50 protein-coding genes and 1 pseudogene (1 of these 51 running past the window's edge) are annotated in these 57,671 nt (G+C 66.7%); 25 read left to right on the top strand and 26 right to left on the bottom strand.

The genetic code is table 11. The annotated features are described in order from the left end of the window. Positions 1-387, top strand: the end of a protein-coding gene (locus AB0M45_RS05465) for a helix-turn-helix transcriptional regulator (protein WP_364323219.1). The gene continues 477 nt to the left of window position 1, outside the view; 387 of the gene's 864 nt are visible here — the last part of the coding sequence; its start codon lies beyond the left edge, outside the window; the stop codon is at positions 385-387. A gap of 34 nt (positions 388-421) precedes the next feature. Here AB0M45_RS05465 and AB0M45_RS05460 read toward each other — a convergent pair. Together AB0M45_RS05460 and AB0M45_RS05455 are read right to left on the bottom strand one after the other, a co-directional pair. Next, a pseudogene (locus tag AB0M45_RS05460) lies at positions 422-658 on the bottom strand (transposase); the annotation flags it as partial. A 25-nt stretch (positions 659-683) separates the two neighbouring features. After that, positions 684-2,390 (bottom strand): AMP-binding protein, encoded by a 1,707-nt coding sequence (locus tag AB0M45_RS05455; protein WP_364323217.1) that lies wholly within the window; start codon positions 2,388-2,390, stop codon positions 684-686. A 187-nt stretch (positions 2,391-2,577) separates the two neighbouring features. On the opposite strand from AB0M45_RS05455, the gene AB0M45_RS05450 reads away from it, so the two are divergent. The 3 genes from AB0M45_RS05450 (at position 2,578) to AB0M45_RS05440 (ending at position 5,925) form a co-directional block, all read left to right on the top strand. Next, a complete protein-coding gene (locus AB0M45_RS05450; RefSeq protein WP_364323215.1) occupies positions 2,578-2,868 on the top strand; it encodes a hypothetical protein in 291 nt (96 codons plus the stop codon). A gap of 125 nt (positions 2,869-2,993) precedes the next feature. Beyond that, entirely contained in the window at positions 2,994-5,156 is a 2,163-nt protein-coding gene (locus AB0M45_RS05445; RefSeq protein WP_364323213.1) for a pyruvate, phosphate dikinase, read from the top strand. Beyond that, positions 5,146-5,925 carry a tyrosine-protein phosphatase gene (locus AB0M45_RS05440; protein WP_364323211.1) on the top strand — a complete coding sequence of 260 codons (780 nt, stop codon included), beginning with the start codon at positions 5,146-5,148 and terminating at the stop codon, positions 5,923-5,925. The genes AB0M45_RS05445 and AB0M45_RS05440 overlap by 11 nt, the downstream gene beginning before the upstream one ends. A gap of 236 nt (positions 5,926-6,161) precedes the next feature. Here the strand turns inward: AB0M45_RS05440 and AB0M45_RS05435 are convergent, their stop codons facing one another. From AB0M45_RS05435 to AB0M45_RS05425, 3 genes are all read right to left on the bottom strand, one after another. Further along, a complete protein-coding gene (locus AB0M45_RS05435; protein ID WP_364323209.1) occupies positions 6,162-6,413 on the bottom strand; it encodes a carboxymuconolactone decarboxylase family protein in 252 nt (83 codons plus the stop codon). Between the two features lie 65 nt (positions 6,414-6,478). Then, complete coding sequence (locus tag AB0M45_RS05430) at positions 6,479-6,766, bottom strand: SDR family NAD(P)-dependent oxidoreductase (protein WP_364323206.1); 288 nt, start codon at positions 6,764-6,766, stop codon at positions 6,479-6,481. Between the two features lie 184 nt (positions 6,767-6,950). Next, the gene (locus AB0M45_RS05425; protein ID WP_364323204.1) at positions 6,951-7,523 is read right to left on the bottom strand and encodes a TetR family transcriptional regulator; all 573 of its coding nucleotides are present in this window, start codon (positions 7,521-7,523) and stop codon (positions 6,951-6,953) included. A gap of 97 nt (positions 7,524-7,620) precedes the next feature. Between AB0M45_RS05425 and AB0M45_RS05420 the strand changes: the two genes are divergently transcribed. Both AB0M45_RS05420 and AB0M45_RS05415 read left to right on the top strand, forming a co-directional pair. Then, the gene (locus AB0M45_RS05420) at positions 7,621-8,766 is read left to right on the top strand and encodes an NAD(P)/FAD-dependent oxidoreductase (RefSeq protein WP_364323202.1); all 1,146 of its coding nucleotides are present in this window, start codon (positions 7,621-7,623) and stop codon (positions 8,764-8,766) included. 37 nt (positions 8,767-8,803) lie between these two features. Further along, complete coding sequence (locus AB0M45_RS05415) at positions 8,804-9,544, top strand: hypothetical protein (protein ID WP_364323200.1); 741 nt, start codon at positions 8,804-8,806, stop codon at positions 9,542-9,544. A 172-nt stretch (positions 9,545-9,716) separates the two neighbouring features. Here the strand turns inward: AB0M45_RS05415 and AB0M45_RS05410 are convergent, their stop codons facing one another. After that, complete coding sequence (locus AB0M45_RS05410) at positions 9,717-10,622, bottom strand: tyrosine-protein phosphatase (RefSeq protein ID WP_364323198.1); 906 nt, start codon at positions 10,620-10,622, stop codon at positions 9,717-9,719. An 80-nt stretch (positions 10,623-10,702) separates the two neighbouring features. Continuing rightward, positions 10,703-13,099 (bottom strand): PEP-utilizing enzyme, encoded by a 2,397-nt coding sequence (locus tag AB0M45_RS05405; protein ID WP_364323196.1) that lies wholly within the window; start codon positions 13,097-13,099, stop codon positions 10,703-10,705. 164 nt (positions 13,100-13,263) lie between these two features. Between AB0M45_RS05405 and AB0M45_RS05400 the strand changes: the two genes are divergently transcribed. The 3 genes from AB0M45_RS05400 to AB0M45_RS05390 all read left to right on the top strand — a co-directional run bounded on the left by AB0M45_RS05400 (position 13,264) and on the right by AB0M45_RS05390 (position 16,862). Further along, complete coding sequence (locus AB0M45_RS05400; protein WP_364323193.1) at positions 13,264-14,745, top strand: FAD-dependent oxidoreductase; 1,482 nt, start codon at positions 13,264-13,266, stop codon at positions 14,743-14,745. Positions 14,746-14,844: 99 nt separating this feature from the next. Then, positions 14,845-16,008 carry a 3-hydroxy-9,10-secoandrosta-1,3,5(10)-triene-9,17-dione monooxygenase oxygenase subunit gene (gene hsaA / locus AB0M45_RS05395; protein WP_364323190.1) on the top strand — a complete coding sequence of 388 codons (1,164 nt, stop codon included), beginning with the start codon at positions 14,845-14,847 and terminating at the stop codon, positions 16,006-16,008. Beyond that, positions 16,008-16,862, top strand: a complete 855-nt coding sequence (locus AB0M45_RS05390; protein ID WP_364323188.1) for an alpha/beta fold hydrolase — start codon at positions 16,008-16,010, stop codon at positions 16,860-16,862. The genes hsaA and AB0M45_RS05390 overlap by 1 nt, the downstream gene beginning before the upstream one ends. Positions 16,863-16,875: 13 nt before the next feature. Here the strand turns inward: AB0M45_RS05390 and AB0M45_RS05385 are convergent, their stop codons facing one another. The 4 genes from AB0M45_RS05385 to AB0M45_RS05370 form a co-directional block, all read right to left on the bottom strand. Then, positions 16,876-19,158: a LuxR C-terminal-related transcriptional regulator gene (locus AB0M45_RS05385; RefSeq protein WP_364323187.1), complete on the bottom strand. Its 2,283-nt coding sequence runs from the start codon at positions 19,156-19,158 to the stop codon at positions 16,876-16,878. A gap of 74 nt (positions 19,159-19,232) precedes the next feature. Further along, on the bottom strand, positions 19,233-20,462 hold the full coding sequence (locus AB0M45_RS05380; protein ID WP_364323185.1) for a bifunctional 3,4-dihydroxy-2-butanone-4-phosphate synthase/GTP cyclohydrolase II: 1,230 nt from the start codon (positions 20,460-20,462) through the stop codon (positions 19,233-19,235). A gap of 61 nt (positions 20,463-20,523) precedes the next feature. Beyond that, complete coding sequence (locus tag AB0M45_RS05375) at positions 20,524-21,099, bottom strand: PadR family transcriptional regulator (RefSeq protein ID WP_364323183.1); 576 nt, start codon at positions 21,097-21,099, stop codon at positions 20,524-20,526. A gap of 37 nt (positions 21,100-21,136) precedes the next feature. Next, the gene (locus AB0M45_RS05370) at positions 21,137-21,958 is read right to left on the bottom strand and encodes an IclR family transcriptional regulator (RefSeq protein WP_364323181.1); all 822 of its coding nucleotides are present in this window, start codon (positions 21,956-21,958) and stop codon (positions 21,137-21,139) included. Between the two features lie 224 nt (positions 21,959-22,182). On the opposite strand from AB0M45_RS05370, the gene AB0M45_RS05365 reads away from it, so the two are divergent. The 6 genes from AB0M45_RS05365 (at position 22,183) to AB0M45_RS05340 (ending at position 26,375) form a co-directional block, all read left to right on the top strand. Then, positions 22,183-22,689, top strand: a complete 507-nt coding sequence (locus AB0M45_RS05365) for a flavin reductase family protein (protein WP_364323179.1) — start codon at positions 22,183-22,185, stop codon at positions 22,687-22,689. A 93-nt stretch (positions 22,690-22,782) separates the two neighbouring features. Beyond that, positions 22,783-23,925: a Rieske 2Fe-2S domain-containing protein gene (locus AB0M45_RS05360; RefSeq protein ID WP_364323177.1), complete on the top strand. Its 1,143-nt coding sequence runs from the start codon at positions 22,783-22,785 to the stop codon at positions 23,923-23,925. Positions 23,926-23,936: 11 nt separating this feature from the next. Next, entirely contained in the window at positions 23,937-24,164 is a 228-nt protein-coding gene (locus AB0M45_RS05355) for a hypothetical protein (RefSeq protein WP_364323174.1), read from the top strand. A gap of 74 nt (positions 24,165-24,238) precedes the next feature. Beyond that, positions 24,239-25,306 (top strand): ferredoxin--NADP reductase, encoded by a 1,068-nt coding sequence (locus AB0M45_RS05350; protein ID WP_364323659.1) that lies wholly within the window; start codon positions 24,239-24,241, stop codon positions 25,304-25,306. 13 nt (positions 25,307-25,319) lie between these two features. Continuing rightward, positions 25,320-26,207 (top strand): VOC family protein, encoded by an 888-nt coding sequence (locus AB0M45_RS05345; RefSeq protein ID WP_364323172.1) that lies wholly within the window; start codon positions 25,320-25,322, stop codon positions 26,205-26,207. A 21-nt stretch (positions 26,208-26,228) separates the two neighbouring features. Further along, positions 26,229-26,375, top strand: coding sequence for a hypothetical protein (locus AB0M45_RS05340; RefSeq protein ID WP_364323170.1), 147 nt, complete (start codon positions 26,229-26,231; stop codon positions 26,373-26,375). 201 nt (positions 26,376-26,576) lie between these two features. On the opposite strand, the gene AB0M45_RS05335 is transcribed toward AB0M45_RS05340, so the two are convergent. From AB0M45_RS05335 to AB0M45_RS05315, 5 genes are all read right to left on the bottom strand, one after another. Then, complete coding sequence (locus AB0M45_RS05335) at positions 26,577-26,777, bottom strand: hypothetical protein (RefSeq protein WP_364323168.1); 201 nt, start codon at positions 26,775-26,777, stop codon at positions 26,577-26,579. Positions 26,778-26,970: 193 nt separating this feature from the next. Beyond that, positions 26,971-27,948: a helix-turn-helix transcriptional regulator gene (locus AB0M45_RS05330; protein ID WP_364323166.1), complete on the bottom strand. Its 978-nt coding sequence runs from the start codon at positions 27,946-27,948 to the stop codon at positions 26,971-26,973. A gap of 221 nt (positions 27,949-28,169) precedes the next feature. Then, on the bottom strand, positions 28,170-28,478 hold the full coding sequence (locus AB0M45_RS05325; protein ID WP_364323164.1) for a cold shock domain-containing protein: 309 nt from the start codon (positions 28,476-28,478) through the stop codon (positions 28,170-28,172). After that, positions 28,475-28,633 carry a hypothetical protein gene (locus tag AB0M45_RS05320; protein ID WP_364323162.1) on the bottom strand — a complete coding sequence of 53 codons (159 nt, stop codon included), beginning with the start codon at positions 28,631-28,633 and terminating at the stop codon, positions 28,475-28,477. Before AB0M45_RS05320 ends, AB0M45_RS05325 begins: the two co-directional genes overlap by 4 nt. A gap of 114 nt (positions 28,634-28,747) precedes the next feature. Then, entirely contained in the window at positions 28,748-29,167 is a 420-nt protein-coding gene (locus tag AB0M45_RS05315; RefSeq protein WP_364323160.1) for an HSP20 family small heat-shock protein, read from the bottom strand. Positions 29,168-29,311: 144 nt separating this feature from the next. Here AB0M45_RS05315 and AB0M45_RS05310 point away from each other — a divergent pair, with 144 nt between their 5' ends. Continuing rightward, positions 29,312-29,668 (top strand): MerR family transcriptional regulator, encoded by a 357-nt coding sequence (locus AB0M45_RS05310; RefSeq protein ID WP_364323158.1) that lies wholly within the window; start codon positions 29,312-29,314, stop codon positions 29,666-29,668. A 72-nt stretch (positions 29,669-29,740) separates the two neighbouring features. Here the strand turns inward: AB0M45_RS05310 and AB0M45_RS05305 are convergent, their stop codons facing one another. Continuing rightward, the gene (locus AB0M45_RS05305) at positions 29,741-29,902 is read right to left on the bottom strand and encodes a hypothetical protein (RefSeq protein WP_364323156.1); all 162 of its coding nucleotides are present in this window, start codon (positions 29,900-29,902) and stop codon (positions 29,741-29,743) included. Between the two features lie 162 nt (positions 29,903-30,064). Then, positions 30,065-31,117, bottom strand: a complete 1,053-nt coding sequence (locus AB0M45_RS05300; RefSeq protein ID WP_364323153.1) for a fused (3R)-hydroxyacyl-ACP dehydratase subunits HadA/HadB — start codon at positions 31,115-31,117, stop codon at positions 30,065-30,067. Positions 31,118-31,335: 218 nt separating this feature from the next. Between AB0M45_RS05300 and AB0M45_RS05295 the strand changes: the two genes are divergently transcribed. Then, entirely contained in the window at positions 31,336-32,856 is a 1,521-nt protein-coding gene (locus AB0M45_RS05295) for a catalase (protein WP_364323151.1), read from the top strand. A gap of 660 nt (positions 32,857-33,516) precedes the next feature. Here AB0M45_RS05295 and AB0M45_RS05290 read toward each other — a convergent pair. The 5 genes from AB0M45_RS05290 to AB0M45_RS05270 form a co-directional block, all read right to left on the bottom strand. Then, positions 33,517-34,077 carry an erythromycin esterase family protein gene (locus AB0M45_RS05290; protein WP_364323657.1) on the bottom strand — a complete coding sequence of 187 codons (561 nt, stop codon included), beginning with the start codon at positions 34,075-34,077 and terminating at the stop codon, positions 33,517-33,519. Positions 34,078-34,533: 456 nt separating this feature from the next. Further along, complete coding sequence (locus tag AB0M45_RS05285) at positions 34,534-34,995, bottom strand: hypothetical protein (RefSeq protein WP_364323149.1); 462 nt, start codon at positions 34,993-34,995, stop codon at positions 34,534-34,536. A 19-nt stretch (positions 34,996-35,014) separates the two neighbouring features. Beyond that, positions 35,015-35,776 carry a hypothetical protein gene (locus tag AB0M45_RS05280; RefSeq protein WP_364323147.1) on the bottom strand — a complete coding sequence of 254 codons (762 nt, stop codon included), beginning with the start codon at positions 35,774-35,776 and terminating at the stop codon, positions 35,015-35,017. A gap of 507 nt (positions 35,777-36,283) precedes the next feature. Then, a complete protein-coding gene (locus tag AB0M45_RS05275) occupies positions 36,284-37,180 on the bottom strand; it encodes a phytanoyl-CoA dioxygenase family protein (protein ID WP_364323144.1) in 897 nt (298 codons plus the stop codon). Between the two features lie 29 nt (positions 37,181-37,209). Beyond that, entirely contained in the window at positions 37,210-38,229 is a 1,020-nt protein-coding gene (locus AB0M45_RS05270) for a class I SAM-dependent methyltransferase (protein WP_364323142.1), read from the bottom strand. 1,444 nt (positions 38,230-39,673) lie between these two features. Between AB0M45_RS05270 and AB0M45_RS05265 the strand changes: the two genes are divergently transcribed. The 6 genes from AB0M45_RS05265 (at position 39,674) to AB0M45_RS05240 (ending at position 53,316) form a co-directional block, all read left to right on the top strand. Continuing rightward, entirely contained in the window at positions 39,674-41,221 is a 1,548-nt protein-coding gene (locus AB0M45_RS05265) for a hypothetical protein (RefSeq protein ID WP_364323140.1), read from the top strand. Positions 41,222-41,232: 11 nt separating this feature from the next. Then, positions 41,233-44,127, top strand: coding sequence for a DUF6603 domain-containing protein (locus tag AB0M45_RS05260; protein ID WP_364323137.1), 2,895 nt, complete (start codon positions 41,233-41,235; stop codon positions 44,125-44,127). 24 nt (positions 44,128-44,151) lie between these two features. Then, the gene (locus AB0M45_RS05255) at positions 44,152-46,500 is read left to right on the top strand and encodes a hypothetical protein (RefSeq protein WP_364323135.1); all 2,349 of its coding nucleotides are present in this window, start codon (positions 44,152-44,154) and stop codon (positions 46,498-46,500) included. Positions 46,501-46,534: 34 nt separating this feature from the next. Further along, positions 46,535-50,530, top strand: a complete 3,996-nt coding sequence (locus AB0M45_RS05250; RefSeq protein WP_364323133.1) for a hypothetical protein — start codon at positions 46,535-46,537, stop codon at positions 50,528-50,530. Between the two features lie 227 nt (positions 50,531-50,757). Next, positions 50,758-52,128, top strand: coding sequence for a hypothetical protein (locus AB0M45_RS05245; RefSeq protein WP_364323131.1), 1,371 nt, complete (start codon positions 50,758-50,760; stop codon positions 52,126-52,128). Positions 52,129-52,146: 18 nt separating this feature from the next. Then, positions 52,147-53,316, top strand: coding sequence for a hypothetical protein (locus AB0M45_RS05240; protein WP_364323129.1), 1,170 nt, complete (start codon positions 52,147-52,149; stop codon positions 53,314-53,316). 68 nt (positions 53,317-53,384) lie between these two features. On the opposite strand, the gene AB0M45_RS05235 is transcribed toward AB0M45_RS05240, so the two are convergent. Together AB0M45_RS05235 and AB0M45_RS05230 are read right to left on the bottom strand one after the other, a co-directional pair. Beyond that, positions 53,385-54,443, bottom strand: a complete 1,059-nt coding sequence (locus AB0M45_RS05235) for an IS110 family transposase (RefSeq protein WP_364323127.1) — start codon at positions 54,441-54,443, stop codon at positions 53,385-53,387. Positions 54,444-55,173: 730 nt separating this feature from the next. Continuing rightward, positions 55,174-55,686: a hypothetical protein gene (locus AB0M45_RS05230; protein WP_364323125.1), complete on the bottom strand. Its 513-nt coding sequence runs from the start codon at positions 55,684-55,686 to the stop codon at positions 55,174-55,176. A 183-nt stretch (positions 55,687-55,869) separates the two neighbouring features. On the opposite strand from AB0M45_RS05230, the gene AB0M45_RS05225 reads away from it, so the two are divergent. After that, positions 55,870-56,133: a hypothetical protein gene (locus AB0M45_RS05225; protein WP_364323122.1), complete on the top strand. Its 264-nt coding sequence runs from the start codon at positions 55,870-55,872 to the stop codon at positions 56,131-56,133. A 286-nt stretch (positions 56,134-56,419) separates the two neighbouring features. Beyond that, entirely contained in the window at positions 56,420-56,977 is a 558-nt protein-coding gene (locus tag AB0M45_RS05220; protein ID WP_364323120.1) for a hypothetical protein, read from the top strand. 60 nt (positions 56,978-57,037) lie between these two features. Here AB0M45_RS05220 and AB0M45_RS05215 read toward each other — a convergent pair whose 3' ends face one another. Further along, entirely contained in the window at positions 57,038-57,229 is a 192-nt protein-coding gene (locus tag AB0M45_RS05215; RefSeq protein WP_364323118.1) for a DUF6011 domain-containing protein, read from the bottom strand. Positions 57,230-57,671: the final 442 nt, after the last annotated feature.

Here is a 57,671-nt window from a genome sequence, read left to right as displayed (position 1 = left end):
CTCTACAAGCGCGGACGCCGATTTCATTTCCTGATCAGCGAGAAATCGTTGTACGGCACGGTCGGCGATGATGCCGTTATGCTCGGACAACTCGACAGACTGCTCTCGATAATCGGAATGCCGAGAGTCACGTTAGGAGTCGTCCCCCTCACTGCCGAGGTCATCGTATCCGTGGAGAATTTCATGATGTTCGACAACCGCGTGATCAAAGTCGAGGGTCACACAGCAGAACTGACCATTACCCAGCCACGAGAGATAGCGCTCTATGGTCGCGCGTTCGATATCCTTGCTAGGCAATCCGCAACCGGCGAGGCGGCGCGGACGCTGATCAAGAAGGCGATCAACGCCCGGCGTCGCAGTCCGATTAAGCATGACCTGACCGAATGAACATGGAGCCTGGACGGTGTAGGTGACCTCCGGCAGCGTCTTGGTGGGTCTGACCTTCAGTCATGCATCGGGCGGTATAGCCCCTGGTTCGCTGGTCGTAGCGCAGGCGCACGATCACCGCGACGTGCAGGGCCTGGTTGGCTTGCCGATCACCGCCGCGGTGGATGCGATGACGGACCGTCTTGCCAGAGGAAGCGTGGATCGGGGCGACGCCGCAGAGGCGAGCGAAGGCAGCTTCACTGGTCAGGCAGTCGCGGTTGTCGCCGATCGAAATCGCCAGTGTTCAGCCATAAGCTTTAAGAATGAGTCTTGGGGGCGTTGCATAACCCGGATTGCGGGAGTGGGAGGATCCGTTTGAGAACCTTTCCGCTGGCGTTGCGGGGTAACGACGCCACGAACTCGATGCGACGCGGGACCTTGTATCCGGCCATACGAGTACGGGCCCACGCGATGATCTCCGCCGTGTCGATATCGACGGTTCCGTTGCGGACGACGAAGGCGCAGCCCACTTCACCGAGCCGGGAGTCGGGGACGCCGACCACTGCCGCTTCGCGAATAGCGGGATGCATGAGGAGGATTCGCTCGATCTCGGCGGGGTAGGCGTTGAAGCCACCGACGATGAACAGGTCCGCGAGGCGATCGGTGATGCGCAGGTAGCCGTCGGCGTCCAGGGTGCCGACGTCACCGGCGTGCAGCCAGCCGCTGGAATCGATGGCGGCCGTTGTCGCCCCGGGATCATCGAGGTAGCCGTGCATCACGGTGGGACCACGAACGACGATCTCCCCCGGCTCACCGGCCGACACGGGCCGACCGGCCGCGTCCACGATGCGGACCTGCACTCCCGGCAGCGCTTTCCCGACCGTGCCCGCGATCAGATCGGCGGGCGCATCGGGCGGGCACACCGTGACGACGCCGTTCGATTCGGTCAGTCCGTATGCGGTGAACACCTTTTCGGCGCCGAGACTACGGCGGATCCGCTCCACCAACCCGGTCGGCACGCTCGAACCACCGGTACCCACCAGGCGCAGGGAACTCAGATCGTGGGCATGCCGCCGATCATGGTCGAGCAAATCATGGAAGAGCGTCGGAGGACCGGTCAGCACGGTGATCCGCTCGCGCTCGACGAGGCCGAACGCCTGCTCCGGATCGAATCGGTTCACCGGCACCATGGTGGCCCCGCGCAGCAGGCAGGCGATGACCCCCGCCTTGTAGCCGAAGGTGTGGGCAAACGGGTTGACCAGCAGATACCTGTCGTTGCCGGAGAGGGTGACCGCGTCGGCCCACCGCGTGAACGTCTCGATCGTCTGCCGGTGGGTGGCGGGCACACCCTTCTGGACACCTGTGGTGCCGGAGGTGAACAGAATGTCGGAGACTGCCTCCGCGTCCACGGAGGCGCTCCGCGCATCCGCCTCCGCCACAGGTACTCCGGTGGCGAGGGCGAGAAATCCAGACCACGACAGATCCTCATGGTGTGTCCGCCCGATGCGCCCGCCGATCCCATCGCGGGCAGGGTCGGCAAAGCGCTTCCGGGAGCGCGGGTTCGCATCATGGTTGCGGCTGGTCGGCCCGTGGAGGTGCACCGTCGTTCGCAGCTCCGGCAGCGCGTGTCCCGATTCCCGCAGCATTCGTGGGTAGTCGGTGCCGAGGAACTCGCGCACGGTGAACAGCATGCGACACCGGCTGCGAGCGAGGATCTCGGCCGTCTCGGGGCCGCGTAGCCGTGTGCTGATTGGTACGAGCGTCGCCCCCGCGCCGAGTACGCCGAGCGCGGCGATCACCCATCGCGCGCCGTTGGGTGCCCAGATCGCCACGCGCTCCTCTGGTTGTACCCCCAGCCACATCATCGCCCGCGTGACGCGCCGTGCTTCCGTGGCGAGCTCGGCATAGGTGAGCTGCCCCTTGGGTGTCACCACCGCAACACGCGCACCGTACCGTCGTGCCCGGTCGGCCACCACCGCGGGAATCGTCGCGAGCTCGCTGGTGGCCTCGCGCCATCGATCCATGCGGCGATCCTGCCGCACGAGCCGCTCGATGCCGCCCGATCAGTGCCACATATCCCGCTGACCGGGAAGATTCGCTTCCCTACACACTCCGGGCCCTGGCGTTGGCGCCGGTGTTCATCATCGGTGATTCGTTCGAGATCGTGCTGATCATCTGGCGCCGAACACTACCGCCGCACGCCGCCGAGCCGTGGCCGCGAGTGTCGGCATCCTCGACGTGACGCTCACCTCGGCGACGGCGTCGGCATCGATCAACGCGCCCACCGCCACGTTCGGCTCCCGCACCCATCGGCAGCGCCACCATCAGATCGGTGAGTCTGTGTGCGAAGACGTCCGCGACGCCGCGCTGGACGAGAACGCGGTTGGCGGCGGTGCAGTACCGCGCGGTGCCGGGCGCTGGCGGAACGTCCGCGGACCCCCTTCGGGCAGCCGCGGGCTGATCCTGCTCAGCGGGACCACGGCTACGGCAGGTGACCGTTGACACGGCAGGCTCGAATCGGGCGACAGCTGTGCCGGGCTGCGGTTCGCACCCGGCAGGACACAGTCCGGGTATGAAGACCGAATCCGGCTGGCGCGCACGCTGTTCAGTGATTGCTAAGGAGTGATATGACCGCCGGAGCAGAGCTAGTGGAGCGAAACGACGAGGCGGCGGGCGCGGCGCCGGTCGTCGAACTCGACGGCACCTGTTCGCTGTCCCGGGAGCGAATCGGCGGGAAGGCATGGAGCATCAACCGCATGCGAGCTCTCGGTCTTTCGGTGCCGCCCGCGTTCGTGATCACCATCGACGCCTGGGCCGACTTCTCGGCCCAGGGGGTGATCGGCGACGATGTCTGGGCTTCGGTCCGAGCGGGCATCGCCGCGCTCGAACGAGGCACCGGAAGGGCCTTCGGATCCGGCACCCGTCCGCTGCTCGTGTCGGTGCGCTCCGGCGCCGCGGTGAGCATGCCGGGAATGATGGACACAGTGCTCAACCTCGGCATGAACGAGGCTGTGGCGCGAGCACTCGCCGCCGAGAGCGGGAACGCGACCTACGCGGCCGATACCCGGGAGCGCTTCCGCGCTCAGTACAGCGAAACCGTGCTGGGTGATCCCGCCGGTGCGGTGCCCGAGGACCAGTGGGAGCAGTTGCGCGCGGCCATCAGCGCGGTGTTCCGGTCCTGGGATTCGCCGCGGGCGCGGACGTACCGGCGCAATCGCGGCATGTCCGGCGCCCCGGGCACCGCGGTCACAGTACAGGCGATGGTCTTCGGAAATCTCGATGAGAAGTCCGGCACCGGTGTGCTGTTCAGTCGCGACCCCAATACGGGGGAGCGCGCGATGTTCGGCGAATGGCTGGCCGGCGGACAGGGCGAGGACGTGGTGTCGGGCCGGACGACCCCGCAGCCGCTCGACGAGCTGGCCACCCTGCTGCCGCAGGCGCACGGCCAACTCCTCGCGGCGGCCGAACTGCTGGAACGCGATGGCCGCGATATCCAGGACATCGAATTCACCGTCGAATCCGGTGTCTTGTGGCTGTTGCAGTCGCGTCCCGCGAAGCGTTCGGCGCGGGCGGCGGTGCGGGCCGCGGTGGCGATGGCCGACGAGGGATTCATCGGTGCCGAGGAGGCGCTGGGCCGGGTCACCGCCGATCAGGTGCGGGCCGTGCTGCGTCCCGCGACCGCCGCGTACACGGGGGCGCCGCTGGCCCGGGGCGAATCCGCCTGTCCTGGACTGGCCGCGGGCGTCGTCGTGACCGACCCGCATGAGGCGGAGCGCCGCGCGGAGGCGGGTGAGGATGTGATCTTGGCGCGCCCGACCACCAGCCCGGACGATCTGCACGGCATGATCGCCGCCCGGGCGATCGTCACCGAACTCGGTGGCGTCACGTCGCACGCCGCACTGGTCGGCCGCGAAATCGGCAGGCCGTGTGTGGTCGGCTGCGGTCCCGGTGTCGTCGAAGGGCTGGTAGGTCAGATCGTCACCGTCGACGGCGGCGCGGGAACGGTGTGGCCGGGCCGGGTCGAAGGCAGACCCGTCGACGCGAGCACCCTCGCGGATGTCGGCCGGTTGGCCGACTGGGCGGGCGTCGACGTCGGCGGGTTGGCGGCGTGGCTGGACGCGCGTGCGACCGCCACCTCGACCCAGGTGGACGCGGAACCCGCCACGACGGTGACGAAGGTTCCCGACCTCGATCTGCTGCGGCTGATCGGGATCAAGGGCCGGGCCGCCCACGATGCGCTCGCCGCGGGCCTCGGCGCCGCGGCGGAGACCGTCACCGCCCGATGCGAAGAGCTGGTGGCCGCGGGCCGCTGCGCCGCGACGCCGATCGGTGTGCGCCTCACGGCCGAAGGCAGACAGCACCTGGAGGGCCTGCTGGCGGCGGAGCGACGGGACACCGACCGGGCTGCGATCGCCTCCGTCTACGCCGAATTCTGTTCGTTCAACGGCGATCTCAAGAACATCGTGACCGCGTGGCAGATGAAGGATCCGGCCACCGTCAACGATCACGCCGATGCCGACTACGACGGCGCCGTCCTGGCCCGGCTGACCGAACTGCACCGCACCGTGCAGCCACTGCTGCGGCGCATCGGCGAGGTCGCACCGCGTTTGGCGCGGTACACCGCACGGTTCGCGCACGCGATCGAGCGGATCGCCGCCGGGGATCACTCCTGGGTTGCCCGGCCCGTGCTCGACAGTTTCCACACCGTGTGGTTCGAGCTGCACGAGGATCTGATCGGACTGTGCGGCCTGAGCCGCGCCGACGAGGCGGCGGCCGGCCGTGCCCACTGACACGGCGGGAGAGTCGACCGACGGCCGCTGGGTCGAGTTCGCCCACATCGACAACGTGCGCGATCTGGGCGGCCTACCCGTGCAAGGTGGAGGTACAACGCGTTTCGGGGTGGTCTACCGCTCCAGCACGCCGCAGCACCTCAGCGAGCGCGATCTGGCGAAACTGCTGGGACCGATCGGTCTGCGCACTCTGATCGACCTGCGGCTGCCCGACGAGGTGGAACGCGAGGGGTACGGACTGCTCGCCACCGCCGACGTGGCGCGAGTCTGCCTGCCGGTACGGAAGTCGCCGCAATCCTCCCTTGCTGCACGTGATCTGGTCCCGGACTCCAGCCGAATCGACTTGGTGGACCTGTACGACAAGCTGCTGGCGGGCAGTGTCGATCCCATCCTGGCGGCCGTACGGCTGATCGTCGACGCGGGCCGCCATTCGGTGCTGTTCCATTGCGCCGCGGGCAAAGACCGCACCGGTGTGCTCACCGCGGTGCTGCTGGACGCGGTCGGCGTGCCGCCGGAGGCGATCGCGGCCGACTACGCGCTCACCGGCGAACGCATGCGGCGAGTCCGCGACCGCCTCGACGCGCTCCCGTCCTACACGGGCCTGCCCCCGGTCAGCACCGGAATTCTCGGTGTCGAAGCCGAGGTGATGCAGCGTTTCCTCGCGAACCTGTCCGCCGAGCACGGCGGCGCGGCCGAATGGTTGCTGACCAGCGGGCTGACCACCGCGGAGCTGGCACGGCTGCGCGAAGTGCTGGTCACTCCCACATAGTGGATCGCCTCCGGACGGGCGGAGATACGCGCGAGCGGGTCATCCCGCAATGGCCTTTGGGTCGCGCGTCGACGCTGACGCGCGTCCGAATGGCGGCTGACGAACCGGGCCCACCGGCCGCAGGAAAAGCCACGCTGTGGTTGCATCTGTGCTGTCCGCCTGGGCGCGGGTGGTTTGCGGTGCCGCGCGGCCTACTCTGCCGTGTGCAGGTGTGTGTCCAGTGCGGCGAGTGCTTGTCAGACCTTGCCCATCCCGAGTTCGCTCATCAGCAAGAGCAGTGCGCGGACCGTGCCGGGTTGGACGCCGGCGGAGAGAGCAGTGTCGATATGGGCACGCATCGGGGCTCCGAGGGTTTGCTGGAGGACATCGACGGCAAGGCAGAGCAGGGCGCGTTCGCGGTGGGTGAGCAGCGGGTTGCGCCAGCGGTCGGATTCCTGGGTGGCGGTCCACCGGTCGAATTCCGGGTCGGCCATAGGTACCGGAGGCAACACGAGGGTGGTATCTGTCTCCGGCGCGACGGGTTCGGGATCATCTTGCTCGCCCTGGATCTGATTCAGCCGGGTGAAGGCCTCGACGACGGCCGGCGCAAGGCGCCGGTGACCGCTACCAGGGCGTGCTTGGACGCGGTCACCGCTCCCATGAACGGCAGGGTGATACGCCCGCCTTCGGAGCCGACGTTGACGATCCGGCCGCGGGCGTGCTTGAGCAGGGGCAGACACGCTTGGGTGACGGCGAGCTGTCCGGTGACGTTGACCTCGAGATGCCAGCGGAACTCGTCGAGCGGGCACAGCTCCATCGGCCAGGGCGTGCCTACTCCGGCGTTGTTCACCAGACCGGCCAAACCTGCTCCGCCGGTGTGTTCTTCGACGAATGATTCGCACGCCGATCACCAGCGCTCACCTCAACCGCACAGCCGTGCGGCGGCGATCTGACCGAAGCGGCTGCAGCGGGCTCCCGTGCGCACCCGCGAATTCCCGGAGCCGGTCTGCGACGGCCGAAGCCGCGGTCATCGTGCGGCAGCGCGATCACACCGAGGGTGTGCCCGTCTCGCGGGTGCCGGTGAGATACCGCTGGATCGTCGGACCGAGCCAGGCGACGACGTCCTGTCGCGGCATCGCGGCCAAGGGCGGGAAGGCCAGCGCGTAGCGGCATAGTGCCATGCCCAGGATCTGGGATGCCGCCAGGCCGGCCCGGACCGGTCCGTCACGGGGGTCGTCGGTGAGGCGGACGATCAGCGGCCCCAGTTGGGTGGCGAAGATCGATCGCATCCGTTCCGCGACGGCGTCGTTGGTCACCCCGGCGCGCAACAGTATGAGCAGTGTCTCGTCGCGCTCCCAGCGCTCGAGGAAGTGGGCGACCAGCGCGGCGCCGACCTGTTCCCGTGGGATCTCCGTCAGATCCGGCAGTTCGAGATCGAATTCGATCGCCGCCGCGAACAGCCGTTCCTTGTTGCCGTAGTACCGCATCACCATCGCGGGATCGATGGCGGCGTCCGCGGCGATCGCCCTGATGGTGGCCCGGTCGTATCCGTCGGCCGCGAAGCGTTCGCGGGCCGCGGCCAGGATGACAGCCTTCGTTTCAGCCGAGCTTCTTCTCATGCCAACGATTGTAGGCCAACATCCGTTGACAATGGCGAGGACGCCCTTTAATCTCAATGCCAACAGATGTTGACTTATGGGAGAGCAGGTAGCAGAGATGACGAACGCCATCACAGACGTCCTGATCGTGGGTGCCGGGCCGGTAGGTCTCACCGCCGGAATCGTGCTGAAGCAACTCGGACACGACGTCGTCATCGTCGACAGTCAAAGCGAGGGCGCGAACACTTCCCGCGCCGCGGTCGTGCATCCGCGCACCTTGGAGTTGCTCGAGCCCTACGGCGTGGTCCCGGCACTGGTCGGCCGCGGTGTGCACACCCCGACCTTCACCATCCGCGACCGTGACCAACTGCTCTTGGCGGTCCCGTTCGACGAGCTGCCCACCGCCTATCCGTACACCTTGATGATCTCGCAGGCCGACACGGAGAAGTTCCTGCTGGAACGGTTGACCGAGCTGGGCGGGAAGGTGATCCGCCCGGCTACGGTGACCGGCGTTGTCCAGGAGGCCGACCTGGTCGCCGCCACGTTCGCCGATGGTGACCAGGTCCGGGCCCGTTACCTCCTCGGTGCCGACGGTATGCGCAGCGTGGTGCGCGAGCAGGCGGGTATCGGATTCACCGGCGGGAGCTACGCGGAATCGTTCAGCCTGGCCGATGTCCGCGTATCCGGCGGCGTGCCGCGAGACGAGGTGATCCTGTACTTCTCCCCGGCCGGCCTGGTCGTCGTCGCACCCCTGCCCGACGGCATGTACCGGATCGTCGCGACGACGGACGAAGCGCCGCACGACCCGGACATCGCCTTCGTGCAGCAACTGCTGGACGAACGCGGTCCGCAGGCGCGGCCCGCGGTCGTGGAGGAGGTGGTGTGGGGTTCACGCTTCCGGGTCCACCACCGGATCGCCGACAGCTTCCGGCAGGGCCGGATCCTGCTGGCGGGCGACGCCGCGCATGTGCACTCACCAGCCGGTGGTCAGGGCATGAATCTCGGAATCGAGGACGCCGTGACGGCCGCGACGACCCTGTCCCGGGTTCTCGCCGGCGAACCGGAAGACCTGCTCGATCAGCACGCCGCGGCCCGGCGCCGCACCGCCGAGACGGTGGTCTCGACCGCCGGTCGCCTCACCGACCTGGCCACCGCCTCGGCAAAGGCGCGGCCGCTCCGCAACACGGCCATGCGCCTGGCAGGCACAGCGCCCCGCCTTCGCCGTCGACTGGCCTGGCGCCTGTCCGGGCTCGACCGCCGCTGACACATTCGATCACCACACCGAGGCAAGGAAAGTAATCATGGACATCGTCAACGACCACTTGGCAATCAAAGCTCGCCTCAGCACCCCGACCGACAACGGGTTCCTGCTCCTGGCCGCGGAAATCGGCAGCTGGGCGGCCCTGTTCCCGCTGCAGGCGCGGTCGCGCCGACGGGTGCTCGAGCAGATCGAGCCACTTCGCCGGCAACTCGCCCGCCGCGACGACGTGATCGAGTCGACAGCATTCCGCGCAGCACTGCGGGCCCCCGGCGAAGGCGCCCAGCTGCTGCATCGGGCTGGAGTACGGCCCGCCCGCTACGACATCGTCGTCCTGATCCGCACCACAGGCGTCGACGACATCGACAAGGTGCGAACCGACCCCGCATACCTCGAACTGGTGGTGTTGCTGAAAAACAACGCCCGGCACGTGCACCTCACCGCCGCGAGCAACCCCGCCAGGATCGCCGATGTCGATCACGACATGGACAGCTGGTTCCTGTTCAATTACTTCTACTGCCAGGACCGGCAGACCGTGTTCGACGTCTGGGAATACACCGCAGGCTGGTTCCAGCGGAAAACGGCCCTGCCCGACTCGGCGCTGATGCAGCCACTGCCCGGTGAACCCGCCGACTACAGCCTCATCAACCACGCCAGTTGGCCCACCCTCCGCGCCTTCCTGCCCAGCCTGTTGATCCGGCCGACCTTCCGCACCTTCGTCCTGGCCAATTTCGCCGCCAACGAAGTCGCCGCCCAGCCGATCATCTACCGACGACTCCGCTGAACCCCCTCGAACTGACCGCCGACGGAGCCAGATCCGTCGGCGGTCATCGTCTGCGCGGTCACCGCCGACGGATCCGGAAAACTCCGACCCGGTCAACCGGATGCACGCAACTCGGCATTCCAGGATGCTGCCGATAACTGGCGGCATCTCGCAGACCCGCTCTTTGTCGCGACTACCGGGGCAGCAGCTTGGATTTCAGCGCGTCCAGCGTCGCACCGTCGACACCGAGGCCGTCGGAGACGAACCGGTCGAACGACCCGAACGATGCACCGGCCTGGTCGAAAGCGGCGTCGAGGTAATCACTGCGCACGCCGAGGATCGGATCGAACAGGGTGGGATCGGTGACCAGGCTCCTGGCCACCAGGGCATCCATCAGCGCCTTGTTGCCCGCGGCGAGGTTGTCGTTCGATTCCAGATAGTCCTTGTACACCTGGCCCTTCGGGACGCCGAGCGCGGTCATCAGGATCGCGGTCATCCAGCCGGTGCGGTCTTTGCCCGCCGTGCAGTGGTAGAGGACCGGTCCGGTGGCGTTCGCGACATCCCGGATGGCCGCGCCGAACTGTGCGCGAGCCGTGGCGTCGGTAACGAACCAGCGATAGTAGTCGCGCATGATCTCGGCGGCCTTGCCGTCACCGAACATCTGCTGCTGCACCGCAGGCCCGCCTTGCACGGCCTTGCCCACCATGACGTAGAAGTCGTTGCCCGGGTCGTACACCGGACGCGCCTGCGCGGGGATCGAGGCCGGGAGTTTGTCGGGGTTGGCCTGTACCTCGATCGGGCTGCGGAAGTCGATCACCTTGCTGATGCCCAACGTCACCAGCTTCTGCTGGTCGGTGGCGGTGAGCTTGTCCATGGCCTCGGTGCGGAAGACGACGCCCGTGCGCAGCTTCCCGTTGCCCTGCGTGGGATAGTCACCGATATCCCGGGCATTCGGCGCCGCCGATAGCTCCATGGAACGGTTGTGCACGGTGTGCACCAGCCCCGGGCCCGCCAATGCCGTGGTGGTGGACGGGAACACGGCGATCAATGCGGCGGCGACACCGGCCACCGCACCGCGAACAGCACGCGAAATCGTCACTGGATCATTCCTTCCATAGGGGTCGCGGCCCGGCGACGCCGAGCTGGCAGACGGGCCGGGTGCGTGATCCCGGCCCGAACTCAGGCGTCGACGAGCAGCGTGACCGTGCCTGCCGACCCGTCGACGCGCACTCGCTGCCCGTCGGCCAGGCTGGTGCTGGCGGTCTTGGTGTCGACGACACAGGGGATGCCGAATTCCCTGGCCACGATGGCGGCGTGCGAGGCCGAGCCGCCGATGTCGGTGACCACCGCGGAGGCGTAGGCGAACATCGCGGTGTGCCCGGTGTCGGTGACCGAAGCGACGAGGATGTCGCCCGGCTCGATGTCGTCGTCCAGGGACAGCACCCGCTTCACGGTGCCCTCCACCACGCCGGGGCACACCCCGATGCCGGTCAGGCTGTCTCCCGGCGCCAGCGCACCTGCGTCGGGTAGCGGTTCCCACTCACCCGCGATCACATCCGGCATCCGCACGTCCCGCAGCCGCGCCAGCTCCGCCCGCCGTCGTGCCACTCGTTCGTCTATATCCGAAGGCGCCCAGAGGATTTCGTCGAGCGTCAAGAAACAGGCGTCCTCGGCTTCCTGGAGCCACCCCGCCCGGATCAGCCGTTCCGAGCGCTCCCGCACGGCCAGGCGCAGGCAATGGGTGTACCGGACGACGGCGTCGCGGACGCGTTCGCGCGCCATCGTCGCTCCCGCGGCCATCCGTGCGGTGCGGCTGGGCGCCTGGTTGACCGGTTCCCGCTTGGGCGCGGGCATTTCGGCAGCTCGCGCGGCGGCGATCACCAACAGTTCGGGCCGGTCGCCGAAGGTCGGGTTGATCAGCTCGCATTCGCCCGGTCCGCGATGCCCGATCTTCCGCAGCTCCTCCTCCAGCGCGGTGGCGAAGGCCGCGGAGATGGCCCGAGCCGCCTCGACATCGCCCGCGTGTGCCGCGCCGTGCAATGCGGTGTCGGTGCGGCACAATTCGGCGAGCCGTTCCACCGCGAGCATGGTCCTGGCCGATTCCAGCCGCTCCAGGTCGATCGGCACGGCGGACTCCTTGCCGCGGGAGTGGATGGCCGTGGCGGCGCCGGTCATCATGACGCCGATGGAGGCCGCCGCCCAGGATTGATTCAGCCGGTCGCGCCACAGCAGCGTTCTGGCGTGCAGCTGCTCGTCGGTGAGCTCGCGTATCGCCGCGGCGCCCAGGGATTCCTGATGCGCGGCGGCATTGATGCCCTCGGTGGTCTCGCGATACCGCAGCGCCGTGCGCAACACCCGGCCCGCCGCGCGCCAGGTGGCGCGGGTACTCGCGAAACCGGTCGGGGTCGGCGGCTTGCCGTGCGGGGTCAGCGAGATCTCGGCCGGGATGTTGCCGTACACGTCGCGACGGATGCTCTGCTCGTCCCAGCCGGGCATGTTCTCCGCGGCCAGGACGCCGATGGAGGCGTTGATGTAGATGTGGTGCCCGAGCACGGTCGTGACGCGACTGGTCCAGTGCTCCAGCGCTATTCCGTCCAGCGCGATCATCCTGCCCATCGCCGCGTTGGCCAGCCGGATCGCGCCCGCCTGGAGATCGACGGTGAGCGGAGTCAGTGGTCCCGGCAGCGCCTCGGAGGTATTCGTCGCGGTGTGTACCGGGTAGGCCGGGTCGACGCGATCATCGAATTCGCCTTCGAGTCCTTCCGGCGCCACCGACACGAGGGAGTGGCCGTCCGACGTGCTCGCACGAGCGGGAATCACGTAACCGGGCAAGGGGATCGCGCCCGGTTGGGCGACGAAGTCGTGGCCGTCGAACTTGCGGCCCACAAGTCCGCGGACGATGTCGTCAGCTACTTCGGCGGCGGTCCAACCGCAGCGGAATCCCCATTCGTCGCGCGCGGCCGTTGCATCCACCAGCGGCGTCGGCCGGACACGGGATACCAAGCTCGACAGTCGCCTGCCCGCCGCCTCGACGATGCGGCGCGCGTCCTCGCCGGAAACCGTGCCGGACGCGGCCAGTTCGACAACGCCGGTCCGCGGCGACACCGCGGCGATCACCAGGAACCGCTCGAAGTCGTCGGTGTGCACGACCTGGAACCCGCCCGCCCGGGAACCCAGCAGCGGCACCAGGATTCGCCAACCGTCACGCTCGACGCGCCTGCCCGCGACCGGAGCGGTACGCACGATCAGGGCGTTCGCGCCGCTGGATCGCACGACATCCGTGGCGACCGAATCCCGGCCCGCGACCACGGGGACGACGAGCCGCGCTCCGGCCTCCCGGGCCGCCGCCGCGATCGCGGTGAGCGGACCGCCCAAGTGCACCACCGTCGCGCAACCGGCGACGGCCTGGGCGCAGCTCGGCGGATCGGCCGGATCGCCGGTGATCACCTGGACCCGGGGGTCGACGTACCGGTGCCGCTCACGGTCCAGCCCGACCACGTCGTAACCGGCGGCCAGCAACATCCGCGCCACCGCGCGACCGGTCGGCTCGGAAACTCCGGTGACCAGGACCCGCATGAATTCTTCCTCCTCGCTGGCGTCTACGCGAGACGTGACGCCGTTCACACACCATCGCCAGCCCGCGACTCCGCGACGGTCCGCAGTCCCGGTGAACGGGACCCGAGGGTCGCTCACCAAGACAGGCGACCAGGTACCACCGGCCGCCGGGGAAGGTCGTTGCCATGAGTGGTCGTTATTCGGTCGCGCCCCGGGAGGTTGCCGAGGTGCGCACCTACGACATCGATACCGATGTGCTGGTGATCGGCTACGGATGCGCCGGGGCCGCGGCGGCGTTCGAGGCGGCGCGGGCGGGCGCACAGGTGCTGGTGCTGGATCGAATGGGTGGTCCCGGCGGCGCGTCGGCTCTGTCGGGCGGCGAGATCTATCTCGGCGGCGGCACACCGATCCAGCAGGCGTGCGGATTCGACGACGACCCGGCGGCCATGGCCGCGTTTCTGTCTGCCGCGCTCGGCCCGGGCGCCGACACGGACAAGATCACTCGCTACAGCGCGGACAGCGTCGCGCATTTCCACTGGCTCGCCGCCCGCGGTGTGCCGTTCAAGCCCACGTTATGGGATGCGCCGGCCTGGGTGCCGCCCACGGATGACGGGCTCATGTGGTTGGGGGAGAACAGCCGGCCGTTCTGCGAACTCGCCGCGCCCGCGCCCCGCGGACATCGCCCGGCCGCCGACGGCTTCGGCGGCAAGCTCCTCATGGACTGCCTGGCCGGGGCCGCCCGATCCGCTGGCGCGACCGCGCTTTTCGACACTCGCGCGACCGGTCTGATCGTCGCGGACGACGGCGCGGTCGTCGGCGTGGTGGCCCGGCGGTACGGCACCGAACTGGCCGTCCGGGCCCGCCGCGGCGTCGTGCTGACGACGGGCGGATTCGTCGACAACGACGCCATGCTGGCCGCGCACGCGCCGAAACTGCTGGGGCACACCAAAGTCAGCGCTGGCACCGATGACGGCAGCGGCATCCGGATGGCGCAGGCGATCGGCGCGGCCGTGCGGCACATGGCCACCGGCCAGGTGGGTATCTCGCTCATTCCCGGCTTCGCCGCGCGCGGCATGGTGGTGAACGGGCGCGGGCAGCGGTTCGTCAACGAGGACACCTACCCCGGCCGGATCGGTCAGGCGGCGCTGTTCGGGCCGGGCATGGACACCTGGGTGGTGCTGGACGAACGTGCCTACGACGAGGTGCCGCAACAGCAGCGGTGGGGTGTGCGCCCCACCCATGTGGCCGAGACCGTCGAGGAACTCGCCGAGCTCATGGGCGTCCCGGCGGCCGCGCTGGCCGATACCGTCCGGCGCTACAACGCCTTCGCTTCCGATGGTGTGGACCCTGAGTTCGGGAAAGCGGCGCGCTGGGTGCGGCCGCTCACGCCACCGTTCGCCGCGATCGACGTCAAGGCAGGCGTGCGGCCACCATCGGAGTCCGGCGATCGCCGCGGTACCGGCGCCTCCGTCTTCACTCTCGGCGGTCTGCACACCTGCATCGACGGTGCGGTGCTCGATATCGACGGCGCCGCGATCCCCGGACTGTTCGCCGCGGGCCGCGCCGCGAGCAACCTGCACGGCGAGGGCTACATCAGCGGCACCTCGCTCGGCGACGGCACCTTCTTCGGCCGCCGTGCGGGCGCCGCCGCGGCCCGCGACAACTGAGCCGCGCACGGTGGGTTCCGATCATCGGGATGGATCGGATCCGATGGCGCCGCACCGGCCTAGCGTCGAAACGCAAGCACTACGAGGAGGACTACCGGTATGACCAACAAGGTGCTCGATCGGGTGCGGGATCTGTTGCCCGCGCTCCGGGACCGAGCCGCCGACACCGACCTGCGGCGCAGGGTGCCCGAGCAGAGCATCCGGGAGCTCACCGCGGCCGGCGTGTTCCGCATGCTGCAGCCGTCCCGCTTCGGCGGCGGCGAATCCTCGCCGGTCGCGTTCTACGCGGTGATCCGCGCCATCGCCACCGCCTGCCCGTCCACGGCCTGGGTGTCGTCGGTGCTGGGCGCGCACCCGTGGCAGCTGGCACTGTTCCCGCTGCGCGCGCAGGAGGACGTGTGGAGCGCCGAACCGGACACGCTGGTCTCGTCGTCGTACGCGCCGACCGGCAAGCTCACGCCCGTCGAGGGCGGGTTCGAGATCAGGGGTCGCTGGAGCTTCTCCTCCGGGTGCGATCACGCCAGCTGGGCCTTCCTCGGCGCGATCGTGCCGAACGACGAAGGGGGAGCGGAGTACCTGACCGTTCTGGTGCCGCGCACCGACTACCGCATCGAGGACGTGTGGCACGTATCGGGTCTGTCCGGCACCGGCAGCAACGACATCGTCATCGAGAACGCGTTCGTACCCGCCTACCGGACCTACAGTGCCACTGAGCAGGCGGATCTGCGCGGACCCGGTCAGGAGGTCAATACCGCACCGCTGTATCGGATCTCATTCGGCGCTGTGTTCTCCAACACCATTACCGCACCCATCATCGGCGCCGCCGAGGGCGCCTACGAAGCGCACATCGAGCGCATGCGCGAGCGGGTGCGGATCTCCTATGGCGGGCAGAAAGCGGCCGAAGATCCGTTCGCGCACGTCCGCGTCGCGCGCGCCGCCTCCGAGATCGACGCGGCGATCCTGCAGATGGAGCGCAACATCAGCGAGCAGCTGCGCTATGCCGAGGCGGGCGAGGCGATCCCCTTCGAACTGCGGGTACGCAGCCGCCGCGACCAGGTGCGCGGCACCGAACGCGCCATCGAGGCCATCGACCTGCTCTTCGACAACTCCGGCGGCCACTCGATCCGCAAACCCAATCCGATCGAACGGCATTGGCGCGACGCACACGCGGGCAGCGTGCATGTCATCAACGACGTCGAACGCGCGCTCGTTCTCTACGGCCGGAACGCATTCGGGCTGCCGGTCACCGATCGGATGATCTGATGACGCTCACCGCCGAGAACACCACACGCTGCAGCACTACGGCCGGACTGACACTGCGTTACCACGAGGCGGGGTCGGGCGCACCGCTGGTGCTGCTGCACGGCTCCGGGCCCGGCGTCTCGGGCTGGGCCAACTTCGGCGCGAATCTGCCGGTGCTCGCGGAGCGTTTCCGCTGCCTGATCGTGGATCAGCCGGGCTTCGGCGGCAGCGGCCGTCCAGAGGTGTACGACCGCAACTATCTGCGCATCTCGGCCGAAGCAGTGCTGGGCATGCTCGACGACCTCGGTCTGGAACGCGCGCACCTGCTGGGCAATTCGATGGGCGGCGCGGTCGCGACGCTGCTGGCACTGGAACATCCCGACCGGGTCGATCGGCTGGTGCTGATGGCTCCCGGCGGCGTCGGGGTGAACGTGCTGGGGCCGGAACCGTCCGAGGGGATCACGCGGCTGCTGGAGTTCGGCGCCGATCCCACCCGGGAGCGCCTGCTGTCCTGGCTGCGCACCATGGTGTCGAATCCGGCGACCTTGACCGACGAGCTGATCGACGCCCGGCTGGTCGCGGCCTCGGATCCGGCCGCCATCGCCGCGCTGCGCGACGCCTACGCGACTTTCGCCGATCCCGCTCTCGCCGAATCGGTTCCGTTGTGGGCGCGACTGCGCGGCCTCCGCCCGGAGACACAGATCCTGTGGGGCCGCGACGACCGGGTGACACCGGTCGAGGCGTCGCTGTTCCCGGCACGGCAGATCCCGAGCGCCGACCTGCGCATCTTCGCCCGGTGCGGACATTGGGTGCAGATCGAGCGCAAGTCGGCGTTCGAACGCGCCGTCGTCGATTTCCTCACCGCGGGGCTCTGATCGCGGCCACCGGTCACACACCGTGATCCCGGACCCAGCCCGCGATCTGGGTCCGGGAGGTGAAGCCCAGCTTGGTGAGAATATGCTCGACGTGGGTCTCGGCGGTGCGCACCGAGATGACCAGGTCGGCGGCGATGCGTTTGTTGCTGTGGCCGGCCGCCACCAGCCGGGCGACGTCCTTTTCCCGGCGAGTGAGAACGTCCGCCGCCGCGCCGGACTCGGCGGAGACGGGCCGTGCCGGTTGCGCCGCAGCCGGTGTGCGGCCCAGCGCATAGTCGATCGCCTCGTCCAGCGGCAGTGCCGCACCGCTGTCGAATATCTCCTGGAACGCTTTCTCGCCCAGTGCTTGCCGCACTTGATTGCGCATCTTGTCACCCAGCACGCCGGTGATGGCGTGTGCGAGGCGTACCGTGCTGCGCGCGAGAATCTCCGCCGCGCCCAGCAGGCGCGCGGCCCGCTCGAAGTCACCACGCGCGACCGCCGTCCACGCCAGTCCCTCGAATGCCGAGGCCAGCCAGACGCATCGGTCGAACAGGCGGAACATTTCCACGGACCGGCAGAGGTACTCGGTGGCGGCACTCTGATCGCCGCGACGCCAGTGATCCAGGCCCATCGACCACTGCGCCAGCCCGCCGAGCAGATACGGTCGCCGTTCGGCGGACACGTTCAGCAGCCGCTCGGCGAAGACGGTAGAGCGCGCGTCGCCGAGCACCAGCGCACAGACGAAGGCGAAGGCAAGGCTGTCCATCTCCATTGCGTGATGGCCGCACTCCGCCGCGAGATGCACTGCCGTCTCCGCCAATTCGAGTGCACGTGTAGTGTCGTCGTCGTTGAAGGCCAGCAGCGACGAGTCCAGCATCGCCTCGGCGAGGATGTCCGGCGCGTTGAGTTTGCGTGCCAAAGTGACGCATTCGTCCACCAGCTGGCGAGCGGACCCACGCTCCGACAGCAGCGCCGCGAGCGAGGCCGCCGAGGACAGCGCGCGCGCACGAAGCTCCGTCTGTTCGCTCGACCGCGCGAGCGCATCGGTCAGCCATCGGTAGCCCTCGGTGAGGAAGCGATTGTGCTCCCAGAACGGCCGCAGCACCGTGGCCATCTCCATAGCGGACTGCGGTGCATCGGTGAGGCAGAAGTGTAGGGCCGCACGCAGATTCGCGTGCTCCCGGTTCAGTTCCTGGAACCAGGCGACATCGTCGGAATTCCAGTACGCGGTCCGGCCGCGCAGCGCCAGCCGCCGGTAGTGATCGCGGTGGCGGGCCCGCACCGCGTGCTCGTCGCCGCGCTCGGCCAGCCGGTCCTGGGCGAACTGCCGGATCGGCTCCAGCATGGAGTACCGCCCGGCGTCGCCCTCGTAGCGCAGGCTGAGCACCGATTTGTCGACCAGGCCGGTCAGCGCGTCGACGAGCGTTCGCTGGCCGGAGTCGACCACGCACACGGCCTCGGCCGCCTCGAAATCGAAGCCGCCGGCGAATACCGACAGCTGCTCCCACAACCGCTGTTCGGCCGGGGTACACAGGTCGTAGCTCCAGCGGATCGCACCCTCGATGGTCTGCTGGCGCTGCGGCGCGAGCCGCGGTCCCGCACTGAGCAGGCCCATGGTGTCGTCGAGCCGAGCGAGGATCTGCTCGGGAGTGAACATGCGAAACCGCAACGCGGCCAGTTCCAGTGCGAGCGGAATGCCGTCGAGCCTGCGGCAGATCGCCGCCAGCGCGGCGCGATTGGCGGCGGTCGCCGCGAAGCCGGGGTTGGCGGCGCCGGCCCGCTCGGCGAGCAGCCGCATCGCATCGCTGTCCGCGGATTCGTCGTCCGGTAGCGGCAGCGGTGCGACCGGCATGACCTGCTCGCCCTGCACCCCGAGCACTTCCCGGCTGGTCGCCAGCACCCGCACGTCAGGGGTGGTTGCCGCGATCCTGCCGACCAGCTCCGCGCACGCGCCGACCAGGTGCTCGCAGTTGTCCAAGATCAACAGCAGCCGCTTGTCCGCGAGGAACTCGGTCAGCCGGGGCAGTGGCGCGGCCGTGTCGTCACGCAACGCCAGCACCTCCGCGACGGTCACCGTCACCAGATCGGGGTCGTGTACGTCGGCCAGCTCGACCAGCCACACGCCGTCCGGAAACGCGCGCGCGACCGCGACGCCGATCTGGCGGGACAGCCGTGTCTTGCCGACGCCACCCGGACCGAGCAGGGTCAGCACCCGTGTCGTCGGCAGCAGCCTCTTCGCGGCGGCGAGTTCTTCCCGGCGCCCGACGAAGCTGGTGACCTCGGCAGGCAGATTGCCGATCGGACCCCGCGCCATGGATCTCAACCTTATGTACCGCGCCTCGTGCGGAAGAGCATTCTGGACAAATTCAACTCCAGAACCGCCCTTCCTCATCGGATGGCGACCGCGGCGTCGACTTCGGTCAGCTGGTGGCGCATACGGTCCCGCTTGGCGCGCAGATAGCGGACGTTGTGCTCGGATGGGCTGGTCTGTAAAGGGATTCGCCGTTCGACGGCGATGCCGCACTCGGTCAGCCCGGTCTGCTCGGCCGGATTGTTGCTGAGCAGCCGGACCGACCGCACACCCAGGTCGGTCAGGATCCGCACGGCCGCGCCGTAGCGGCGAGCATCGACGGGCAACCCGAGCCGGAGGTTCGCGTCGACGGTGTCGGCGCCCGCATCCTGCAGCTGGTAAGCGCGCAGCTTGTTCAGCAGCCCGACGCCGCGTCCTTCGTGCCCGCGCAGGTAGACCACGACCCCGCGGCCCTCGGCCGCCACGGCCTGCATGGCGGCGTCCAGTTGCTCGCCGCAATCACAGCGCAGCGAGCCGAACGCGTCGCCGGTGAGACACTCCGAGTGCACCCGGGTGAGTACATCGCGGCCCCCGGGCGCACCGAGCACCAGCGCGAGATGCTCGGCGCCGGTCGCCGCCTCCCGGTAGCCGACCACCCGGAATTCACCGAAATGCGTGGGCAGCCGGGTTTCGACGACCCGCAGAACGCTCGAATCGAGCCGCTGGCGATAGTCGATCAGATCGGCGATGGAGATGATCGGAATCCCGTGCACCCGGGCCAAGGCCAGCAGCTCGGGCAGCCGGGCCATCGACCCGTCGTCGCGCACCACCTCGGCGATGACTCCGGCCGGGCGCAGGCCCGCCAGCCGCGCCAGGTCTACCGCGGCCTCCGTATGACCCTCTCTACCCAATACGCCGCAGGGGTGTGCCCGCAGCGGGAACACATGGCCGGGACGGGTCAGATCTTGCGGTGTGGTGCCGGGATCGGCGAGCAGGCGCATGGTGTGGGCGCGGTCGGCGGCCGATATGCCGGTGCCGATACCCGCCGCGGCGTCGACGGAGACCGTGTACGCGGTGCCCTTCGGATCCTGGTTGACCGCGGTCATCGGCGGCAGGCCGAGCCGGTCCAGGTCGGCACCGGCCATGGGCACGCACAGGACACCGCTGGTGTGCCGCACCAGGAACCCGATGTTCTCCGCGGTCGCATGCTCCGCGGCGAGCACCAGGTCGCCTTCGTTCTCGCGGTCCTCGTCGTCCACGACGAGCGCCATGCCGCCGCCCGCGATCGCCGCCACCGCGGCAGGCACCGTGTCCAGTTCACCGGTCATCGTCCGCCACCTCCATATGCCTAATCGAAATATGGCGGTGCGGGAACAACCAGGCGGCGTCTCACTCAGTGAGGCGATCGATGTCGGCGAGCAGGTCGCGGGCGAAATCGCGCTCGGCCTCGTAGTGCCGCACGCACCAGCGCAGCACGAGTTCCGGATAAGCCCAGTTCGGATTGGCCTCGGCGCCCTGAGCGTCCGCCTCGGCGCGCTTGCGCATTTTCTCGGCGTAGCGGATGTGCTCGGTGAGGATCTCACGGAGCCGGTCGGGCTCGGCGAGATTGCCGAGCCAGGCCCGCAGCATCACGCTGTGCTTGAGCACCGGCGCCTCGACCGGGGCGTGGTTGACCCAGGTGGCCGCGGCCGCACGGCCTTCCGGGGTGATGGCGTACATCCGCTTGCCGCGCACACCGTCCTCCTGCACGACCGTGCGGGAGGTGGCGTAGCCGTGCTTCTCCAGGCGTTTGAGTTCGGCATAGATCTGGCTGAACGACGGGCTCCAGTAGAAGAACTGCAGACTCCAGTCGGCCCACTTCTTCAGGTCGTAGCCGGAGAGTTCGTCGGCGTGCGAGAGCATTCCGAGCACGGCCCACGCGGTGGTCGGCAGATCGGGTACCGCGGGTGTCACGCCATCGGTCATCGTCGGACTGTACCGCCCGGGCATATTCCGGCTCGAACTATCGCCAGCGGGCGCGGCGTGGGAGCAGCGCCCGACCGGCCTCGTGTGAGATTTCGAGCAGAACCCGCGCCAGCTTGTCGAAGCTCATCGCATCGACGCGCCCGGACAGCGACAGTGCCGCGGGCGCGGTGCCACGGACGCGCAACGGCGCTGCGACACAGCCGATTCCCTCCAGCGATTCCTGACGGTCCAGCGCTACGCCCTGGCGCAGCCGGATCTGGGCCAGAGTGCGATGCAGGGCCTCGGGCTCGGTGATGGTGTGCGCGGTCATTCGCGGCAGCCGGGAATGGAACGCGGCTTCGGCGATACTCGGCTCCAGCGAGGCCAGCACCGCCTTCCCGAGCGCGGTGCAGTGCGCCGGCATGCGGCCGCCTAGCCGGGTCGGCAGCATCGCGGCCAGCCGGCCACCGGCTTTGTCCAAATACACGACCTCATGACCGTCGAGCACCGCCAGATGCCCGACCATGCCGGTGCGCTGGCACAACTCGTGCAACAGCGGGCTCACCGCGTCGCGGATCTCGTTGTGGTCCGCGGTGAGCCCGCCCAGTTCGAGAGTGCGCATGCCGAGCCGGTAACCACCGGACGTGTGGGCCAGCCAGCGCAGCCGGATCATCTGGTCGAGGATCCGATGGACTGTCGACCGTGGCAGGCCGGTGCGCTCCACCAGGCCGAGCAGGGTCAGTGTCGGGGTGGCGGAATCGAACGCCTCCAGAATGAGGGTCATCCGTTCGATCATCGACACCGGCACCTCGGCGGTGCCGGCGCGGTGGGGGACCCGGCTGGTGCGCTCCTGCGCGCCGGGCAGCAGGGTGACGGTCATCTGAACCTCCGTCGGTCACATTCGGTCTACGTCGACCAGGCATGACGTGCTCGGTCGTTCGTGTCTCTCCTCACACTGACGGGTTCGGGACCGGGATGAATCGGGAGAACTACGTAGCTTCTACCGATCTCCATCTCGGTGACCGGACCCCGATCTTGACGGCCCTCGGGCAGCACCTGTTGTCATAGCTATCAGGTATATGCCTGATCGAAATAGGAGGCCCTATGGAACGGGTGCTGGCGAGGGACGGATCGCCGCTGGATGTGCGCGACTTCAAAGCCGTACTGGGTCGCTTCTGCACGGGCGTCACGGTGATCGCGGCGCGGTCCGGGGACGGGCCGATCGGTTTCACCTGCCAATCGTTCTCCGCGCTGTCGCTGGAGCCGCCGGCAGTGTGCTTCTGCCCCGCGCGCACGTCCACGTCGTGGCCGCGCATTCGCGCGGTTGGCCGGTTCTGCGTCAACATCCTGGCCCACGACCAGCAGGAGATCTGCCGGCAGCTGGCGCGCAGCGGCGCGGACAAGTTCGCCGGGGTCGGCTGGGAGCCCTCCCCGAACGGATCGCCACGGTTGGCCGGGACCATGGCGTGGCTCGATTGCGACCTCGAGCAGGAGGTCGACGGCGGTGACCACACCATCGTGATCGCGCGGGTCACCGCGCTGTCGGAACATCGCGAGGCCCCGCCGCTGCTGTTCTACCGCTCCGCGTTCGGGCGGCTCGATGAGGCCTGAACTCCTCCCGGCCAGTGGGACTACACATTTCCGCGCCGGGATCGCGAACCGAAATATCGAGCTGACAAACGTGCGCGAATCGTGGAGGAACCGATGACTATCGACACCGAGGTCCGAGCGATCGACGCCGGCGCTCCCCCCGCCCGATACGCGCGTGGCTGGCATTGCCTGGGTCTCGCGGAGGACTTCCGGGACGGGAAACCGCACACCGTCGCGATCTTCGGCACCGAACTGGTGGTATTCGCCGGTGCCGGCGGACAGCTCAACGTGCTGGACGCCTACTGCAGGCACATGGGCGGGAATCTGGGTGACGGCCGGATCAAGGGCGACTCGATCGCCTGCCCGTTCCACGACTGGCGCTGGGGCGGCAACGGCCGCTGCACCGGCATCCCCTATGGTCGCCGGGTGCCGCCGCGGGCGCGGACCCGGTCGTGGCCGACGTTGGAGCAGAACAAGCAGCTGTTCGTGTGGAACGACCCGGAGGGCAACCCGCCGCCGGAGCAGGTCACCATCCCGCGCATCGAGGGCGCCTTCAGCGACGAATGGACCGACTGGACCTGGAACACCATGATGATCGACGGCGCCAACTGCCGGGAGGTCATCGACAACGTGGTGGACATGGCCCACTTCTTCTACGTCCACTTCGGCTTCCCCACCTACTTCAAGAACGTCTTCGAGGGCCACGTCGCCAGCCAGTACATGACGTCGGTGTCGCGCGAGGACATGATGGGGGAGACGGCGAAGGCATTGGGCGGCAAGAACGTGCTGCACTCGGATGCCTCTTACTACGGCCCCTCCTACATGATCGACCATCTGCGTAGTGAGAGCGCGGGGCTGACGGTGGAGGGCATTCTGATCAACTGCCACTATCCGGTGTCGCCCACGAAATTCGTGCTGCAATACGGCGCGATCGTGAAGAAGCCGCACGGCGTGCCGGCGGAGCAGGCCGAGGAGATCGCGGCGAAGTTCGCCGGCGGTCTCGGCCGCGGCTTCGAACAGGACGCCGCGATCTGGAAGCGCAAGACCCGCATCGACAATCCGCTGCTGTGCGAGGAGGACGGTCCCGTCTACCAGCTGCGCCGCTGGTACGAGCAGTTCTACACCGACGTGGCCGATATCGCCCCGAAGATGACCGACCGGTTCGAGTTCGAGGTCGACACCACCCGAGCGGTCACGGCGTGGGAGGCCGAGGTCGCGCACAATCTGGCCGGGCAGCGCGCTGCCGCCGGATCCTGAGCGGGGCAGCCATGGAACGGATTTCCTGCCAGGGCTGCGGAACCTGCGTGCTGGTCGAGAAGTTCAGCGTGCAGCACACGAGTGTCCAGTGGAGCGCCGTCGCGGTGGCGGCGTGCGGCGAGTTCGCCAGGGCGGACAGTGCCCGGGTGCGGACCTGTATCGCTCTGCGCCACAGCATCGATGCCGCCGTCGCGATCGGCGCCCTCGAGGTCAGCACGCGTGACGGGGATGTGCCATGACCGGCAAGGACGCAACGACCATCTCGGACCGCAGAGGAGACACGACTGTGAATCGGGGCCAACCCGTCGCGGTCCTGCCGGAGCAGGCCGACGTCCCCGGCGTCACCGAGAGCGGACCACGCGGAATCCTCACTCTCCGCGTGGCGCAGGTGATCCGGGAAACCCACGACGCGGTGTCGCTGGAGCTGGCACTCGCCTCGGAGCAGTCGAACGCGGTCGAGTACCGCCCGGGCCAGTTCCTCACCCTCCGGATACCGAGCGACCTGACAGGCTCGGTGAGCCGGTGCTACTCCCTGTCCAGTTCGCCGCACGAGAATGGGCCGCTGAAGGTCACGGTCAAGCGGACGCCCGACGGCTATGGATCGAACTGGCTGTGCGACAACGCCATTGCAGGTATGGCCATCGACGCTCTGCCGCCCGTCGGCGTTTTCACTCCCGCATCGCTCGACGACGACGTGCTGTTGGTCGCCGCGGGCAGCGGAATCACTCCGGTGCTGTCGATCCTGAAATCGGTGCTGTCGGCCGGGGCCGGGCATTGCACGCTGATCTACGCCAATCGCGACGAGCGATCAGTCATCTTCGCCGCCGAGCTCGCCGACCTGTCCGCCCGGCATCCGGACCGGCTGCTCGTGGTGCACTGGCTGGAGACCGTGCAGGGACTGCCGACCCGCGCGCAACTGGCGGCACTGGCAAGGCCGTGGTGCGATCGGGAGGCGTTCATCTGCGGCCCCGGGCCCTTCATGGACGCCGTCTCCGCCGCGCTGATCGGGCTGGGCGCAGATACCGAGCGTGTGCACGTCGAGAAATTCGTGTCGCTGAGCGGCAATCCGTTCGAGACCGGCGCGCCCGAGCGCACCGATTCCGGTGAAAGCGCCGCGGTCGAAGTCGAACTGGACGGCGAGACCTACGAATTCCCGTGGCCGCGGCATCGAGTCCTGCTCGACGTCCTGCTGGCCAACGGCCTGGCGGCGCCCTACTCGTGTCGCGAGGGCGCGTGCAGCGCCTGCGCCTGCCGGATCGTCTCGGGACAGGTCGAGATGCGGCACAACGACGTTCTCGACGAGGCCGATCTGGCCGAGGGGTACGTCCTGGCCTGCCAGGCGGTCCCGGTCACCGACACCGTGCACGTCACCTATTCCTGAGGAGTACGAAAACATGGCTGACATCGCCTCGCTCGGCTACGTCCGAGTCGCCATCGCCGATGTGGCGGCCTGGCGCGCCTTCGCTTTCGACGTGATGGGCTTCGCGCAGGCCACCGGACCGAATCCGGACAGCGTGTACCTGCGCATGGACGAGCACGCCTACCGCTTCGAACTCGTTCCCGCCGACCGGGATCAGGTGCTGGCCATCGGCTGGGAGGTGCGGGACTATCGCGCGCTCGCCCGGGTGCGCGAAACGCTGGAGCGGGCGGGGGTCGCCGTCACACCACTCGCGCAGGAGCAGGTCGAGGCGCTGCGCGTGGAGGAAGCCTGCACCTTCACCGATCCCGCCGGGTTCACCGTCGAGGTCTTCCACGGTCCGGTGCTCGACCACAGCCCGGTCGTCACCGCTCACGGGAATCGTTTCGTCACCGAGGGGCTGGGTCTGGGCCATGTCGTTCTCCCGGTGCCCGACCTCGAGGAGGCGAACCGCTTCTACTGCGACGTGCTCGGCTTCCTGCCGCGTGGCTCGTTCCGGGTGCCCACCCCACCCGGAGTGGGGCCGGTTCGGGTTCGATTCCTCGGCGTCAACCAGCGCCACCACAGCCTCGCGCTGATCCCGGGCACCCGGCCCGACGGCCCGGGACTGGTGCACATCATGGTCGAAGTCGACGAGCTCGACGCCGTGGGGCGGGCTCTCGACCGCGTCATGCGGGCGGGCTACCCGCTGTCGTCGACCCTGGGCCGGCACACCAATGACAAGATGATCTCCTACTACGTTCGCACTCCCGGTGGCTGGGATCTCGAATACGGCACCGATGGTGTGCTCGTCGACGAAGCCACCTACAGCGCCGAGGAGATCACCGCCGACAGTTACTGGGGGCACGAATGGTCACGTGGCTGACCACGCTCGTCTCGCCGTGCGATGACATCCGCATCACGTGCCGAGGAGGCGGATTTCGTTGTTCAGTTCCGTGGTCTGCTCGGTCAGCGCGGTGGCGTCCGGATCGTCGCCGAGGCGCTCGGCTCTCTCATGGTCAGCAGCCGGCGCAGGTGGGCCTCGCGGACCTGAGCGGAGTGCGAGCGGCTGGTCGGTGCAGGCTCAGAAGCAGGTGTCTCGGGGGTCGCGTTGTCGGATTCCATGGTGACTGGTTGCCCTGGCAAACCCACCGGAAACCGGAATGGCGCGGCACGGCCGCCGCAGCGCTATGGGGACAGCGGCAGCTACCGCGCGCAAAGGCCCGGGTGGTAGTTCAGGCGCGATCACTGCTCGCTATTGCTCGGCGTCGTCCTGGTCTCCGCGTCGAGCCGCCTCTTTGGCTTCGGCCAACTCTGCGCGCAGGCGCGCCGCGGTCGCTTCGTCGCCGGCGTCCTCGGCAGTGGTGATGTCCTGGTGGAGTTGGGCGATCACGTCTCGGAAAGCCATGTCTCCTCCCTTCTCGAGTTCGACCGCGTCCCGTTCGACCGCGGCCACGGAGGCACGATTGGCTCCGCGCGTGCAGCATGACCGCTATCGCCGTGCCGAAACAGGAGCCACGCCATTCCAGCGCCGGGTCGAGGCGTGCACGCACGCAAACGGCGCGCCCGCACCCGCCCATCCGAGACCGATCCCCGCTCCGGCGGAGCATGCCACAGGACCAGCGATCTCGCCGGTACCCGCTGGGCAGTTAGCCGTGCAAGGTGTAGCCGGGTGGCCGGCCGTAGCGTGCGGTGTAGGCGGCTGTGAAGCGGCCCGGGTGGGCGAAGCCCCACCGTTCCGCGATGGCTGCCACGGTCCGCCCCTCGCCGGGCTCGGAAGCGGACAGATCTTCGTGGGCGCGCTCGAGTCGCACCCGACGGAGGTAGCCCAGTGGCGTGGTGTCGTAATGCCGGCGGAAATCGTGCTGGAGGGCACGCGCGGTGACTCCGGCGGCGTCTGCGATGTCGGTGAGAGTCAGCGGCTGATCGGCATTGGCGTTGATGTAGTCGATCGCGCGACGCAGGGCCATCGGGGTGAGCGGGCCGGGGTCGCGGACATAGTCGACTGTCATCGCCGTGTTCGGGAAGGTGGTCAGCGCGGCAGCGGCGATCCCGGCGGTCGTCTGCTCGGCGACCAAGGGGTTGCACATCGGCGAATCGGGGTCCATGAGTTCGCGGTGAACTACGCCGACCAGCCGGCGCCAGTACCGTTCCATCGCAGGGGAGACCGGCTGCGCCGATTGGAACCGCACGCCGCCCACGGGCGTGCCGACCTGCCCTTCCGCCGCCGCGGTGACCCGGTCCATCGACAGCCGGAGCAGGGACATGTCGAGATCGTGGACTTCGAACGACAGTCCGACACCCCTCGGGACCACCGCGACGTCGCCGGGGCGCATCAGCAGTTCCTCACCGCCGCGCAGCAGGTACCGGCCCGCGATCAGATGTTCGAACACCAGGTAGTCGAATGGTTCGGCGTCGGTGGCATAACCGATCGCGCCACGGACCCGGTCCGTGGCCATCGTGTCGGTGGAGACGCCCGTGACGGTGAATGTGGCATCCGGCGAGACATCGAGGAATCGGGTGCGATTGCCGGCGTACATGCGGTCGATGTAGTCGGTGATCTCGGCGGAGTCGGTCGAGGAGAATGCGTATCGCTCGACGGGCGTTGGCGCGGTGGCTATCGACATTTGTCGCCTCCTGCTCGGACGAGGGTCCAGGCCGCAGCTTGGGAGCTTCTGTGACGACGGCGTGCCCGCAGCACCCCCTGATCCACCGTCGCTTGTCCTCCCATTGTCCTGCTTGCGGGGCGATAGCTCCAGGTGTCGGGACGAGGGGTGCGTGATCGTCTCGCGCCGACGGGCCCCATGCGTGGGTCCCCGCGCATGGGGCCGGTGATCTGTCCGACGGATCAGGCGTCTCCGGGTGGCCGGATGTCCGCGGTGTCGGGAAGTAGTGGACGCACCGCTGTTGCTTCCGGGCCGCGCTTGCGCATGGTGGCGGTGAAGATGACGGGCTGATCCGCACTGAGCGATTTGTAGCCGGTGGTCTCGATGCTGGTGTACTCGACGAAGACCGGCGTCGGATCGTCCGCGGCGCGGAGGAATCCGAAGCCCTTCTCGACGTTGAACCAGACGACCGTGCCGCGGCGCCACGGTTCGGCCGAGGTGCTGGGTCGGGTGTGCCGGTCGGTCACGAGCGTGGTGGCGGCCGCGGTCACGCGACGCTGCGGTAGGGGCGGTCGGACTGCGTGACCCGGCGCCACCAAGCGTCGAGCGGGCTGGGGTCGGGCCAGACGACCGGCGTTTCGGCCGGGCGCGCCGTCTCGGCTTCGGTCGGTCGTGGCAGGGTGTCGCGTGGGTGGGTCGGTGCCATGATCGGATGCTCCATCAGGTGTTCGGTATGCAAGGATAGACCCTGTGCGGTAACGCCTTTCGCGTTCCAGCCGGGTGCGGGCCCGGCCCTCCGGACCCGCAGATCCGGGCCGGCTCAGGCGCGGATCGCCTTGTTCCCGTCGCCGCGGGCGATCTCGATCTTGCGCGGCTTGGCCTTCTCCGCGACCGGAATCGTGAGACGCAGGACGCCGTCGGTGTAGTCGGCACGGATGTTGTCGGTGTCCAGATTCTCGCCGAGGAACAACTGGCGGCTGAACACACCGCGCGAACGCTCGGCGGCGATCATCTCCCGGCCGGTGTCGAGTTCGGGGCGGCGCGCTCGCACCGTCACCACGTTGCGCTCGATGTCCAGGTCCAGGGAATCGGGGTCGATACCGGGTAGGTCGAACTCGACCACGAACTCGTCGCCCGCGCGCCAGGCATCCATCGGCATCACCGCGGGATGCGCCTTCGTGCCGAACACCTGCTGCGTCAAACGGTCCAGATCGCGGAAGGGATCGGTACGCATCAGCATGGTCGCCACCTCTAACTCACTCCATTCTTCGTAGTAGGGATCAGATAACCTCTGTTATCCGACACAGATTTTTTATAGCAGCGGGATAAGCTGAGTTCAAGGCGCTAAACTAGGAAATCTAGTTCGCAACAGAAGCGGGGATGGATGGCGCAGGAACGAGGCGACTCGGGGCATCTGCCGGAGCCCGGTCGAGCGGTGTACGGGATCTCGGTGGCCGCTGGGCTGGCGGGCATCGGCGTGCAGACGCTGCGGCTGTACGAGCGCCACGGTTTGCTGACGCCCGCGCGGAGCGACGGCGGCACGCGCCGCTACAGCGGTGATGATCTGGCCCGCCTGCGGCGGATCACCGACCTGGTCGCCACAGGCGTGAACCTGGCTGGCATCCGGCGCATCCTCGACCTGGAGGACGCGAATGCCGACCTGCACGCCGACAACGACCGGCTGCAGGCCGACAACGTCCGCCTTCGCGACGCGCAGAAACGTCCACCGGACCGGAAGTAGCTCCGTAGCAGAGCCGTACCGGCACGACGATGCCCCGCGGAATCGGGGTGCGCGAGATCGCCGAGCCGGGTATCAGACCGATGTGCGCGTGAGTCGAGCGGCCTGTTCGTCGCGCCCCTGCGCGCTGTCGCGGCGCGGGGAACGGAGTTCGGCCAAGCTGCGTGCGACGACCGTGGCATGGACCGCGATGACGGCCAGGGAAGCCGAGCCGATCACAGCAAGAAGCACAACCACGACAGATACCGGTCCTTTCGGGTGCGAGCGGGCCTGCTGCCCGCTCGATCGGGTACCGAGTACGCGTCCGCCGAGCAAGGGCGACCGCGCTCCGTCTCCAACGTGCCCCGGCTTGTCCGGACCAAACACACGGATCTCCGGTGGGGCGGACGAGACGTGCGATCACGCGAGGGCGACCTCGGCCGTCGCGCGGCCGAAGATCTTGCGTCCATCGTGCTCGGCGGTGATCGCCACCGTGGCGGTTCGCGCGTCCGCGTCCAGGTGTTTGACCCGGCCCCGGAACTCGATCCGGCCGCCGCTCGCGCCGACATGGACCGGGCTGGTCAGCCGCACGTTGTAGGCGCGCAGGGCGCCGGGGTCGCCCAGCCATGAGGTGATCAAGTCCACGCTCAGCCCGATGGTCAGCATGCCTTGGGCGACAACGCTTTCCAGCCCCATCCGCGCGGCGACCGCGTCGCTCCAGTGGATCGGGTTCGGGTCACCCGCGACACCGGCGTAGTTGACCAGGTCGCCGCGGCTGATGGTGAGCATGCGCGGCGGAAGCTCCTCGCCGGGAACCACGGTGTCGAATCGCCGCGCGTGCGCGCTCGCCGGTACGGTCCGCGCCTCTCGCATGGGCTCGGTGACCGGTCCGATGTACCGGGGGTGCGTGGGCCGGGGCGCCCTGCGCGCGTCGGGGTGTGCGCCATGCATCACGACCGCGTCCATCGAATCCGGCGCCGTGCCGTCGGCGCGCCCGACCATACTGGTCCGCGAGGTGACGACGGGCCGATCCTCCTGGTCCAGGATGGTCTGGCGCAGCACGATGAGGTCGCCGCCGAAGGCGCGCCGGAACGAGTCGAGGCAGACCTCGAAGCCGATCCGGTCGCCGGCCAGTAGCGGGCGATGGAGCTCGACCATCTGATCGGTATGGATCATCCGGCTCAGGTCGTAGCCGGGGAGGATCGTGTCGAGCACTTCGGCATAGACCAGGTAGCCGGGGACCGCGCCGAAGGTCGGCGGCGCCAGCAGGTTGTCGTAGCCGAGGCCGGCAGCCGCGTCCTCCGACCAGTGCGCGGGGTGGTGGTTGCGCACCGCACGGGCGTATTCGCGAATTTTCTCGCGTCCGACCTCGTAGTAGTCGCAGGTGCGATACCGGCACCCGACCATCGACATGGCAAGCGCCGCGGGATCGGTCACCGCGGTCGTATCGGACGTCGAATGGGTGCTGGACATCGCGGGGGAATTTACCCAACCAGGGCCGGAATCCCGGTCAGCCCGCATCGCACGTCGTTTCGCCGCCGGCGAGACCGTAAGAACCGGGGCCGACCGGCGGTGGCTCGGGTGAATCTCTGGCCGGAAGCCTCGGTCGGCGTAGTTTGGGGACTGGGCACATGGGAAGCCGATCGGTTCGCCGTCGGGCTCCCGCCCGCGGTTCGTAGGAGAGGAGAGAGATGTCTGTTCCGAACTACACCACCGATGACGCCGGTATCCCGGTCCCGAGTGACGAGCACTCACTGACGATCGGGCCCGATGGCCCGATCCTGCTGAACGACGCCTACCTGATCGAGAAGATGGCGGCATTCAACCGGGAGCGCGTACCCGAGCGTCAGCCTCATGCGAAGGGTGGCGGCGCGTTCGGCACGTTCGAGGTGACCAACGACGTGAGCGCCTACACGATGGCCGACCTGTTCCAACCCGGCAAGACGACGCAGATGCTGGCCCGCTTCTCCACGGTCGCCGGCGAGCGCGGCAGCCCCGACACCTGGCGGGATCCCCGCGGGTTCGCGCTGAAATTCTACACCGAGCAGGGCAACTTCGACCTGGTCGGGAACAACACCCCGATCTTCTTCGTCCGTGACCCGATGAAGTTCCAGGACTTCATCCGCTCCCAGAAGCGCCGAGCCGACAACAATCTGCGCGACCACGACATGCAGTGGGACTTCTGGACCCTGTCCCCGGAATCCGCCCACCAGGTGACCTGGCTGATGGGCGATCGTGGCATTCCGCGCACCTGGCGGCACATGAACGGCTATTCCAGCCACACCTACATGTGGTTCAACGCCTCCGGGCAGCGGTTCTGGGTGAAATACCACTTCAAGACCGATCAGGGCATCGAATTCTTCACCCAGGACGAAGCCGACCAGATGGCCTCGATGGACACCGATTACCACCTCCGCGATCTCTGGGAGGCGATCGAGGGCGGCAACTATCCGAGCTGGACGCTGAAGATGCAGATCATGCCGTTCGAGGAGGCCAAGACCTACCGCTTCAATCCCTTCGATCTGACCAAGGTGTGGCCGCACGGCGACTACCCGCTGATCGAGGTCGGCAGGATGACGCTCGACCGGAACCCGGCGGACTACCACACCGAGATCGAGCAGGCGGCGTTCGAGCCGAGCAGTTCGGTGCCGGGCACCGGCCCGAGCCCGGACAAGATGCTGCTGGCCAGGTGGTTCTCCTACCCCGACGCCCACCGCTACCGCATCGGTGCGAATTACAGAGAACTGCCGGTCAATACGGCGCACGCCACCACCGTGCGTTCGTACAGCAAGGACGGCGCGATGCGTCATCACAATCCGGGCGACCCGGTGTACGTGCCGAACTCCAAGGGTGGCCCACACGCCGATCCCGCCGTCGCAGGGCCGCTCGCGAGCTGGTACACCGACGGTGAAATGGTGCGCCAGGCCTACACCTTGCGCAAGGACGACGACGACTGGGGCCAGGCGGGCACCATGGTCCGCGATGTGCTCGATGACGCGGCGCGTGAGCGGCTGGTGAACAACATCGTCGGGCACCTGCTCAACGGCGTCACCGCGCCGGTGCTGGACCGGGCATTCGAATACTGGCGCAACGTCGACAAGAATCTGGGTGACCGCGTCGAGGCGGGCGTGCGGGCGAAGCAGAGCGAGCGCGATCCGAAGGCCGCGGCCCAAGCCAACCCGGCTCGCTCCTCGGCCCAGGCCAAAGCCTGATCCGAAGCCACCGGCGGCCGGTTGCGACCGGCCGCTTCGCCATGCCCGCTTACATGACGGCAGGCGGACAAGTCCACGACGGATACATGGTTCGCGGTTATCGTTTCGTTATCGCAAATGTGAGTGTCCGGCTTTGCGTATTCGAATGTGTGCAGAAATATGACTCTCCGGATCCGATGGTTCGACGACACCGTGGTGTTTCGAAATTCACGCGCGGCTCGGTGATATTCCCGCGAGACCCGGACGGGTCGCGCCGGGCCTGCCGACGGAGATCGGAGGACCGCATCATGGCATTCAGCGCCAATTGCCGGGCTGACCAACGCTCACAACGACATTCCTACCCAGCCCTCGCCGCCGGAGCTCTCGCCCTGGCCGCCGTCGCCGCGCTCGCTACCGCCGCGCCCGCCGGCGCTGAGCCGTCAACGGGTGGCATCCCCGGTTTCCCCGAGATCCAAGTCCCGATACCCGGTGGATTTCCAGGTTTTTCAGGGATTCTGCGGTTCACTCCACCCCGGCCCCGGTCGCCGGAGCCGCAGATGCCTCTCGGTCGACGCATCGCCGGAGCCGCCCACACCGGCTCGATGCCGCCAACTCCAGCGACCAGGACAGATCGGCCGTAGCACCATATCCGTTGCGCGCCAGCGCTATTCGATGGACTGTTCAGACGGCGTACGGATAGGTTTCTGGTAGCTCGCCGGACTCCCACCGCGACGTGCGTTCGAGCGGTTCCAGCGCAGTGGTCCGATCGATGTGGATCACGGCATCGAACCGTGCCAGGAAGTAATGGCTGCGCCGCTCGGTCCGGGGCCGGTAGACGACGCCGATGGCGCGCTCGAGCATCGCCGATCGCAGCACCCGAACAAGGTCGGGATCCTCGAAACTCGTCCAGAAATCGCCCGCACGAATATCGTGGAAGAGCTTTTCGACGCTACCGTCCAGCCCGGGGCGCACCCGTTTACAGTCGGCGGGCTTGCCCCAGTCGCCGGCCGCGGTCACCCTACCGGTGTAGGTGGTGAACCCCAGGATTCGGCACTGGCCGGGATAGCGCTCGCGGAGCAATTGCCCGACATTCCATTCGCCAACCGACGCGACTTCCGTAGCGCGCGCGTCACCGAGATGGGAATTGTGCGCCCAGACAACCATTTTGGCGGGTGCCCCACGCTGCTTGCCGAGATGGTCGCCGAGCGCCTCGATCGTGTCGGCCATGTGCCGATCGCGCAGGTTCCACGACGAGACCCACAGCCGATGCGCTTGCAGTTGGTCGGGTAGCCGGTGGCCCAGAACCTATGCGGCACCGGTGTCCACTTGACACAGGTTCAAGTCTCCTCAGCCGATCCCGACGCTCGTCATCAAGACTGGTCAAACGCTTATTTCGCAGAATGCTGGCGCTAGACGCGTCCCATCGGATCCGGACATTTCCCACCGAAAGTGTGAGATTTCGGTGAGATGGATCGAATCGGCTGCTTGACGTCGGAGCGATCCGGCCGCATTGGAAGCGGCTTCGCTCGTCAGCGTGTCGCCGACAAGACACGCCGACGAATCCTGCACGACAGCTACTGTGCGGCAAACATCGCTGCGGCCTCTCTACGTTTTCGGGGTTCGGCGGTCGCGTGTACGGGTTGGATGGCGGAGTCTCCGGGTGGCGTGGGCGATCGTGTCGCGAGGGGGACACATGCGCTAACCACACGCCTTGACCTGCGGAAACAGTAAGTATTGAGCCATGGTTCGAGGGCGCGAGCCAGGATCAGCGTGGCCCGCCCGGAATCCACCCGCCGCGCCTACGATCGCATCACTCAAGCTCGAGCAGACGGAGACCTCGACGTCGATGTGCTGGTGTGGCGCAACCTGCGCCAAGCGGCCGAAATCACCGACCATGTCGAAACCACCACCGCAGGCTCGGCGCAAGACGGCGCCCGCTGTAGACCACCAGAGCATACCCGTGGACGGAAAGCCGACCGGGCAAGCCTGCTCGACCGGGCTCTCGGTGGGCGCGCACCGGAACTGGCGATCCTGGCCGAGGCCGACGCAATCATTGCCGACACCGATCAGCTCCTCGAGGCCGAGGAAGCGGCCGGGGACCTCGACACGGGCGGCGACGAACGCCTCGTCCGGCAGAACGCGGCCTTGCGGCAGCTGCACCACCCGGACGCGACGGCACCTACTGGGACGAATAGTCGGCACCCCTTATCAGTGAGGCAATCACCGGCGAGCTCGCCCCACCGGAACCGAGCGCTAACCCTGGCGGCGCCGAGATCGAAGAAGCCATCGGCGCCGCCCTTCCCGAGACCGACTTCGGCGACTGGAGCCCCACCGACGACGGCGAGGACACTCCCACGGCCCTCATAGCCGCCCCGGACGCCGACGCCGACATGTCGCGATGAAAACCATTGCCTCCCAGACCTTTCCATCCTCGAGGAACTCGAGAAGTACTCGTGGTATCTCGCGCATCGTCGTCTCGGTTTCCAACGGCCACAGCACTTCTGCGAGTTCTGGTGGCACGGAGGAACGGGTCTGTGTCGAGCTCGACATGCTGTTCGGCGATGCCGATCGCTGGCCACGCGGCGATCACCGTGAGCGGTCCTGGCGGTGGCAGTGGTGTGAGATAGTAGCTGGTGGCGCTCAGGTCGTCGGACGCACTGGCCCCGCCATTCATGAGGACCGGAGTGTCGGGGTGTTCGTCGGGCCTCCAGCGATCGATGTTGGTTGCAGTTCGGCCGTCGGCGAACTGGACGCCGACCAAGAATTGCTCGGTCATACCGCCGCCGTAGCTTGCGAAGCTTCCGATCGCTGAATGTTCACTTGCTGGTCGGACATGCAGGTGGAACGAGAGTTCAATTCCGCTGCGGTAGGTGCGAGCACCGACCAGGGCTGCGACGACATCGTCGGTGCGTACCAGTACACGCTCAACAGGTATCGCCACCGGCATCTCGTTCGATGGTCTCGTGCGCGTGCGGGTCACAAGGACCGAGTTGTGTGCGTCTGGCTGGGCGAATTGGTTTCGCTCATTGTGATCCCCCTCGGCGGGTGTAGTCGCACCCGACCAGCATCGGGTTGTCAGGCCAGCGGCCAGGCCGTGGGGCGAGCCGCTGGCCGATCAAACTGTGCCGACGAGCTAGTCGAGCTCAGTGGGTTGGCGTTGGGATGTGCGCGAATTTGTAGACATAGTTCAGGGCTGACCAGTGATCACTGGATCCCGAGTCGATCGCATGATTAGGGGTACCTTCGGTCGCAACCTTGGGCTTGACTTCGGTCGCTGCGCAGCGGTCGGATCGATTCTTCCTCTGTCGAGTCGATAGAGATCCGGCAGCCGCGCTCTGTGCGGATTCGTGGGCTCTGTCGGCCGGTAGATAACGGAAATCGGTCTGGCCGGTCACCGGAAGTGACAGAATCGGCTCATCGGGAAGGTAGGCAGGGCAGCGTAATTCGCTTAAACGGACGTCTGTGGGACTGCCGGATCGGGGGTTTCGAGAAGCCGCTTCGGGTGCATGCCGTCGACGGCCCCCATGAACGGCGGGTGGATGCTGTAGCCGAGCATGCGGCGGATGTCCTCGGACACTGTTCGTGCGGTTTCTCGGCTGGTCGACAACGTGTACGCCTCCTGAGGGCGCAGCCACGGCTCGCAATACTGTGCGGTCACGGCGAGCCGCGAAGCGTTGGTCTGGTTCGCGCCGCCGCCGTGCCAGAGGGTTCCGAGATAGAACACGCACGAGCCCGCGGGCATCCGCGTGCTGACCCGGGCGTCGGAATCGGTCGGCTGGCGTGAATCCCATCGGTGGCTGCCGGGCAGAATCACCGTGCCGCCGTTGCGATCTGTGAACGGGTCTATGGCCCACATCGTCGCGGCGCTCAACGGCGGGCGGGGCCTCGGTATTGGATAGAAGCCGTCGTCGTGGTGCAGGAGCTGGGCCTGCTCACCGGGGAGGATGTTGATCACCTGCAGCTGGGAGAGCAGGTAATTCGGCAGGAACAGCCGATCGAGCAGGGCCAGCACGCGCGGATGGTCGATCAGCCGGTCGTAGGCGCGGGTCTTCTCGAGCAGGCTGTACACCCGCTGGGTTTGTTTGCCCTCGAACGTATTTCGGCCGGGCGGGCCCAGTAGAGTCGTGCTCGCGGCGCGTATGCGTTCGCATTCCGCGGGTGTGATCAGGTCCGGCAAAATGACGTACCCGTCGCGGTCGAGGGCGCGCATATCGGCGTCGACCACCGCGGGGTCGATCGTCGCTCCCGCGCTGGCCGTGGCCCGGTGGCGTCCGGCAAGGTCGACACGCAGGTCGTCGAGTTCGGTGATGACGTCCTTCACGCGGGGCGTGCGTCCAGGGTTCATGACTGACTCCTCGCTGGGTGAACGGCCGGTCACGCCTCGGACGGCGGATCAGTCACCTTGCGAAGCGAGATGCGGTAGAGCACAAGGTGTTCCCGGTCGAACTGCCGGATGGACGCCTCCAGATAACGTTCGTATGCCTCGGTGATGCGGGCGCCGACTAGCTGTTCCGCGTCGGTGCGGTGCGACCGGAGCCTGCGCAGCCACTCCGCACAGGTGGTCGAGTAGTCGCGACGATCGTTGACCACCGAACCGATTTCGAAAAGCTTCTCCGCGGCATGGGCGAGTTCGGCCAGTCGCGGTGGATCCGATTCCGGGAATATCTCGTTCGCCAGGAACTGCACATCGTTGAGCGCGTTGTGGTCGAGCGGCCGGTTGCCCTTGCCGATCGCCTGGATGACCAGCCCACCGCCCGGGCGGAGCAGGCGAGAGCAGTGCGTGAAGAACTCCCGATAGGCCGCGGTGCGGTCGCGCCGAGACAGTCCGAATTTCACGAAGTGTTCTAGTGCGCCGACGCAGAAAATGACGTCATAAGCACCGTCCGGACGATGGGTGTTCCAGTGTTCGAGCCGGACATCGATCCGATCTGTGGAATGCGTTCGGACGTAGTCGTATTGGTCTCGGCTGAGCGTGAGGCCGGTGACGCGGGCCTGCCAGTTCCGGTCGGCTACCCGCCGCATCAGGCTGCCCCAGCCGCACCCGATGTCGAGCACGCGCTCCGCGCCCGTGATGGCCGCCCGCTCGATCAGATAGTCGAGCTTGCGCTGCTGCGCGCGGTCGAGATCGTCGCCCTCGGACCACAATGCGCACGAGTAGGTCAGGCTGCTGTCGAGCCACAGACGATAGAACTCGGTTCCGATGTCATAGTGATGTCGGACCGCATCCGGTGACGCGCCTTGGTATTCACTGATTTCCGATACCATCGTCGAGCCCCTATCGTTCCGAATCTTCCGGTGAAGTCGAGTTGGATAGACCACTCGGCCTCTGGTGTGGCCCGCGGGCCACGACGACGTCCTAGAACCTCCCCGGACTGTCCGATCGAAACTTGCCAATGATCTTCTCGGCGAACGTGTTCCACCGTAGCCAATTGGCGCCAGTTCCGGCAAGCATCCGGCATCGATTGACAGGGCATGCACCAGAGCGGATTACACCATGGCGGCCAGGTGCGGGCGGCAGTGCCTGATCACCGCCAGGAGAGGGCGGATGTCGGCGACTGCGATCCGGCCCAGCGCGCGTGGGCTTCTGGGGTCGGTGATGATGAAAGGCGTGGGCGGACGCGGCCAGGATGATGTGGCGGGCAGGTCGACACTGGAGGACTGGAGGGCCGAGAATCCTCCATTTCTGACGTAGCACCGCTTCAAGAAGCGCCTCCCGTGTCCGGAGAGGCCAGTGGCGCCGCAGAGGGCGTGGGTCGATCAGGCTCGGGCTGAGCACACACGCCGAACTCTGCACAACATGAAACGTGTTCTGCTACAGTACATTACGTAGTCCGCCCCGATTTGGGGACTACCCGCGCCAGACGTGATTCTTCACCCTGCCCGCAAAGGGGGCCGCATGCATCAGTACGACCATGCAGACGCAGTGCCGTAACACCCGACAGCCGAGAAGGCTGTGAGCCGAACTCAACGGAGCGAAAAGGTACAACATTCCAAGAGGACACCCGACTTTTTAGCTGCCTTGCAAGGCTCCTTTCGGAGTGGGCGGCTTTCGACCCGCGTGGTCCGGCGCTTCCTTAATTCCTCGTGCACTACGCCGTAATATGCGTAGTGCAACCGAGTTGCAAATCTTCCTGAGGTCCCATCGCTTTGGAGTCGATGAAAGAGTTCGGTCATGACACTGCGTGACGAAGACAAGCGCGAACCACCACTTTGGGAAGCGGCAACTGGCCCCGAACAATATATACAGATGCTCGACTTCTTGCGGGAGCGTTGCAACGATTACGCCGGTCAGGTAGGGGATGCCAGGTTCGCGCCTGGACGATCGACGGCGACGATCCCGAAGGCGACGCCACGAAAGCCGAAGTTTATTTCATGGCCGGCTGGACCCAAGAGGAGCTCAACGCAGGAGGCCCGCTGAGCCTGCTCCCCGCCGCCGGCAAAGGGTATTTGGGCAGCGCTCCGGAGAGGCGGGGGTCGGTGCATCGATCTGTCATACCCTAAGAATGAAGTCTCCATAGGCTCGTTCTCGAAGAAAGCATTCTTCGACAGCGCGAGAGACCTCTATGAGTACATGCACCGGCTCGAGACAATGAAAATATTTCCGTGTAATTTAAGCCACAATTACGGATTGCAAGGGTTGAGAAAATGTAAGTTCAAGATTCAGTCGCCGTTCCCGACACAAGACGCCATCGAAGCGGAAATTTCCGGAGACAGGTTTCCCAGACTTCTGCCTCGGACAGCATCGCGCAGCCTGGCATGAAAGGCCGCCTCGGCGAGAACGTCCGCCATCTACCGAAAGCGAGAATTCAGTTCTCGTGGAGGGAGTGTCGAGTAAGATATGAAATCCTACAATGCAGCGTTCTCAGCCTCTTTTCACACCCCCTGGCAGAACGCCGACCGCAGCACCCACGGCGCAACGGTGCCTCCTAGTGCGTACTTTCTGTATGGCAGCGGAAATGGCGCCGAGGGAGTTCAATACGACCGCTATGCGTGGGCGGCGGACCAGGGAAAGCCGTGGCTCGGAGACCAGCCCCTCGACAGCGGATCACTGTTCGACCTGCTCGGCGGCATCAGCATCTTCACACCCAACAACCCCCGCGGCCTCGACGGTACCAAGCCATTGGACGCCGCGCTGTGCTTCGAAGGCGCATCCAAAGTCTACCTATTTCAGGGCGAAAGTTGTTACCGGGTCTCTATCGCGAAACCCACTGCGCAGGAACTTGATACCGATACACAATCCCGGACCATCAAGAGCGTGTTCGGGTATGATTTCGACGAAGGCGGCGGTAAGGAATTCCCCTTCGGGTCGGTAGACGCAACCCTGTACTCCCCGACAGATCGTAGGATCTGGTTCTTCCACGATTCCGACTGTGAATCCGTCGACTACCTCGAATTCAAACCGGACCACTGGGATCCCTCCGCCGGGGGCACCGTGCCCAGCATCCGCAGCGCATGGCCCGACATCCCCAGCGAATTCACCGACAAGGTGACCTGGGCCGCCACCGTCATCAGCAGCGATGACGGCACATATCAAGACCGCGGATATCTCAGTAACGGCACCGCGGTGGGCGCCGTCATCCCCAGCACCCGTAAGCCAGCCAATTATACGGTCATCTTCACCGAACCGGGCGAGCATCTCTTTTCCGTCCCCGCGAATGTATCGCGAATCACCATAGAATTGTGGGGCCCGGGCGGAGCAGGCGGCGCCAGCGGCTCTGGATACGGTGCCGCCACCAACGGTGGCAACGGCGGTGCAGGCGCCTACATAAAACATGTCACCACTTCCGCGCTCTCCTGTCCGACGACCGTCCATGTCGGCGGCCAGGGCGATTACACCTGCTATCCCGCACAGAACCCCACCCTCGTCGCCGGTGGTGGCGGTGGTGGCGGAGGCGGTGGCGGCTGCGGCGCCTACGACAGCTACGGCGGAGATGGTGGCAATGGCGGCGGTGGCAATGGCGGCGATGGTCACGGCGGCAACCTCGGCGGCAGTGGGGGCAGCGGTGGTGTCGGCAGCAGCGGCGACGGTAGCGGCGCCGAAGGTAGCGGCAGCGAAGGTGGTGACGGCGGCAGTCGTGGTGGTGGCGGCGGGGGCGGCTACGAGGACGGCGGTGGCGGCGGGGGCGGCGGCGGGGGTCACGGCTACCAGGGCGAGGGCGCTGGCGGCGGTGGCGGCGACGCCCGTGCCGGCGGTGGCGGTGGCGCCCAAGGCCCGAGCCACTATCCCACGAATGCTGTTTTCAAGCCGTGCGCCGATGGCGACCCGCGCACCCCGTATACACCGCTCAACACCAGCGCGGGATTCGGCGGCAGCGGCGGCGATGCCTGGGACGGCGGCAAACCGGGAGGCGATGGCGCCGCCCGCATATCCGTCGAAATCAGCTGAAGAGGTGAGGCATGACCAGCTACGAGTCGGACGAGCGCACTGTGAAAGACATATTGGCGGACTACGACATTCATCCCGACGGTGGTGTCGATTCCATGCCGGAGGTGTCGCTCGCGCGGAGAGTCAGGACGCGACAGACAGGTAGCGGGACGCCGGGGGATCCTCTCGTGGTGTGCGGGGAATCGGACGACGCGAAACGTTTCGTGTTCCTGCTCGCCGGCGTGAAGATGTCGAATGAGGACCGCATCTATGTTGCGTTGTCTGCCAGCAAGACCGACTACAAACTGGGACACCTGCCTTTGGTCGGGGGCGACGTACCCGAATACGGCGACGTAGTTCTGGATTACGGCGGTACGGGACTGGTGACGGGAACGCTGGGGCCGGACGTACTGACCCAAATCAATAGTACGCTCAGCACCTTCGATTCGAGCTTTCCGTTGCGTTTCCCCTCGAAGTTCAAAGGTCTCGCCCGAACCGCGGGGTGCGCGTTTCTCAACTTCAGGCTGCTCGACAAGGGGCATCTGATTTTCGTTCCGCATCTGACGCAGAATTCCGTGCCGGCGTGGACAGACGTCGATACCGGGATCGGAAGCCTTTATGTCCGCCGCCTGGGATGCACGTACGAGCCCCACGACGGCGGTCTGTTCACCCTGAAGGCATGGGTGGACGGCACAGTGGCGATAGGGAAAGCAGCGGATCCGGATCCTGCGGAGCGGAAGGACGCGCAGGGAGGCGACAAGGGAATTGCCCTCGAGGTGATCGGCCTCAACGTGGGGTTCACCACTAATGCGGACTATACCTGGTCCCTCGTCGTCGGCCTGCCGGAGGGATACGGCCTGCATTTCGTGCGGAAACCGGTCGAGATCGGCGGGGGTTTCGCCGTCATCCATGACAACCCGGACTACGAAATTCTCGCCGAGGGTGGCCTGACGCTCTCCATGCCCGGCCTGAGCTTCGAAATCCTGGGCGCTTATGCGCGAGCGCACCCGGGGCATGCGTCGCCGGATTTCCCCATGGTCTTCCTGTTCCTGCTGCTGCGGCTCACCGCCGAGGCGGAGAACACTCCGCCGCAGGGAGTGGAGGTATTTCCCGGCGTAATGCTCACCGGCCTGTGCTTCGGTATCGGGATGAACAGCGAGCTCCAGGTGCCCGGCCCCGCCGCGGTGTTGAAGTTCCCGCTCCTGACCCCTCTGATGCCCGGACCCCCTGCCGAGAACAGCCCCTTGGAGGTGGTGAACCGCCTCACGAGCGCCGATGGCGACCTCCACACCGTATGGGTGACCCCCCAGGATGGCGCGTTCTGGTTCGCGGTCGGTGTCGCGGCGAACATCGTCGAGGTATTCGACATCTGGGCGCTTCTGGTCATCTCGCTCCCGCAGAGCGGAGAATGGGCCGGCGCCCTGATCGGGACGCTGGATATGTCAGAATTCAGGAATATCTTCAAGGTGAAGGCTGCCATCGAAGCCGAGGTATCGGCGGATCTGGTGGCCGTCGGCGCCACACTCGCACCCAATAGCTACCTCTTCAGCGAAGATTTCATCAGCATCTCGGGCGCGATCGACCTTTACGTGTACGTCGGCGGCGATCATCGGAACCAGTGGGTGCTGACCGCAGGAGGATATCCGGCCGGGTACACGCGTCCCGGTTACTACCCGAACGTTCGGGACCGGCTCGGAATATCCGCCAGGACTCCGGTCGGAAAAAACCAGTGGCAGGGGTTGTCGGGGCAGGCATACCTGATGTTCTCCAATTCCGGGATGGCGGCCGGCGCCAGCCTGACGTTCACACTTGTGGACCTGAAAATCTGGAAGCTGAGCATCAAAGGCTGGTTTGCCATCTCCTTCGACTTCTGGGTTCAGTGGCATCCCTTCTACATCGATGCTTCGCTGCGGCTGAGTGCCGGGCTCCAGGTGAAATTCCTGGTGACCATAAAACTGGAAGTATCGGTGGGGCTGTCCATCTGGATGCCCCGCTTCGGCGGCAGAGCAGAAATCAGGCTTCCCTTCGGTATCAAGTTCTACCCCACGTTCGGCAACGATCCGGCGCCCCCGGCTCCGCTGTCCTGGGACGAGTGTGTCCAGCAGCTGCTACCCGCCGATGGGCGGCTGCTGGCGCGGGCCGAGTCCGGGCTGTTGCCGGTCCCGGGGACTCCCGACGCCGACGGCAGCACTCCGGGCCCACAGGACTCCGGCCCTGACGAGGTGTGGAATGTGTCGGTCCACGGATTCGTCTTCTCCACGTCGTGCGCGGTTCCCTCCACCAGCATGGTCGTCAACGGCTCGCAGATTTCGGCGGCCCATGCGACGACCGACGCCGAGGATGGCCCGGGGCTGAACGTGCGGCCGATGGGCCACGGTAAGGGCGAAGGTCTCGAGTCCATCCACACCGTAACCATCACCCACGGGGACACCGGTCAGCCCGTCGATCTCCACGAGCAACACTGGGTAGTAGAGCATGTCGCCCAAGGTGCCCCCGAGGCGCTGTGGGGGAAGCCGCTGGACCGAGACGCCGCACCGGATCTGAGTTCTTCCGGCCTCGTCGACGCTTACACCGGCCTACGCGTCCGTATCCCCGACGCCACGCTCGGCGCCAGCATCCCGGCCATCGACTCGGAGGACCTCGACGTCGAGCCCATCGACCCCGACAGCAGCCTGCCCATCAACCCCACCGCCACGACACCGCCCGACCAGCCGCTCCCGAGCGCAGGCGCTCAGGCCGTCACCATCATCGCCACCACCCTCACCGCGCAAGCCGCCGCACGCACCCGCCTGGACGCGGCCCTGCGGCGCTGCCGAACCCTCACGGGAGACATCCAGGACTACAGCCCGCACACCGACGACGCTCTCACCCGCTACGAAGCACGCGTCACGCACGGCCTCTACACCACCGACCCCCTCATGCTCTGAACGCCGGGAAGTAGGAGAACTCTCATGGCGACACCACGCCTCATCACCTTCTACGACTCCTACACTCCGTTCCTGACGGGAGGTAGGTATGCGATCACCATTCGTCAGGAGATTCGCGACGCCGACGGGCAACCGCTCAGTCATCCCGGGGAACGTGGTGATCAATTTCCCGCAATCACGCAGCATTTCGAGGTGCATGCCCCGCGTTTCGCTCTGCAGCCCGGATTCGTGCACGCGGTACACCCGCCGTCCGGCGCGGTCGGTCCCTTCGACAGTCAGCTGGCGCATGTGAGCCTGACCCGGCTAATGCTGCCATGGGAGCAGATTCTGGCCGAGGGCACCGATGGAGAGTACGAAGGCGAACGCGTTCCCTGGATGGCGCTGCTCGTTTTCGCCGAGAACGAGTTGCCCGGAGATCCGCACGCACAAGGCACTGCGGATACCAAGTACACCGTGCAGGACGTGCTCGACCTGCAGAAAGACCCCCGCTCCACCGTTCTCGGCCCCAAGATCGAACCAGATGCGGTCATTCCGCAGGTGTTACAGAGCCAATGCCGGACGATCGATGTTCCGGCGAAGGTGTTCACGGCGGTCGTTCCTCGTTTCGACGAGTTGAAGTATTTGACGCATGTCCGTGAGGTGACCGAGCGTCCCACGCTGTCGGCGAAGGCGAAGATGTCGGCGGAAGAATTCACCGAGACGGGACAATACACACTGGTGCTGGCGAGCCGGTTCCCCCGCACCACCGGGAACTACGCCGCCCACCTCGTCTCGCTGGAGGGCTTTGTCGACTGTCTGAAGCCCGAGGGGGGTCCTCGAACACCGGACGGCATCGATTCCGTGCGGTTGGTGTCACTGGTGTCGTGGTCGTTCACGTCGCATCCGGACCCCAGGGGACACTTCTCCGAAGTCGTCCACAACCTCGCTCTGCCCGGCGAGCCCAATGACGACGAGCAGCACCCGAATCCGGATCATGAAAATGCGCTGTCCCTGCGACTGCCACCACCGGCCGACGAGGACACCGAAGAGACCGCGGAAGTGAACAAACGCCTGCGGTGGGGGTATGCGCCGCTGTCGTATCGGACCGCCGACGGAGAGCAGACCTTCGCCTGGTACCGAGGACCGCTGACCCCCGTGCCGCCGACTCCGCTGCCGCCCGGCCTGCCATCCTTCACCCGAGCATCCGATTCCGGGGACCATCGCGCCGAGACAGACGCGGCACCGGTCATAGGCACGCCCGATGGGTTGCTGATCTACGTCCAGCAGTGGGGTGTGTTCGATCTGACCTACGCCGTGGCATGGACGATGGGGCGGCTGCTGGCACTGTCCCACGCACCGGCCCGCTCCGCCCAGAAGGCATTCCGGCGAAAGGCCCGCACCGCCTTCTCGGCAGCGATGACCCGCCTGACGACCCCGCCCGAGATCAGCGGCCTTGACCCCCGCACCCTGACCACCGCGGCAGCCATAGCTCACCCGCGCCCGGCCACCGACCGGTTGCACACTCTCCTCGCCGACGGTCTGGCGAGGCGCCTGACCCGGCGGCGCGCCCGGCCCGGCGCCGGGCCGACGCCCAGAGCCCAGCCCCCCGCCGCGCCGACCCGAGCACACCGGCTGCGTACCGTCCTCGAGCGGGGCGAGGTTCATGAGGCGATCGCCCGCGGCTTGGCCGACGAGACGGGGCCGGTCGGCGACATCATCAACGCTCTCGCGACACTGGATTTGGTGCCCTTCGATCATTTGGTGGCCGACCAGCGGATGCTTCCTCGGGAGAGTGTGCGCTTCTTCTACGTGGATCCCACCTGGATCACCGCGCTCGTCGACGGGTTCCTCAACGCCGGTGTTCAGACCACCACGGACAACGTCCTGCAGGAGACGGTCCTGCGGCGCTTGGCGGTCGACGCGAACAGCGTCCCGTGGCCCAAGGCCGGGCTCCTGTTGCGCTCGCGACTGGCCCGCGACTGGCCGGGACTGATCATCGAAGGCGACAAGGACGGGCGGCCGGTCGAGATCGTGCGCCGGGAATACCTTGCCCCCGACCTGCTGCTGTGTCTTTTCGCCGAAGCTCCCGACACGGTCACGTTCGCCGAGCCCCATCAAGATCTGTATATCGGCGCCCAGGCCGAAGACGGCGATCTCTTTCTCGACTTGCGATACCTGGCAGACAACGGCCGGACGGGCGCGCCGATCAGCGACGATAACGTCCAGGCCTATCTGCGTACCGGGACCGACACCATGGATATCCATCGGATCGCGCCCGAGCTCACCGGGCGCCTGCACGAACTCGGTCAGTTGCCGGACGGTGCATTGAGACCGGCCGGGTTCGCGGTGCAGTTGATTCAGTCCCCGACCCGGCAGACATTCAAGCAGCCGTAGCGGCCCACCGCCCTCGAGTACTGGGGAGCTTACGATGACCCACCCGTTGATCGTTCCCGTGCAGATCAAAACCTACCTCGTCAACACAGTGGCGAGTGAACGCGAAGAAGGCTACGGACATTGGACCCTCGACTTCACCGATCCGACGAATCTGGCGGTTCCGCCCGAGCCGTATCCCGACCCTGATCTGGTCGACCAGCCCGAGATAGGCGCACATGTGCACTGGTCGCTGCCGCACGCGCTACGTGCCCACCAGGCGGACGGGAACGAGTTTCCGCTGGTTCCCAACCGGTGGCTCGTCGTGCGCTCCAGCCGGCCTGCCGACGCGTCCCCCTCCTTCCAGGCCTGGGTGGTGGAAAGCGACAGTCTCGTCGATCCGGACAGCGTCGAGGACTCGAATAGTCCGGACTACGACGCTTGGCAGAACTACCCGTGGCAGGGGAACAATTCTCCCTATCCATTCACAGTGCCGAGGACGGACCAGTACTACACCCGGGGAGATCTCAAGGAGGGAACGATCGGGCGGGCGTTCGAGATCGACGCTTGGGAGGAGAAGAAGACAACCGATCTTTTTCTCACCGCGCTCGGTCCGGGACTTCCGGCCTTCTGCGGTTTCCTGCCGTATCACCGCGGCGTCTTCTCGTTCTACGACAATCTCGACGGCGTCGATCGATCGACCCTGGATTATCTTGTGCTGGGCTGGTATTCGGACCCGGCCGAGGACATCCTCGCCGCACGCCCGAAGCAACATTCGGCGTCCGGGGCGCCGGATCTGACCTCGCTACTGGACGCGTTGGGCTGGGCACCCGGTCGCATCGAGACGGACCGGGTCTCGGTATACGCCGGCGCGGCGTTACGGCTGCCGTGGGACAGAACGAACCGTGACTACCCCCAGGGGAACATGCCCGAGAGCGCGAGCCAAGCCCACCTCGCGGTGGGCCACAACACGGCCGAAGCCGAAACTGCCGACCTGCACGGTGACAGTGGCGATGTCGCTGTCGGCCGACTGCTGCATGCCTTTCTCACCGACGGCCTCGAAACACTCGACACCGCACCGCACAAGTTCGACGACCGTGTGCACAGCTCGTGGTTCATCCCATACGACATCGGCCACGCCTGGACTATCACCGATGCGCCGGGATCTCGGACCTCCGTGACGGAGGACGAACTGAACAAGGAGCGGGAATGGCTGGCCGGACTCAATGAGAAGCAGTACCGATATAACCTGCTCGCGCGCAACGAAATCGGATTGCAGAACAGGTTGTACGACCTGTGGCGGCTGGGCAAGATGCCTCCCGAGGACGGTGGTGCCAGACGACCGGCGGACTTCGACCCGGGTACGGCGATCGACAAGCTCGCGTCCGCATTGCGGCGAGTTCAGGCCGAGATGAAGGGCCTTCTCACTGAGGCGGATGGGATCCCTTACGGGGCGACGGCGGAGGAATTCGAGGCGAGCATCACCAGGTACGCGAGGGCTAAGGGTCTGGATCCGACGTGCCAGAATCCCGATGGTCTCCATCGCGTACTGAAAGCTGTCCCGCTGCCCCCTTTCTACACTCCCTATGATCCGGTCATCGTGCTCGGCGGAGTGAATGCCGAGGAGGAGCAGTATCCAGAGGCGCTGCCGTGTCGTTCCGACGATCAATTGGTGGCCGCCATGCTCATCGACAACAACATGCAGCCGCCCCCGGATCCGCCGCCCGTTCCCGACTGGGGCGCCAAACTTCCGGGCCACGTGCGGGCGTGCTTTGCCGGCCTGTTCAGTGAGTTCACGCTGCTGTCCCGGGCCGCCGTTGGTGGCACCGCCGAAGACAACGACCTGGTCGAGGACCTCGAGACCCTGGTTGACGGCGTCTCGGAGGCCTTCCACGATGCTGTGGGGCGCGCGACGGGTCCCGGCTATTTCACCAGCGTGTGGGACCAGCCGTGGTCGCCGGTTTACCTGCTGTGGGAGATGGACTACTATCCCATCCCGGCCGACGCCACCGACGGTTACCACTGGGTCTTCGACGTCGGCAGCGGCCGGTACCGGCTGACGAAAACCGATGCCCCGCAGCCGATATCCCCTTGGAAGTTCGTCGGTCGTTCCGCTTTGACGGACCTGCCGCGGCATCTGGTTAACGGCGCTGTCGAACGGCACCTGCGCCGCTACGGCGATGCCCCCCTCGAGGCTGTCGAGGATCTGGCCGGTCAGCTCGGCGTGGGAGAGATCTCGCAGATGCTGGAGGGTTTTCACCGCAATATGGATCAGCGCATGCCGGGCATGGGGGTCAAGCCGAACGAGAACGACCCGAGCGAGAGCGACCTGTGCGACGTGCTTGCCGGCTACGACTACCCCGACAGCGGCTTCCCCTCGCCCGACCCCGACGTGATGGCCCCGACCGCGAAATTCCGGTTTTTCCCTGCCTGCGCAGGACAGTTCGTTGTCACCTTCGCCGGTGTCGTGGACTCCATGGGACGCAACTTCACCTACATCGATGCCGGAGTCGGCGGCGAACTCAGCCCCGCGCAGCGCCTGCCGTGGATCGCCGACACCCTCGAGCCCAGCACCGAGAACAACCACCCGATCACGGTGGGGGAGAGGTGGACGAACCCCGGCTGCTACGTGCAACTGGCGCCACGCATCACCGCACCGACTCGGCTGCGATTCGATTGGGTCCCTGCCAACACTTCCGCCGCCGTCCCCGGGGCGGTCATCGACGACCCGCCGGTCGTGGCCACCTCGAGCGAACCGGCGCCGACTTCGGTGCTCGGCTGGCTGCTCGTGAACCACCTCTCCCAGTCCCTGCTCGTTTACGACGAATGCGGGCGCGGCATCATGGAAGCCCGTAAGGGGATAGGCACCGACGGGCACACCGAAGGGGCAGCCGTCGATTTGGCCACCCTCCCCACCTACCCCCACCACGACGACCCGACCGACCCGACCGGCGACTTCGCCCGCACCTGCCCCGAGCTTTTCGGTTTCCTCACCGGCCTGCGTAGCAGCGGCGCCGAGGCTTTCGACGCCCTCATGCGGCGCATCGACGACTCGGCCTCCACCGCCCCGCCTCCCGGCAACGACGGCACGATGGTGGCGCCGCTGGTCGGGACGCCCGTCGCGCTGCTGCGGGCCCGGCTGACTCTGGAGAGCTTCACGCTGCCCCCTACGGATCCCAGCTGGGGCAGCGACTCCGCGCCGTACCCGGTGCTGGACTTCCCCACGCCCGACTACTTGAAAAAGCAGTGGAGGTGGAACATCCGGCTGGGCAGCCAGCAACAGAACGACGACGGTGTCATCGTGACCACCGACGGTCTGATCGGCTACTTCACCCACAAGACCGACGGCCCCGACGGACCTGTCCTGCCGGATGAGAACACCGATTACAGCGTCTTCCGCACCGCCGACGGCGGGGACAGCGGCTACGCCCGCAAGATCACCGCTCAGGACCTCGCGTTGCCGGTCAACCTCGCGCCCATGCCGGAAAATCCGCATGCCCACGGAGACGACCCGGTCACACCGGTCGTCGCCTACGTGACGATGCTGGTCCACCCGTGGGCAGAGATCACCGCAGTGACCGACATCGTGCCCGCGGTCAGCGTCCGCCTGCCCGACGACGCTGTCCGCACACCTCTGTCACGATTGCAGATCGCCTGCCCGGTCGGCCCGATCCTGGCCGGCACCCGCCCCGGCCCGACCGGCGAACCCGATCCGAACACCGGGGCGGTCACCCAGGTGACAGCCATGGTCATGCCCCGACCTGACGCGTGGACCGGCATCTGGGGCTGGTCCGAACCGCGCTCGGACGGCACCGGTCACACGGCTGGAAGCCAGGCGGCGCAGACCGCCGTGCAGTGGGACAACTACCCCATCACCTCGCCTGACGTCGTCGCCCACCTCGACCAGCCCAATTCCGTCGCCCGCACCGGCTATCTGACCCTGACCACCACCCTCGACCAGATCGCGTTCCCGACACAAGACATGCCGGAGACGACGAACTCCTCGCAGGTTCCGATCGATGCGGCGCCCCGTCCGCGCCAGGAGCAGCCCTAGTGACCAGCCGCGACGAAATTCACCCCGCCGACCGGGCTCCCACGGGGCCGCCGGTGCAGTTCTGGCCGACCGGCGACGACGGAACCTTCGAGAATTTCTACGCCGACGACACCCCGGCGATAACCCGAGGCGAAACCACCACCCTGCATTGGACCTGCACGAACAACCCGGTTGTCCACTACACCCTGTACTACGACACCGGAGGTGAAAACGCCCAGCAGGTCACGGTGAACGACACGGACCTGTTCCAGAGACAAGACCCCGACGACCCCGACAGCCCACTCAAATACGCACAGCCGAACCCCGGCGACCCCGGCAAACTCCTCGATTTCGCCTATCCGACCGAGCCCTTGGACGGCATCGCCGTGGGCTGCCACCTCCAGGCTGTCTGCAAACAGCACGGAGTCGAAGAAACCCAGGACCTGACCACCGCGACATTTGTCCATCGCGGTGATCTCGAAGCCGGCAACATCAACCTCACCGGAACCGCCCGCATCCTCACCCAGACCCAGGAAGGCTTCGCTAACAACACGCAATACATCGCGCTCACCGACGGGTTCCTGTGTGGTTCGGTCACCGACGGCAACAGGCTCTGGATACAGGTCACCCCTGCGAATCCCCGGACAGGCGGGCGGGCCGGTATGCCCTCCACCTGGCATATCCTTGTCGCCGATGCCGACTCCGAGGGCGCATACAACCGCAACCTCACCATTCCGATCGGCAAACACAGCACCCTCGCATTCGGGCTTCCCGACCCGCAGACATACAGCCTGACCTGGCACCCTGTCGGCATCGGAAACCTCACCGACAACCCGGCAGACAGCGTCGAAGCGCCGCTGCGCGCCCCCACCGCAGCCCATGCCGACGAAGCTGCCGGTGCACACTGGCCGGAAGACCGGCCCGTCGAAGACTTCTATCCCGCAAATCTCACCGTCCAAGCCGGTGACATCACCGACCTGCATTGGCACGGACCCGAAAACAGTGAGGGTTCACCATTCGGCTATGCCCTCACCTACAACGTTTCCAGCGGACCCTACTCCCGGACGGTTCGCCTGGACAACGACCAGATCCGCGCCTGTGGCACCAGCGATCCCGGAAACGAGAAGCTCGCTTACTTCACCGTCCCCACCGAGCCGCTCAACGGCATCGGTGTCGGCTACCACCTCCGAGCCACCTATAAGCCCGACGGCGATACCCCGGCCTTCATGGACCTGACCACCGCCAGCGTGATCCTGGATGGCGACCTGCAAGCCGGCCACCTTCGCATCACCGGGTCCAGTCGTATGCTCCACACCGGTCGGACGCCTCTCGTGCAGGGCACCGACTACACCGCACCGACAGACGGATTCCTCTTCGGCTCCGTCGCCGGCGGCACACTCTGTGTCAAGATCACGCCCCCTGGCACCTATGGGCCCGTCCCGCCGGAAGGCTTCACGATCACTTCGGCCTCTGCCGAGGATCTCCACGGCCGGGACAATCAGAACTTCACACTTCCCATTCGCAAAGCCAGCAAGGTCACATTCGCCACCACCGGAGACGCGGAACTGCAGTACAAACTCAGCTGGCACCCTCTCGGTCCCGAAGATCTCGCGCGATAGCCCGGAGAAGCACACACAATGAGCAACGACGGTCCCCTCCCCATCGTTCTGGAAAACTTCAGCACCGATCCGGAAACACCCAATGCCGGTAAGAACGTCACTCTCTATTTCTCGTTCAAGAACGACACGAACAGCGACATCACCTGTCAGGAAATCGCCATCGACCTCAATCCCGGCGATACTCCCGAGAATCTCTGTACCGACCAGGCCGTCCAGGACTCCAAAATCACACCGTCACGTCCCGGTAGCTGGGATTTCAAGCACGCATTCGACAAAAATAAAAACGTTCACTACCTCTCCCTTACACCACACGACCGTCGCCACCCCGTACTCCGCGCCGGTGATTCCCTGAACGTCAATATCACGGTCAAGGTCAGCGACAAGCTCCGATCCGACGACCTCACGACAACCATCATCACGGTCACCGAACACATCGATGACGCTCGGCCGTCCCAGGACATCCCGCTCGCAAAATGCCCCGCGGGAACCGTATTCGACAGTTTCCGCCCCGACCCGCCGGACAAGGTTCTCGTCGGGCAGGGCGAGCCCCTCCAGCTCAGCTGGTCGTGCGATCCGATCGGATTCGACAAGGGTGCAAGCCCGGGCAAGCCGTACTACACCCTCGCCATCGACTACGACCAGCTCGCCGGCCCCATGGACATCACCGACCTCAACGACGACGGCGCGGGCGCGTACACGGGCCCCGGCGAAAGCCATTCCCTCACCCTCTCCCACAGCACCCTCTTCATACTCACCCTCACCTTGTGGGACAAAACCCACCAGCAAAAACGCACCCATACACTGACCACGCTGGTCACCGTCCAACCAACGGATGTCGACCTCGACAACCTCTCCATCGATTACACCGCCAGCATCCTGAGGGATCCCCATCTCATCACCACCACCGGAAACCACACCGCAACGACCGACGGCCTCCTGCTGTGCACCGTCCGGGGCGACCATTCCGGCATCGTGGTCAAGGTGACAGCCCCCGGTGCACAAGAAGTCGATTATGCGATCAACACCAGCACAGCGGACCCCTACGACGACCCCACCCAGTTCACTGGCCGCAGAATGGTTCTGCCCATCGCCCGGGACAGCAACGTCTCCATCAGCTCGCCGGAAAGCGACGGTACCTACCGAGCGGCATGGTATCCCCTCGGTACCGGCACCCTCGCAAAGCGATGAGTGAAGGCGCCCTGACTTCGGTCAGGGTGCCTACGCCGGGACTGTGGATCTAACGGCTCCTCTCTGTGTCAAGTCTGGATGAGTAGAGAGGTACCGGTATCTCGAAGCATGACTCGGTAGACGATGTCGGCGAGCTGGCGCTTCAGGCATCGCAGTGCTTCCTTGTGGCCCTTTCCGGCGGCTCGTTTGCGTTGGTAGTAAGCGCGTCCGGCGGTGTCGCGGCGGATCTGGGTGATCGCGATGACATGCAGCGCGTAGTTGAGCTGGCGGTCGCCAGCACGGGAGAGCCGGTGGCGGCGGGTGTCTCCGGAGGAGACCTCGATCGGGGCCACGCCGCAGTCGGAGGCGAACGCGGCGGCGGACCGGAAGCGGCGTATATCGCTGGTGTGGGCGAGGATCTTGGCCGCCACTACGGTGCCGACGCCATGGATGGTGGTGAGGTGGGTGCGGGACTCGGTGACGGCAATGTCGAGGGAGTTGGTTGCGCTGTCGATGCGGCGATCGAGCCGGCGAAGCTCGACGATGAGGTCGACGGCGATCTGCCGCAGGGTGCGGCGGCAGTGTTCGCGTGGGCGCACCGACCGAAGCAGCTGCGAGGCAGCTTCAGCGGTGAGTCGTTTCGGCAGCCCAGCCGGCACCAACCGGGCCAGCATGCCGTGCAACCGGTTGGCGGTCTGGGTTCGGGTACGGATCAGGTCGTCGCGGTACTCGGTGAGCGTGCGCAGCACCTGCGCCGTCTCGTCGGTGCGCACCGATCGCAGTCCGGTGCTGTTGAGCGCGGCGATGCCGACCGACAGCGCGTCGGCTTCGTCGTTCTTGCGGCCGTGCCCGGTGGAAAGCATTCGCACCCGTAGGGCGAGTTTCGCTGGCACATCGAGGCATTCGATTCCGTCGTCGGCCAGCTTCTGCGCCAGAGGGGCGCCGAGGCCGCGTGCTCCTTCGATCGCCCAGACCGCCTGGGGCCAGTCTTGGGCGAATCTGCGTAGCCGCCGATAGCCCGCGCGACTGACATCGACGCGCAGCGAACCCAGTGGCTGGCATTGTTGATCCACGATGACCGCCGTCCACGATGCTTTGTGGGGGTCGACAGCGATCACGACGCGATCGGCGGGACCAGATTTCGGCACGACACCTCCATGAAAACCTTGAACAGAAACGGGTTCCAACAAGGAGGGCAAACCAACTTCGGGCGATGCAGACCTCTCTCGAGCCACTCCCGTCGGCGGCCGCGGCCGGGACGCAAGCCGTTAGAAGGTCAGCCCCAGCAGGCGACAGGTGTTTGCCGAGCGACCCCGACCGCAGCCTCGAAGATCATGGCTGCAGAGACCCACATTGCGCACTGATGGTGGAAGAGGTGTGTCCCCGATCGGTGGCTTCGGCGCGATCAGTTGAGGGCAACTGGCTGCTCGGGGGTGTGGAGTGGTGCAGACGCGCAGGTGAGCGGCGGTCTGGAAAGTGAACGGTCCGAATGCAAGAGATGTGACGTGGAGGGGCCGGGCCGTCATTATCTGGCCGTTATCGCTGATGCAAGAGGTATGAACGGCGGGGACTGGCGAAAAGTGAGGCGGGTGGGCTGTCGAGGTTGCTTTGTGGAGAGGGGAAGTCGCGAGGTTTGCCCGCGGGCGGTGAGCTGTTCGAAATGTCCGGGTTCGTCGTTACGGTCCCGGCATGCTCGAGATCCTCACCGGTGCAGGCGTCATCGGACTCGGCGGCTTCGTCTGGTGGCTGCGGCACGACGGCCGCTGCGTCTGCTCGCCGGGGTTGCCGCCTTCGCTCACCCCGATCCCTCACGACGCGGCAGCGCCCTGGCCGTGCTCGCCATGCTGCTGCGCACGCATCCGGCAAGGCCGGGGGCGGTCAGGTCAGCGGGTCAGGGCCGAACAGCATCAGTTGCTCGGCGCGCGTCGAGTCCGCGCGGACTGCGCGAGGGTCGGCGCCGAGCAGCGCCCGTACCCGGTCGCGGTCGGCGACGCGCTGCCCGAACCGGGCGGCGATGACCGCTGGCGGTGTCCCGGTCCGCCATTCGCGTTGTTCGGCGGTGGCGCGCAGGGTGCTCACGGACACCATTAGTCCGGCGTCGGCGCCGACCTCGCGCACGATGTCGTCGACCGTGCGTATCGCCACCCGGCGATGCGGTGCCCGCAGCGAGACGAACAGCGCCCGCTCGCTCACGGCGCGGTCGCGGCCGAGCAGCTGGCGGCGCCGCGCGAGCCAGGCCACGAACGCGGCGCGGGTGCCCGGCTGGATCGGCACGGTCCGGGTCCGGCCTGCGGAGTCGGTGACGTCGACGCTGCCGGGGTGGTCGGTCAGGTCGAGGGCGTCGACGGATCCAGGGCGCGTTTCTGCTGGTGTGGATACCGTCATCCGCATGGGAGAGACAGGTTTTGACGATCTCGAGTTCGCGCGCCAGCAGCTGCATGGTTCTGATCGCGAAACTGGACACCAGTTGGTCGTGAATCTCGGCACCGCCTGTTTGGGGAGGATGCGTATGTTCGCGAATTTTGACATCGCCGGGTGGTGGGCAGTCCCACTCGGGAGAGAACGAGGAACAGAATGCAGAACGGTTACCGTTCCACGCTGATGGAGCAGCTGCGGAAGTACGCGCCTTCGCTGCCTACGGGGAAGGTGGATTCTCTGCGCGAGACGGTGGTGGTGGGTGAGCTCTCGCTGGCCTCCGTCGATCTCGTCAGCGCATTGGTCGACGACGCGGTGCCCGTCGACCGGCAGGACGTGCCTACGCTGCGGTGGCTGCTCGAAAACGTGGCGCTGCCCCCGGATACTCCGGCCGACCTCGCCGACCGTCTGGTGGTCGAGTGAGAGTCCTTGACTCGACAGCAGCGCCTGGCTCCCTGGTTCGCTGCTGTTTCTCGGGTGGCTCGGGTCGCGGTTCCGGACATCGCTTTGTCGCGATCTCGGCACCTGGCGGATGTTCTTGGTCGTGAATCCCGGTGTCACCACGGCCAGTCGACCGGTCCGGCACCAGGGGTTGGCTGACCGGACGCGGAAGGTAAGTCGGGTACGGCTGGTGCCTGTCCCATTACCTCTGTGGTGCCGAAATTCGCGATCGAGGGCGAGTTGCAGTGGTGTCGGAATTCGCGACCAGGTGTCACCAGAATCCGCGATCAAAGCCAAGCTGCATCTGGCTGCCGAGGAGTTGAACGGCAGCGAGATGACGCCGCAGCTGCGGGTTCAGCTGGGGCTGCTGGCCGCGCAGGTCGCCGTCGCCGACCGCCTCTCCGCACTGCTCTCCGGTACCGACACCGTCGAGTCCGATCCTGTGGATACCCCGCCGGACATCGGGGAGGTCGAGGGTGTCGAGTGGACCCCCGCGGTGGCGGCGCAGATCCTGCGGTCCTCGACACCAGGCGGCTACCGGCTGGTGCAGGCTCTGATCGCCGAAGGTGGATCCGCTCCTGTCGGCAGGCTCTCAGAGCTGACCGGCGACAGCCTGCTGCGCGCGGCCACACAGTCACTCAACGTCGCGGCCCGGCGGGAAGGCGTCACCCGCGGCTTGCCAGAGCGGCGGCTGATCCAGGCAATCCGTTACCCGAATCCGCTCACTTCCAAGGTGGCCGCCTACTCGCTTCCGACCGAGTCGATTCCGGCGTTCACCGCCGCGATTGAGCTCCTGGACGACTTGCACCGCCGACTCCACGAATAACCCACCGTCCTCCCCCCGGGGGAATGACGGTGCACGCGTGCGCGCGTGGGTTTCGAGCGGCTACGCCGCGATGTCGAACAGGGCCAGCTCCTGGGGATGCTGTGCAGCTGCGGCGCGTTGTTCGGCGCGCTCGCGGATCGTGCAGGTCGGTCCGATTCCCTGTGCGACCGATTGCGGTGACAACAGCCAGCCGCCGCAGCGGCGGCAGTGCGTGACCAGTCTCACCGTGGGCCGTTCGTTGGTGGTGGCCATTCGTTCTCCTCCGGCCAGGGCAGCTCCGTTTGCGAAGTGTGGCATGACGGGCCGACATTGAACGAGGTCACAGCAGCGATCGGCTCGACTTGAATTGACGACCTTCCGCTTACAAGGCTGATGCTCTACCACAGCGACACCGTCGACTGCGCGTCCATATTGTCGGTGGGCCTCGATTTCGAGATACCAGGTTTGACCCCACCGGATCGGTTTGGCTCTTCTTGGTACTAGCGGTCGCAGTGGCGTGGGGTCCCGGCCAGTCCGGGACCCCTGGGGTCACGGCTACTGGAACCAGTGAGGAGCCGGAAAGCTTTCGGACAGCGAGTTTTTGGTTTCCTCAAGCTGCCTTGTTCCGTTCGAACCATTCGGACTCTACCTCGTTCGGTGTCCGATAGTCAATTCCGGAATGAAGCCGAATCTGATTGTACCGCAACTCGATATA

The sequence above is a fragment of the Nocardia sp. NPDC051787 genome (assembly GCF_040681325.1).
GTDB lineage: Bacteria > Actinomycetota > Actinomycetes > Mycobacteriales > Mycobacteriaceae > Nocardia.
The sequence above is the reverse complement of the archived record's forward strand: the minus strand, read 5'-3'. Positions and strand labels throughout refer to the sequence as shown.

Excerpts from the sequence above, each read along its gene's own strand:
- AB0M45_RS05300 (WP_364323153.1), bottom strand. The coding sequence starts at position 31,117 with ATGTCCAGCACCCATTCGACGTCCGATACGACCGCGGTGACCGATCCC.
- AB0M45_RS05315 (WP_364323160.1), bottom strand. The coding sequence starts at position 29,167 with ATGCTGATGCGTACCGATCCCTTCCGCGATCTGGACCGTTTGACGCAG.
- AB0M45_RS05360 (WP_364323177.1), top strand. The coding sequence starts at position 22,783 with ATGACTATCGACACCGAGGTCCGAGCGATCGACGCCGGCGCTCCCCCC.
- AB0M45_RS05240 (WP_364323129.1), top strand. The coding sequence starts at position 52,147 with ATGAGCAACGACGGTCCCCTCCCCATCGTTCTGGAAAACTTCAGCACC.
- AB0M45_RS05405 (WP_364323196.1), bottom strand. The coding sequence starts at position 13,099 with ATGCGGGTCCTGGTCACCGGAGTTTCCGAGCCGACCGGTCGCGCGGTG.
- AB0M45_RS05215 (WP_364323118.1), bottom strand. The coding sequence starts at position 57,229 with ATGGCCACCACCAACGAACGGCCCACGGTGAGACTGGTCACGCACTGC.
- AB0M45_RS05230 (WP_364323125.1), bottom strand. The coding sequence starts at position 55,686 with ATGCGGATGACGGTATCCACACCAGCAGAAACGCGCCCTGGATCCGTC.
- AB0M45_RS05380 (WP_364323185.1), bottom strand. The coding sequence starts at position 20,462 with ATGACCGGTGAACTGGACACGGTGCCTGCCGCGGTGGCGGCGATCGCG.
- AB0M45_RS05385 (WP_364323187.1), bottom strand. The coding sequence starts at position 19,158 with ATGGCGCGGGGTCCGATCGGCAATCTGCCTGCCGAGGTCACCAGCTTC.
- AB0M45_RS05400 (WP_364323193.1), top strand. The coding sequence starts at position 13,264 with ATGAGTGGTCGTTATTCGGTCGCGCCCCGGGAGGTTGCCGAGGTGCGC.
- AB0M45_RS05250 (WP_364323133.1), top strand. The coding sequence starts at position 46,535 with ATGACCCACCCGTTGATCGTTCCCGTGCAGATCAAAACCTACCTCGTC.
- AB0M45_RS05275 (WP_364323144.1), bottom strand. The coding sequence starts at position 37,180 with ATGAACCCTGGACGCACGCCCCGCGTGAAGGACGTCATCACCGAACTC.
- AB0M45_RS05420 (WP_364323202.1), top strand. The coding sequence starts at position 7,621 with ATGACGAACGCCATCACAGACGTCCTGATCGTGGGTGCCGGGCCGGTA.
- AB0M45_RS05255 (WP_364323135.1), top strand. The coding sequence starts at position 44,152 with ATGGCGACACCACGCCTCATCACCTTCTACGACTCCTACACTCCGTTC.
- AB0M45_RS05370 (WP_364323181.1), bottom strand. The coding sequence starts at position 21,958 with ATGACCGTCACCCTGCTGCCCGGCGCGCAGGAGCGCACCAGCCGGGTC.
- AB0M45_RS05260 (WP_364323137.1), top strand. The coding sequence starts at position 41,233 with ATGACCAGCTACGAGTCGGACGAGCGCACTGTGAAAGACATATTGGCG.
- AB0M45_RS05445 (WP_364323213.1), top strand. The coding sequence starts at position 2,994 with ATGACCGCCGGAGCAGAGCTAGTGGAGCGAAACGACGAGGCGGCGGGC.
- hsaA (WP_364323190.1), top strand. The coding sequence starts at position 14,845 with ATGACCAACAAGGTGCTCGATCGGGTGCGGGATCTGTTGCCCGCGCTC.
- AB0M45_RS05345 (WP_364323172.1), top strand. The coding sequence starts at position 25,320 with ATGGCTGACATCGCCTCGCTCGGCTACGTCCGAGTCGCCATCGCCGAT.
- AB0M45_RS05320 (WP_364323162.1), bottom strand. The coding sequence starts at position 28,633 with ATGGCACCGACCCACCCACGCGACACCCTGCCACGACCGACCGAAGCC.
- AB0M45_RS05330 (WP_364323166.1), bottom strand. The coding sequence starts at position 27,948 with ATGTCGATAGCCACCGCGCCAACGCCCGTCGAGCGATACGCATTCTCC.
- AB0M45_RS05375 (WP_364323183.1), bottom strand. The coding sequence starts at position 21,099 with ATGACCGATGGCGTGACACCCGCGGTACCCGATCTGCCGACCACCGCG.
- AB0M45_RS05355 (WP_364323174.1), top strand. The coding sequence starts at position 23,937 with ATGGAACGGATTTCCTGCCAGGGCTGCGGAACCTGCGTGCTGGTCGAG.
- AB0M45_RS05425 (WP_364323204.1), bottom strand. The coding sequence starts at position 7,523 with ATGAGAAGAAGCTCGGCTGAAACGAAGGCTGTCATCCTGGCCGCGGCC.
- AB0M45_RS05295 (WP_364323151.1), top strand. The coding sequence starts at position 31,336 with ATGTCTGTTCCGAACTACACCACCGATGACGCCGGTATCCCGGTCCCG.
- AB0M45_RS05455 (WP_364323217.1), bottom strand. The coding sequence starts at position 2,390 with ATGGATCGATGGCGCGAGGCCACCAGCGAGCTCGCGACGATTCCCGCG.
- AB0M45_RS05310 (WP_364323158.1), top strand. The coding sequence starts at position 29,312 with ATGGCGCAGGAACGAGGCGACTCGGGGCATCTGCCGGAGCCCGGTCGA.
- AB0M45_RS05340 (WP_364323170.1), top strand. The coding sequence starts at position 26,229 with ATGACATCCGCATCACGTGCCGAGGAGGCGGATTTCGTTGTTCAGTTC.
- AB0M45_RS05365 (WP_364323179.1), top strand. The coding sequence starts at position 22,183 with ATGGAACGGGTGCTGGCGAGGGACGGATCGCCGCTGGATGTGCGCGAC.
- AB0M45_RS05265 (WP_364323140.1), top strand. The coding sequence starts at position 39,674 with ATGAAATCCTACAATGCAGCGTTCTCAGCCTCTTTTCACACCCCCTGG.
- AB0M45_RS05225 (WP_364323122.1), top strand. The coding sequence starts at position 55,870 with ATGCAGAACGGTTACCGTTCCACGCTGATGGAGCAGCTGCGGAAGTAC.
- AB0M45_RS05415 (WP_364323200.1), top strand. The coding sequence starts at position 8,804 with ATGGACATCGTCAACGACCACTTGGCAATCAAAGCTCGCCTCAGCACC.
- AB0M45_RS05390 (WP_364323188.1), top strand. The coding sequence starts at position 16,008 with ATGACGCTCACCGCCGAGAACACCACACGCTGCAGCACTACGGCCGGA.